The organism is Bordetella genomosp. 5 (assembly GCF_002261315.1).
In the GTDB taxonomy this organism is placed as follows: domain Bacteria; phylum Pseudomonadota; class Gammaproteobacteria; order Burkholderiales; family Burkholderiaceae_B; genus Bordetella.
In genome coordinates, this window is sequence record NZ_NEVP01000012.1 from 54,515 (window position 1) to 109,946 (window position 55,432).

Annotated in this window: 53 protein-coding genes (2 of these 53 cut by a window edge); 24 read left to right on the forward strand and 29 right to left on the reverse strand. The window is 68.0% G+C overall.

From position 1 onward, the window contains the following. From minC to minE, 3 genes are all read left to right on the forward strand, one after another. Positions 1–898, forward strand: the 3' portion of a protein-coding gene (gene minC, locus CAL25_RS20345) for a septum site-determining protein MinC (RefSeq protein WP_094803405.1). Its footprint begins 32 nt before the window's first position; 898 of the gene's 930 nt are visible here — the last part of the coding sequence; its start codon lies off the left edge, out of view; it ends in the stop codon at positions 896–898. Between the two features lie 176 nt (positions 899–1,074). Continuing rightward, entirely contained in the window at positions 1,075–1,890 is an 816-nt protein-coding gene (gene minD / locus CAL25_RS20350; RefSeq protein ID WP_094803899.1) for a septum site-determining protein MinD, read from the forward strand. A 3-nt stretch (positions 1,891–1,893) separates the two neighbouring features. Further along, the gene (gene minE / locus CAL25_RS20355) at positions 1,894–2,172 is read left to right on the forward strand and encodes a cell division topological specificity factor MinE (RefSeq protein ID WP_094803406.1); all 279 of its coding nucleotides are present in this window, start codon (positions 1,894–1,896) and stop codon (positions 2,170–2,172) included. Between the two features lie 170 nt (positions 2,173–2,342). On the opposite strand, the gene CAL25_RS20360 is transcribed toward minE, so the two are convergent. Further along, positions 2,343–2,963 (reverse strand): TetR/AcrR family transcriptional regulator, encoded by a 621-nt coding sequence (locus CAL25_RS20360; protein WP_094803407.1) that lies wholly within the window; start codon positions 2,961–2,963, stop codon positions 2,343–2,345. 217 nt (positions 2,964–3,180) lie between these two features. Here CAL25_RS20360 and CAL25_RS20365 point away from each other — a divergent pair, with 217 nt between their 5' ends. From CAL25_RS20365 to CAL25_RS20390, 6 genes are all read left to right on the forward strand, one after another. Continuing rightward, complete coding sequence (locus CAL25_RS20365; protein ID WP_094803408.1) at positions 3,181–4,980, forward strand: ABC transporter ATP-binding protein; 1,800 nt, start codon at positions 3,181–3,183, stop codon at positions 4,978–4,980. After that, the gene (locus CAL25_RS20370) at positions 4,974–6,734 is read left to right on the forward strand and encodes an ABC transporter ATP-binding protein (RefSeq protein WP_094803409.1); all 1,761 of its coding nucleotides are present in this window, start codon (positions 4,974–4,976) and stop codon (positions 6,732–6,734) included. The genes CAL25_RS20365 and CAL25_RS20370 overlap by 7 nt, the downstream gene beginning before the upstream one ends. Then, positions 6,734–7,675, forward strand: a complete 942-nt coding sequence (locus tag CAL25_RS20375) for an ABC transporter permease (RefSeq protein WP_094803411.1) — start codon at positions 6,734–6,736, stop codon at positions 7,673–7,675. The genes CAL25_RS20370 and CAL25_RS20375 overlap by 1 nt, the downstream gene beginning before the upstream one ends. Further along, positions 7,672–8,637, forward strand: a complete 966-nt coding sequence (locus CAL25_RS20380; protein ID WP_094803412.1) for an iron chelate uptake ABC transporter family permease subunit — start codon at positions 7,672–7,674, stop codon at positions 8,635–8,637. Before CAL25_RS20375 ends, CAL25_RS20380 begins: the two co-directional genes overlap by 4 nt. A gap of 40 nt (positions 8,638–8,677) precedes the next feature. Continuing rightward, entirely contained in the window at positions 8,678–9,721 is a 1,044-nt protein-coding gene (locus CAL25_RS20385) for a siderophore ABC transporter substrate-binding protein (RefSeq protein WP_094803414.1), read from the forward strand. A gap of 86 nt (positions 9,722–9,807) precedes the next feature. Beyond that, positions 9,808–12,048 carry a TonB-dependent receptor gene (locus CAL25_RS20390; RefSeq protein ID WP_094803416.1) on the forward strand — a complete coding sequence of 747 codons (2,241 nt, stop codon included), beginning with the start codon at positions 9,808–9,810 and terminating at the stop codon, positions 12,046–12,048. A gap of 167 nt (positions 12,049–12,215) precedes the next feature. On the opposite strand, the gene CAL25_RS20395 is transcribed toward CAL25_RS20390, so the two are convergent. From CAL25_RS20395 to mog, 3 genes are all read right to left on the reverse strand, one after another. Further along, positions 12,216–13,085: a peptidoglycan DD-metalloendopeptidase family protein gene (locus CAL25_RS20395; RefSeq protein WP_432759254.1), complete on the reverse strand. Its 870-nt coding sequence runs from the start codon at positions 13,083–13,085 to the stop codon at positions 12,216–12,218. Beyond that, positions 13,085–13,426 carry a hypothetical protein gene (locus CAL25_RS20400; RefSeq protein WP_094803418.1) on the reverse strand — a complete coding sequence of 114 codons (342 nt, stop codon included), beginning with the start codon at positions 13,424–13,426 and terminating at the stop codon, positions 13,085–13,087. Before CAL25_RS20400 ends, CAL25_RS20395 begins: the two co-directional genes overlap by 1 nt. Positions 13,427–13,501: 75 nt before the next feature. Further along, positions 13,502–14,140 (reverse strand): molybdopterin adenylyltransferase, encoded by a 639-nt coding sequence (gene mog / locus CAL25_RS20405; protein WP_094803420.1) that lies wholly within the window; start codon positions 14,138–14,140, stop codon positions 13,502–13,504. 221 nt (positions 14,141–14,361) lie between these two features. On the opposite strand from mog, the gene CAL25_RS20410 reads away from it, so the two are divergent. After that, positions 14,362–15,837, forward strand: coding sequence for an inorganic phosphate transporter (locus tag CAL25_RS20410; RefSeq protein WP_094803422.1), 1,476 nt, complete (start codon positions 14,362–14,364; stop codon positions 15,835–15,837). 124 nt (positions 15,838–15,961) lie between these two features. Then, the gene (locus CAL25_RS20415) at positions 15,962–16,612 is read left to right on the forward strand and encodes a DsbA family protein (protein ID WP_094803903.1); all 651 of its coding nucleotides are present in this window, start codon (positions 15,962–15,964) and stop codon (positions 16,610–16,612) included. Between the two features lie 21 nt (positions 16,613–16,633). Here CAL25_RS20415 and CAL25_RS20420 read toward each other — a convergent pair whose 3' ends face one another. The 5 genes from CAL25_RS20420 to CAL25_RS20440 all read right to left on the reverse strand — a co-directional run bounded on the left by CAL25_RS20420 (position 16,634) and on the right by CAL25_RS20440 (position 19,831). Beyond that, entirely contained in the window at positions 16,634–17,350 is a 717-nt protein-coding gene (locus CAL25_RS20420) for an SDR family NAD(P)-dependent oxidoreductase (protein ID WP_094803424.1), read from the reverse strand. 71 nt (positions 17,351–17,421) lie between these two features. Further along, positions 17,422–17,760: an AzlD domain-containing protein gene (locus CAL25_RS20425; protein ID WP_094803426.1), complete on the reverse strand. Its 339-nt coding sequence runs from the start codon at positions 17,758–17,760 to the stop codon at positions 17,422–17,424. Continuing rightward, a complete protein-coding gene (locus tag CAL25_RS20430; RefSeq protein ID WP_094803428.1) occupies positions 17,757–18,479 on the reverse strand; it encodes an AzlC family ABC transporter permease in 723 nt (240 codons plus the stop codon). Before CAL25_RS20430 ends, CAL25_RS20425 begins: the two co-directional genes overlap by 4 nt. A gap of 90 nt (positions 18,480–18,569) precedes the next feature. Continuing rightward, positions 18,570–18,884 (reverse strand): chaperone modulator CbpM, encoded by a 315-nt coding sequence (locus CAL25_RS20435; protein WP_094803430.1) that lies wholly within the window; start codon positions 18,882–18,884, stop codon positions 18,570–18,572. A gap of 2 nt (positions 18,885–18,886) precedes the next feature. Beyond that, positions 18,887–19,831: a DnaJ C-terminal domain-containing protein gene (locus tag CAL25_RS20440; protein ID WP_094803432.1), complete on the reverse strand. Its 945-nt coding sequence runs from the start codon at positions 19,829–19,831 to the stop codon at positions 18,887–18,889. Between the two features lie 153 nt (positions 19,832–19,984). Between CAL25_RS20440 and CAL25_RS20445 the strand changes: the two genes are divergently transcribed. From CAL25_RS20445 to fabI, 8 genes are all read left to right on the forward strand, one after another. Continuing rightward, positions 19,985–20,470, forward strand: a complete 486-nt coding sequence (locus CAL25_RS20445; protein ID WP_094803434.1) for a GNAT family N-acetyltransferase — start codon at positions 19,985–19,987, stop codon at positions 20,468–20,470. A gap of 19 nt (positions 20,471–20,489) precedes the next feature. Next, entirely contained in the window at positions 20,490–21,053 is a 564-nt protein-coding gene (locus tag CAL25_RS20450) for a DinB family protein (protein WP_094803436.1), read from the forward strand. A 10-nt stretch (positions 21,054–21,063) separates the two neighbouring features. After that, positions 21,064–21,393 (forward strand): DHCW motif cupin fold protein, encoded by a 330-nt coding sequence (locus tag CAL25_RS20455; RefSeq protein WP_094803438.1) that lies wholly within the window; start codon positions 21,064–21,066, stop codon positions 21,391–21,393. 148 nt (positions 21,394–21,541) lie between these two features. Beyond that, entirely contained in the window at positions 21,542–22,177 is a 636-nt protein-coding gene (gene yfcF / locus CAL25_RS20460; protein WP_094803440.1) for a glutathione transferase, read from the forward strand. A gap of 155 nt (positions 22,178–22,332) precedes the next feature. Next, a complete protein-coding gene (locus tag CAL25_RS20465) occupies positions 22,333–24,993 on the forward strand; it encodes a DUF3141 domain-containing protein (RefSeq protein WP_094803442.1) in 2,661 nt (886 codons plus the stop codon). Positions 24,994–25,021: 28 nt separating this feature from the next. Beyond that, positions 25,022–25,996 (forward strand): phosphate acetyltransferase, encoded by a 975-nt coding sequence (locus CAL25_RS20470; protein ID WP_094803444.1) that lies wholly within the window; start codon positions 25,022–25,024, stop codon positions 25,994–25,996. Positions 25,997–26,006: 10 nt separating this feature from the next. Next, a complete protein-coding gene (locus CAL25_RS20475) occupies positions 26,007–27,236 on the forward strand; it encodes an acetate/propionate family kinase (protein ID WP_249279185.1) in 1,230 nt (409 codons plus the stop codon). Beyond that, positions 27,233–28,009, forward strand: coding sequence for an enoyl-ACP reductase FabI (fabI, locus tag CAL25_RS20480; protein ID WP_094803446.1), 777 nt, complete (start codon positions 27,233–27,235; stop codon positions 28,007–28,009). Before CAL25_RS20475 ends, fabI begins: the two co-directional genes overlap by 4 nt. A 50-nt stretch (positions 28,010–28,059) precedes the next feature. Here the strand turns inward: fabI and CAL25_RS20485 are convergent, their stop codons facing one another. The 4 genes from CAL25_RS20485 to tkt all read right to left on the reverse strand — a co-directional run bounded on the left by CAL25_RS20485 (position 28,060) and on the right by tkt (position 34,372). After that, on the reverse strand, positions 28,060–29,781 hold the full coding sequence (locus CAL25_RS20485; RefSeq protein WP_170948558.1) for a SulP family inorganic anion transporter: 1,722 nt from the start codon (positions 29,779–29,781) through the stop codon (positions 28,060–28,062). Positions 29,782–29,915: 134 nt separating this feature from the next. Continuing rightward, positions 29,916–31,112, reverse strand: a complete 1,197-nt coding sequence (locus CAL25_RS20490) for a phosphoglycerate kinase (RefSeq protein ID WP_094803448.1) — start codon at positions 31,110–31,112, stop codon at positions 29,916–29,918. A 194-nt stretch (positions 31,113–31,306) separates the two neighbouring features. Beyond that, a complete protein-coding gene (gene gap, locus CAL25_RS20495; RefSeq protein ID WP_094803450.1) occupies positions 31,307–32,317 on the reverse strand; it encodes a type I glyceraldehyde-3-phosphate dehydrogenase in 1,011 nt (336 codons plus the stop codon). A gap of 15 nt (positions 32,318–32,332) precedes the next feature. Next, on the reverse strand, positions 32,333–34,372 hold the full coding sequence (gene tkt / locus CAL25_RS20500) for a transketolase (protein WP_094803452.1): 2,040 nt from the start codon (positions 34,370–34,372) through the stop codon (positions 32,333–32,335). 247 nt (positions 34,373–34,619) lie between these two features. Between tkt and CAL25_RS20505 the strand changes: the two genes are divergently transcribed. After that, the gene (locus tag CAL25_RS20505) at positions 34,620–35,360 is read left to right on the forward strand and encodes a 16S rRNA (uracil(1498)-N(3))-methyltransferase (protein WP_094803454.1); all 741 of its coding nucleotides are present in this window, start codon (positions 34,620–34,622) and stop codon (positions 35,358–35,360) included. 11 nt (positions 35,361–35,371) lie between these two features. On the opposite strand, the gene CAL25_RS20510 is transcribed toward CAL25_RS20505, so the two are convergent. The 4 genes from CAL25_RS20510 to CAL25_RS20530 all read right to left on the reverse strand — a co-directional run bounded on the left by CAL25_RS20510 (position 35,372) and on the right by CAL25_RS20530 (position 40,559). Further along, the gene (locus tag CAL25_RS20510; protein ID WP_094803456.1) at positions 35,372–35,839 is read right to left on the reverse strand and encodes a barstar family protein; all 468 of its coding nucleotides are present in this window, start codon (positions 35,837–35,839) and stop codon (positions 35,372–35,374) included. Continuing rightward, the gene (locus CAL25_RS20515) at positions 35,836–36,996 is read right to left on the reverse strand and encodes a patatin-like phospholipase family protein (protein ID WP_094803909.1); all 1,161 of its coding nucleotides are present in this window, start codon (positions 36,994–36,996) and stop codon (positions 35,836–35,838) included. The genes CAL25_RS20510 and CAL25_RS20515 overlap by 4 nt, the downstream gene beginning before the upstream one ends. Positions 36,997–37,054: 58 nt before the next feature. Next, positions 37,055–39,343: an NADP-dependent malic enzyme gene (locus tag CAL25_RS20520; RefSeq protein WP_094803458.1), complete on the reverse strand. Its 2,289-nt coding sequence runs from the start codon at positions 39,341–39,343 to the stop codon at positions 37,055–37,057. A 394-nt stretch (positions 39,344–39,737) separates the two neighbouring features. After that, on the reverse strand, positions 39,738–40,559 hold the full coding sequence (locus CAL25_RS20530) for an FAD-dependent oxidoreductase (RefSeq protein WP_249279186.1): 822 nt from the start codon (positions 40,557–40,559) through the stop codon (positions 39,738–39,740). Positions 40,560–40,619: 60 nt separating this feature from the next. On the opposite strand from CAL25_RS20530, the gene CAL25_RS20535 reads away from it, so the two are divergent. After that, entirely contained in the window at positions 40,620–41,774 is a 1,155-nt protein-coding gene (locus tag CAL25_RS20535) for a pyridoxal phosphate-dependent aminotransferase (protein WP_094803463.1), read from the forward strand. 72 nt (positions 41,775–41,846) lie between these two features. Here CAL25_RS20535 and CAL25_RS20540 read toward each other — a convergent pair whose 3' ends face one another. Genes CAL25_RS20540 through CAL25_RS20555 form a run of 4 tightly spaced genes read right to left on the reverse strand, consistent with a single transcriptional unit; the run spans position 41,847 to position 45,663 of the window. Next, on the reverse strand, positions 41,847–42,827 hold the full coding sequence (locus CAL25_RS20540; protein ID WP_094803465.1) for a Bug family tripartite tricarboxylate transporter substrate binding protein: 981 nt from the start codon (positions 42,825–42,827) through the stop codon (positions 41,847–41,849). 30 nt (positions 42,828–42,857) lie between these two features. Continuing rightward, positions 42,858–43,748, reverse strand: a complete 891-nt coding sequence (locus CAL25_RS20545) for an NAD(P)-dependent oxidoreductase (protein WP_094803467.1) — start codon at positions 43,746–43,748, stop codon at positions 42,858–42,860. 26 nt (positions 43,749–43,774) lie between these two features. Then, the gene (locus CAL25_RS20550) at positions 43,775–45,274 is read right to left on the reverse strand and encodes an aldehyde dehydrogenase family protein (RefSeq protein ID WP_249279187.1); all 1,500 of its coding nucleotides are present in this window, start codon (positions 45,272–45,274) and stop codon (positions 43,775–43,777) included. Continuing rightward, positions 45,271–45,663 carry a carboxymuconolactone decarboxylase family protein gene (locus CAL25_RS20555; RefSeq protein WP_094803469.1) on the reverse strand — a complete coding sequence of 131 codons (393 nt, stop codon included), beginning with the start codon at positions 45,661–45,663 and terminating at the stop codon, positions 45,271–45,273. Before CAL25_RS20555 ends, CAL25_RS20550 begins: the two co-directional genes overlap by 4 nt. A gap of 162 nt (positions 45,664–45,825) precedes the next feature. Between CAL25_RS20555 and CAL25_RS20560 the strand changes: the two genes are divergently transcribed. Next, positions 45,826–46,746: a LysR family transcriptional regulator gene (locus tag CAL25_RS20560; RefSeq protein ID WP_094803471.1), complete on the forward strand. Its 921-nt coding sequence runs from the start codon at positions 45,826–45,828 to the stop codon at positions 46,744–46,746. Positions 46,747–46,809: 63 nt separating this feature from the next. Here the strand turns inward: CAL25_RS20560 and CAL25_RS20565 are convergent, their stop codons facing one another. Continuing rightward, a complete protein-coding gene (locus CAL25_RS20565) occupies positions 46,810–47,913 on the reverse strand; it encodes a hypothetical protein (RefSeq protein WP_141217964.1) in 1,104 nt (367 codons plus the stop codon). Between the two features lie 108 nt (positions 47,914–48,021). After that, entirely contained in the window at positions 48,022–48,861 is an 840-nt protein-coding gene (locus CAL25_RS20570) for a lytic transglycosylase domain-containing protein (RefSeq protein ID WP_094803475.1), read from the reverse strand. A gap of 84 nt (positions 48,862–48,945) precedes the next feature. On the opposite strand from CAL25_RS20570, the gene CAL25_RS20575 reads away from it, so the two are divergent. Next, a complete protein-coding gene (locus tag CAL25_RS20575) occupies positions 48,946–50,490 on the forward strand; it encodes a UbiD family decarboxylase (RefSeq protein ID WP_094803477.1) in 1,545 nt (514 codons plus the stop codon). Positions 50,491–50,551: 61 nt separating this feature from the next. On the opposite strand, the gene CAL25_RS20580 is transcribed toward CAL25_RS20575, so the two are convergent. The 5 genes from CAL25_RS20580 to CAL25_RS20600 form a co-directional block, all read right to left on the reverse strand. Next, complete coding sequence (locus CAL25_RS20580) at positions 50,552–50,731, reverse strand: hypothetical protein (protein ID WP_094803479.1); 180 nt, start codon at positions 50,729–50,731, stop codon at positions 50,552–50,554. 384 nt (positions 50,732–51,115) lie between these two features. Further along, positions 51,116–51,475, reverse strand: coding sequence for a hypothetical protein (locus tag CAL25_RS20585; RefSeq protein WP_094803481.1), 360 nt, complete (start codon positions 51,473–51,475; stop codon positions 51,116–51,118). Between the two features lie 2 nt (positions 51,476–51,477). Beyond that, positions 51,478–51,921: a phage holin family protein gene (locus CAL25_RS20590; RefSeq protein ID WP_094803483.1), complete on the reverse strand. Its 444-nt coding sequence runs from the start codon at positions 51,919–51,921 to the stop codon at positions 51,478–51,480. A gap of 59 nt (positions 51,922–51,980) precedes the next feature. Further along, the gene (locus CAL25_RS20595; protein WP_094803485.1) at positions 51,981–52,298 is read right to left on the reverse strand and encodes a DUF883 family protein; all 318 of its coding nucleotides are present in this window, start codon (positions 52,296–52,298) and stop codon (positions 51,981–51,983) included. Between the two features lie 93 nt (positions 52,299–52,391). After that, positions 52,392–53,099: a hypothetical protein gene (locus CAL25_RS20600; RefSeq protein ID WP_094803487.1), complete on the reverse strand. Its 708-nt coding sequence runs from the start codon at positions 53,097–53,099 to the stop codon at positions 52,392–52,394. Between the two features lie 314 nt (positions 53,100–53,413). On the opposite strand from CAL25_RS20600, the gene cysG reads away from it, so the two are divergent. After that, the gene (gene cysG, locus CAL25_RS20605; protein ID WP_094803489.1) at positions 53,414–54,829 is read left to right on the forward strand and encodes a siroheme synthase CysG; all 1,416 of its coding nucleotides are present in this window, start codon (positions 53,414–53,416) and stop codon (positions 54,827–54,829) included. Between the two features lie 133 nt (positions 54,830–54,962). Here cysG and upp read toward each other — a convergent pair whose 3' ends face one another. Beyond that, a protein-coding gene (gene upp / locus CAL25_RS20610) for a uracil phosphoribosyltransferase (protein WP_094803491.1) crosses the window boundary here: on the reverse strand, positions 54,963–55,432 show its 3' portion. Its footprint extends 169 nt past the window's final position; 470 of the gene's 639 nt are visible here — the last part of the coding sequence; its start codon lies off the right edge, out of view; its stop codon occupies positions 54,963–54,965.

A 55,432-nucleotide genomic window follows, 5' to 3' on the forward strand; every position in this document is an offset into this window, starting at 1 on the left:
AAGCGCCACGCTCTACGCCATCCGCGTGGTGCTTCACAACGCCGACCTCGCTGCGCTGCGCGCGGCGCTCGACAAACGGATGGCCGACGCCGGCAGCTTCTTCGAGAACGAACCCGTGGTGATCGACGCCAGCCGCGTCGACGCGCCCATCGATTGGCCCGAACTGGTGCAGGCGCTGCGTGACCACAACCTGCCGGCGATCGGCGTGGTGGCCACCGAGGCCAACCTCGCCGCCGCGCGTGCCATCGGCCTGACACCCGTGGAGCTCTCGACGCCGGGGCCGCGTGTTCCGCCCGCGATCGACACCGCGCCGCCCAACGACGTCGCCACGCCGGTGCCGTCGGTGCCGGCTGCCGCGCTCGACGTCGCGCCCGACGGCCCGACCGCGCAGCCCGATGTGGGCACCGGCGCGAACAGCGTGGATCCGGTCGACGCGCCCGCCGACGCCGCGGTCGATGCCGACGAGGCCGCCCCGGCCGCGTCTTCCGATGCCGCGCCGCCCGCGCGCGCGGCAGGCGCCACCGCCGAGTCCGGCCGTCTTACCTCGGCCGGCCCGCAAAGCAGCTCGGCTTTGGTCATCACGCGGCCGCTGCGTTCCGGCCAGCGCGTCTACGCGCGCGGCACCGACGTGGTCGTGATCGGCATGGTGAGTCAGGGCGCCGAAGTGATCGCCGATGGCAACGTGCACGTTTATGGTCCGCTGCGCGGCAAGGCCATGGCTGGCGCGCGTGGCGACACCTCGGCACGCATCTTCACCACGCAGCTCGATGCGGAGTTGCTGGCCGTGGCGGGCGTGTATCGCGTGGTCGAAGACAAGCTCGATCGCGCCCTGCACAATCAGCCGGCGCTGGTGCGCCTGGCCGGCGACACGCTGCATATCGAGGCACTGAAAGGCTGAATCCGAGGTGCCGCGCATCGCGCTCGCCAGGTATGCGCGCGGCATCGCGCCGCGAATCGGCGAACGCGCTGCCGGCCCCGGTTTTCCAGGCCTTCGCTACACACATGTAAGAAGCCATTAGGGGCTTTTTGCTTTACGATAACGCGATTTATTCGAACATAAAGGGTTTGATCGTCATGACACGTATTGTTGTGGTGACCTCCGGCAAAGGCGGCGTGGGCAAGACCACCACGAGTGCCAGCTTTTCCTCTGGCCTGGCGATGCGAGGCCACAAGACCGCGGTCATCGACTTCGACGTCGGCCTGCGCAACCTCGACCTGATCATGGGTTGCGAGCGTCGCGTGGTGTACGACTTCGTCAACGTGATTCAAGGCGAAGCCTCGCTCAAGCAGGCCCTCATCAAGGACAAGCAGCTCGAGAATCTGTTCGTCCTGCCCGCCTCGCAAACGCGCGACAAGGATGCGCTCACGCAGGAAGGCGTCGAGAAGGTCATGAACGACCTGAAAGACATGGGCTTCGACTACATCATCTGCGATTCGCCCGCCGGCATCGAAACCGGCGCGCTGATGGCGGCCTACTTCGCCGACGACGCGCTGGTCGTGACCAACCCCGAAGTCTCGTCCGTGCGCGACTCCGATCGCATCCTGGGCATCCTGGCCGCCAAGTCGCGCCGTGCCGTGCAGGGTGATGATCCGGTCAAAGAATATCTGCTGCTCACGCGCTACAACCCCAAGCGCGTGAACGACGGCGAGATGCTGTCGCTCAGCGACATCGAAGACATTCTGCGGATCAAGCTGATCGGCGTGATCCCCGAGTCCGAAGCGGTGCTGCAGGCCTCCAACCAGGGCCTGCCCGCCATCCACCTGAAAGACACCGACGTGTCCGAGGCCTACAAGGACGTGGTCGCCCGCTACCTGGGCGAAGACCGTTCGCTGCGCTTTACCGAATACGAAAAGCCCGGCCTGCTGAAACGCCTGTTCGGAGGAAAGTAATCAATGTCGTTCCTGTCGTTCCTGCTCGGCCAGAAGAAATCCACGGCAAGCGTTGCCAAAGAACGCCTGCAGATCATCCTCGCCCACGAACGCTCCGGACGCGGCGATTCGCCGGACTACCTGCCGCAATTGCAGCAGGAGCTCATCGCCGTGATTTCCAAGTACGTGAAGATCAACCCAGACGACATCAAGGTCCATCTCGAGCGCCAGGACACGCTGGAAGTGCTGGAGGTGAAGATCGAGATGCCGCAGGCCGAAGCGCAGGCCCAGGCCCAGGCCTGATCCGAAGCCGCCGCGGATCGCCCGCGCCACCGCGCGCGGCGCCCGATCCCGCGAGCCCTTATGCCCAAAAAAAACCATCCCTAGGGATGGTTTTTTGTCGCCGGGCCGCCCCAAGACAAAGACGGCCCCCTCGGGGGGCAGCAAGCCGAAGGCGCGGCCCAGGCGGGCGTTCAACCGGGCGCGCCCTCTTCCAGCATGAGCAGCGCCCCCGCGATCAGCGCCTGCATGCCCTGCTCCAGCTCTCCCTCCATTTCGGCTTCCTCCGCCGACCGGTCGGCCTCGACCTCGGGTGCGCGACCGGCGACCGTATACACCGTGTCGGCCACCGCCATGCCATGAAAGGCGATGGTGGCGAGAAGCCAGCGCGCCTGCTCCATCGATAGCTCACAGGCCTCGGCGATATGGCGTTGATGCGCCACGATCTTCTCCAGCATGGCCGGCGTCGCCGCCAGCCGACGGATCGTGAACGGCGTCACGCCCGGGTGCGCTCTGACAAAGTCGCGCACCGCGGCGGCAAACACCTGGAGGTAGGCCTTCAGGCCTGCGCGCCCGGTCCCGGCCTGCGCCCGGGGAATTTCCCAGCGGCGGAACATCTCCTCGGCGACCAGGCATTTCAAGCCATCGAGGCTCGCGACATGCTTGTAGAGCGCCATATGACTCACGCCCAACTCCGCCGCGACCAGCGCGTAGGACAGGTTCGGCAGTCCGATTCGCACGCCCGCCTCGGCAATGCGCTCGTGCGTGATGGTCCGGGGGCGCCCGCGCGGGGCGGGCCGCTCTGATGAGGTCATGGATACGCCGGTGAGTCGCGATACGAAAGCCGAGACTTTAACCTGTTTCGCGATTTAGTTTATTTGCTTCAACTATTTCAAGATTTAGCTTATAGTGTTGCAACTCATTCTCATCCCCGTGACGGAAACGCAACGGCAGCACGCCGATTCCGGCGCCATCACGGACATGCAGAAGGTCCGCCGCCACGCGGCAAGTGTTTGATTTCCTGCGCTTTTCATGAACTCCCGCGTTTCCGATCCTGGCGCGTCCGCGAGCCCGTCCACTCGCCCACCCGGCCCGATCCGTCAGATTCTGCATCCGATCCGCAGGCTGCTGGCGGTCGCCAGCGTGCTGGCCGGCCTCGGCGCGATGCTGACCTTGGCCCCGCTTGCCGGCATCGCGCATGCCGCCGCCCTGGCCCTGGCGGATACCGCCTCGTCCGCCCATGACGACATCGCCCGAACGCTCGGCTTCAGCGTGGCGAGCCTGTTCCTGGGGATGGCACTGGTGTCGGCAGCCGAGCTGGTCGCGCACCTTGCCGACAACCGCCTCACCCACCGCCTGCGCCTGGACGTCGTCCAGCGCCTGGCCCAGGCGCCGCTGGGTTGGTTCACAGACCGGGCTTCCGGCGAAATCAAACAGGCGCTGCAGGACGACATCGGCACCCTGCACAGCCTGACCGCGCATTTCTATACGGCCGTGGGGCGTGCCGTGGGCGCCATCGCGATCTCGGTCGTCTATCTGTTCGCGCTGGATTGGCGCATGGCGGTCGTCGCCCTGCTGCCCTTCCCGGGTTTTCTGCTGTTCCTGCGCCACGCAATGAAAGCCGGCAATGCCAACATGAATGTGTTCGTGGCGCGGCTGGGACGCATCAACGCAACGGCAGTCGAGTTCGTGAGCGGCATCCCGGTGGTCAAGGCCTTCGGCGCCACGGGCCGCGCCCACGCCAGTTATCGGGAAGCCGTCGACGCCTTCGCCGAGGCGTTTGCCGACTTCACCCGCCCGCTGGTCGCAGCGATGGCGCACGCCCATGCCCTCATCGCTCCGGTCACAGTGCTCGCCTTCGTCCTGGCCGGCGGCACGCTGTTCGCGAGTCTGGGATGGATCGCGCCGATGGACGTGCTGCCCTTCGCCCTGGTCGCCCCTGGCATCTGCGCCCCGCTGCTGTTGCTGCACACCCTGCTGCATGACCTCGGCGCTGCCGTCGGCGCAGCACAGCGTGTGTCGGCGATGCTTCAGACGCCGGTCATCGCACCAGTCAGCCCCGAGCAGCAGCAACAGCCGGACGGCCATGAGATCCGCTTCGAACAGGTGAGCTTCGGCTACGGCTCCGATGACTGCGCGCTGTCCGACGTCACCTTCACGCTGGCCGCCGGTAGCGTGACCGCCATCGTCGGCGCATCGGGCGCGGGCAAGTCGACCGTGGCACGCCTGCTGCTGCGTTTCTTCGATCCCGCGGCGGGGCGCATCACACTGGGCGGCGCCCACCTGCGCCACGTCGACAGCAGGCAGCTCTACCAGCGCATCGGTTTCGTGTTGCAGGAGTCGCGGCTGCTGCATGCCAGTGTGCGCGAGAACATCGCGCTGGGTCGCGCCGCCGCAAGCCTGTCCGAGATCGAAGCGGCCGCGCGCGCCGCGAACATCCATGAGCGCATCGCCGCGCTGCCGCGGGGTTATGACTCCGTCGTCGGCGAGGACGCCGTGCTCTCGGGCGGCGAACGCCAACGCGTGAACATCGCCCGAGCCATGCTCCTCGACCCGCCGGTCCTGGTACTCGACGAACCCACGGCCAGCATGGACGCCGTCAATGAAGTGCTGGTCCAGGAGGCGCTGGCCCGCTTCACGCAAGGCCGCACCGTGCTGGTCATCGCACACCGGCTCGAGACGGTGATGCACGCGGACCGCATCCTCGTCATGGAAGGCGGGGCCATCGTCGAACAGGGCACGCACGCCGAGCTACTGGCCCGCCCCGGACGCTACGCGCGCCTGTGGGCTGAGAGTGCGGCGTCCACGCCCCGGGAGGGAGCGCCATGCTGAAGACCCTTTTTGCGTTGCTGGGCGAGACGTCGCCGGTGCTGCGGCGATATCTCGCGCTTGCCGTCGTTTATGGACTGCTGTGCGGTCTAGCCCTCACGGCGCTGGTGCCGGTCGTCGGCGCGCTGCTGACGGGCGACATGTCCGCCGCGAGGATGTGGCTTGCCGTCCTGCTGGCCGGCATGGCGGCATGCTGGGCACTCCGGGGCGTGGTGGAACGTGCCGGTGTACGGGTGGGCGTGGCGCTGCTGCAGGACGCGCGTCATCGCCTCGGCGACCACGTCGCGCGGTTGCCCGCGGGATGGTTTACGCCGCAAAACACTGCCAGGCTCGGCCATGTGATGACGCAGGGCATGATGAGCATCGCCCAGCTTCCCGCTCACGTACTGACGCCAGTGATCAGTGGCGTGGTGACACCCGCGGTCCTGCTGGCTGCCCTGTTCTGGCTGCACGCGCCGCTGGGTCTGATCGGCCTGGCCGCCCTGCCGCTTACCGCCGCGCTCATGGGACTCACGCGCCGGCTCGCACGCCGCGCCGACAGCCTCTACCAGCAGCGCTTTGCGGACGCCAGCCAACGCGTGGTCGAGTTCGCGCAGGCGCAGGCGTTGCTGCGCGCCTTCAACGGCGAGGGCGGCAGCACGCGCTGGCTGACCGAGACCTTCGAACGGCAACAGCAGGCCGGCGGACGGCTGATCTGGCTCTCGGCGGGATCCTCGGTGTTGACGATGTGGGGCGTCCAGGCCGTCTTTGCGGTCATGCTGTTCGCCGTGGTGACGTGGGCGGGCGCGGCGCCGCAAGGCGGGCTGCCGGGCGAGTCGGCCGGTGTCGTGATTGCCCTGTTGCTGGCCGCCCGCTTCATCGACTCGCTGCTCGAAGTGGCGAGCTACGGAGATGTGCTGCGCGGCGCCACCGGGCAGCTCGACGAGGTGCAGGCGATCCTCGCCGCCGCCCCGTTGCCGGCGCCCGCGACGCCTCGCGTGCCGCACGATGCGGGCATCGAGCTGCGCAACGTGCATTTTGGCTACGACGATAACGGCCCCGACGTGCTCAACGACGTCAGCCTGCGCATCGCGCCGGGCACCATGACTGCGCTGATCGGCGAATCGGGATCGGGCAAGACCACCCTCGTCCGCCTGATCGCACGCTTCTTCGACGTGCACCAGGGCAGCGTGCTCGTGGGCGGCGTCGACGTCCGCGACATGAGCGAGCCGCAACTGGCGGCGCAGATCAGTCAGATCTTTCAGGAGAGCTTTCTCTTCTCGGGCACGATCGCCGATAACGTCCGGCTCGGCAGGCCCGACGCGGACGACGCGCAGATCGTGGCGGCCCTGTGCGAGGCGGGCGCCGAATCGCTATTGCTGCGACTGCCGCAAGGACTGGACACGCCCGTCGGAGAAGGCGGCGCACGTCTCTCGGCCGGGGAACGCCAGCGTGTTGCGATCGCGCGCGCCTTGATCAAGAACGCCCCGATCCTGCTCGTGGACGAGGCGACCGCGGCGCTCGACGCCGAAAGCCAGGCCGTCATCGCCCAGGCACTCGCGCGGCTGCGAGGCCGCCGCACGTTGGTGGTGATCGCGCATCAGCTCGCCACCGTCGCCATGGCCGATCAGATCGTCGTCCTGGAGCGCGGCGCGGTCGTCGAGCAAGGCACCCCGGCGCAGCTGGCGACAAGCCAGGGCCACTACGCGCACTTCCTCGAGCAGCGCCGCATGGCGAAGCGCTGGCGCGTCGTCACGCCTCGAGGGGCTCGCTCCTGATGTCCGCACGCTGGCTGGCCCTCTTCGCCGCGCTATGTGGCGCGTCGCTCTTCGTGGGCGCGCGCGAGGTGGCGTGGTCGCAATGGGCCACCCTGTCCGGTGACGCCTGGCTCACGCTGACCGCCAGCAGGCTGCCCCGACTCGCCGCGCTGGTGCTGACGGGCGTGGGGCTATCGGTTTGCGGCGTGATTCTGCAGCACATCGTGCGCAACAAGTTTGTCGAGCCCGCGACTTCCGGCGGACTGGATGCGGCGAAACTCGGCATCCTGGTATCGATCACGCTCATCCCGGGCGCCGGCGTGGCGGCACGCATGGTGTGCGCGCTGGCGTTCTGCTTTGCCGCCGGCCTCATGTTCGTGGCCATCGTGCGGCGCATCCGGGTCAAGAACACGGTGCTCGTGCCGGTGATCGGGCTCATGTATGGCGGCGTGCTCAGCGCGCTCGCCGAGTTCTACGCCTACCGCAACAACATTCTTCAGAGCATGCAGGGCTGGTTGCTCGGCGACTTCTCGAAGATCGTGCAGGGCAACTACGAGGTCGTCTACCTGATCCTGCCGATCGTGGTGCTCACGTATTTGTACGCGCACCGCTTCACGGTGCTGGGCATGGGCGAAGACGTGGCGCACAGCCTGGGGCTGAACTACGCCGCCACCGTCGCGCTGGGCCTGTTGCTGGTCGCCGTCACGGTGTCCGTCACGGTGATTACGGTCGGCGCGATTCCGTTCGTCGGCCTGGTCGTGCCGAATCTGATCGCGCTGCACTATGGCGACAACCTCGGGCGCACCTTGCCCATGGTCGCGCTGGGCGGCGCGTCGCTGCTGCTGGTGTGCGACATCCTCGGTCGCATCCTCATCCACCCCTACGAAGTGCCCATCGGCTTGACGGCCGGCGGAGTCGGCGGCGTCCTGTTTCTCGCGCTCATCCTCAGGAGCCGGCGATGACACGTGCGCAGCGCTTCGGCTGGCGACTGCCCGCGCTCTGGACCAGCGTTGCGGCGCTGGCCCTGATCTTCGTGTTCTTCCGGTCGGGCCTGGACTTCGGCTATGTGATCCCGAAACGCCTGATCCGCCTGGCCGCCATGGGCATCGGCGGCGTCTGCGTCGCGTGGTCATCGATCGCCTTTCAGACCATCACGGGCAACCGCATCCTGACGCCGGCCATCATGGGATACGAGGCCATCTACCTGATGCTGCAGGCGCTTCTGATCCTGGCGCTCGGTACGCAGAGCCTGGCGCTGCTGAGTGCCACCGGCAACTTCGTCGTGTCGGCGCTGACGATGCTCGGCTACTCATGGGCCATCCACCGCTGGCTGCTGCGCGGCGATCAAACCAATGTGTATTTCCTGCTGCTGGTGGGCCTGGTGCTGACGGTGGTGATCGGCACCTTCACCCAATTCGTCCAGCTCACGACAAGCCCGGGCGAATTTTCCATGTTGCTGGGCATGAGCCAGGCCTCATTCAATCGCGCCGAGCTCGCGCAATTGCTGCCGGCGGCGCTGGTGGTACTGGCCGTGTGCGCGGCGGGGGTCCGGACCCTGCCCACGCTCGACGTGCTGTCGCTGGGCCGGGGGCAGGCGATCTCGCTGGGCGTGGACCATGGCCGCGCGGTTCGGTGGCAACTCGCCCTGATCGCGATGCTGGTCGCGGTATCCACCAGCCTGCTCGGCCCCACCGCTTTCATGGGCATCTTCGTGGCCAACCTCGCCTACGCGCTGGCTCGAGATGGCCGCCACCGCACCACCTTGTCCACCGCCTGCGCGATTGCGATCGCGATCTTCATCGTGGCGCAGCTCGCGGTCGAACACCTCTTCAACTACCGGACGACCGTCGGGATTCTGGTGAATCTGGTGTGCGGCGCCTGGTTTCTCACTCGCATGGCACGGCAGCGCGGGGGCCACCCATGACACACGCGCCCTGTGCAACCCCTTTCATCAGGAGAACGACATGATTCGCCCTCATCGGCCCGGACGCTGGACGCTACCTGTGCTGCTCGGCGCCGCACTCGCCCTGCAGGGCTGCGAGCGCGCGCCCGCCCCGCCCGCACAGCCGGCCGCCACACAGGGCGCCACACCGAGCGCAACGCCGCAGAGCGCGGCGGCTAGCGCGGCGGCCGGCGCGGCGGCTGGCGGCGCGCCGATCACGGTGCGGCACGCACTCGGCACCACGGAGATCGCCACACGGCCCCAACGCGTCGCGGCGCTCGATATGAACGAGGTCGATTTCCTGGATCAGCTGGGCGTACCGGTCGTCGGCATGCCGAAGGACTTCGTGCCCGATTTTCTCGCCAGGTACAAGGACGATCCCAAGGTGCTGGATCTGGGCGCGATCGTGCAGCCCAATCTGGAGCGTGTCCACGCGGCCAGGCCCGACCTGATCCTGATCACGTCGCTGCAGGCCAATCAATACAAGGCCTTGACCGAGATCGCGCCGACGCTTCATTTCGACGTGGACTACCGGGACAGCCAGTCCAATCACATCGAGCTGATCAAGCATCACCTGACGACGCTGGGCGACATCTTCGGCAAGCAGGAGGCCGCGCGTGAAAAGGTGGCCGAGATCGACGCGCAGGTTGCAGCGGCTCGCGACATCATCGCCGGCCGACCGGAAAAGGCGCTGGTCATCATTCACAACAACGGCGCCTTCAGCGCATTCGGCGAACACTCGCGCTACGGCTTCATCTTCGGCGCGCTGGGTGTAAAGCCCGCCAACCCGGGCGCGCAGAGCGGATTGCATGGACACCCGGTGTCCAGCGAATTCATCCAGCAGACCAATCCCGACGTGATCTACCTCGTGGATCGCACGGCGGTCATGGAACGCCGGCCCGTGCTCACGGCCGAGTCCATCGGAAACCCACTGCTGCGCCAGACCAACGCCTGGAAGAACGGCCGCGTGGTGTTCGCCGACCCGTACGCCTGGTATGTGACGGCCGCCAGCCCGGCCTCGATCAAGCGCGTGATCGACGACGTGCTCAAAGGCTACGCACCCTGATGCGCGATCTGTTTCGTTTTTCATCTGACTCAAGTACGAGCGCGCCGACCCAGCCGGGCCCAGGCGCACAAAGCCGAAGGAACCTCATGACTCACCGACACCCGCTGCGTGATCCTGCACGCGCACTCGCGCCCGCGCCCCTCACCCCTGCCTCGCTGACGCGGCGCCCCCTGCCTGATGCCGTGCGCGCCGCGCTGGTCTACGGACTGAGCGCCGGCACGCTGTCTCTACTCACGCCGGCGGCGCTGGCGCAGTCGACGGACAACGCGGCGCCTGCCGTGAGCACCCTGCCGGCGGTCACCGTGCAAGGGCAGACCGTGCTGCCCGACTACCCGGGCGGACAAGTGACCAGCGGCGGGCGCATGGGCTTTCTGGGGGAAAAGGATTTCATGGAAACGCCGTTCTCCACGATCACCTATACCGAGAAGTTCATGGAGGACCAGCAGGCCAAGGACATCAGCGAAGTGATCGCCAAGACGGACCCCAGCGTCTTCGTGAGCGGAATCCCCGGCGAAAGCAACGAGAGCTACTCCATCCGCGGTCTGCCCTCCAACGTGGGCGACGTGATGGTCAACGGCCTGGCCGGGATGGCGGCGTACTACCGCAACTCTCCCGAGATGTTCGAACGCGTGGAAGTGCTGAAGGGCCCGTCGGCCCTGCTCAACGGCATGCCGCCCAAAGGCTCGGCGGGCGGCGCCGTCAACCTGGTGACCAAGCGCGCGGGCGACGATCCGCTGATGCGGGTGACCGGTACCTATATGTCGAATTCGCAGTTCGGCGGACACCTGGACATGGGGCGCCGGTTCGGTGACAGCCAGCAGTTCGGCATCCGCTTCAATGGCGTGTACCGCGACGGCGAAACGGCGGTGAAGTCGCAGGACAAGCGCGTTTCGCTGGCCTCGTTGGGCTTGGATTGGCGCGGCGAACAGACGCGCCTCTCGGCCGACTTCTATCAGAGCAAGGACCACGCCAATGGGCTGACACGCGGTCTCACGCTCGCGCCGGGCCTGGCGGTGCCCAAGCCGCCGAAATCCGACGTGTCGTGGAATCCCCCCTGGGCCTTTTACGACTCGACGGACGAGGGCGCGATTCTGCGTGGCGAAGTCGATTTGAATGAGGACTTCATGGTCTATGCCACGGCGGGCATGAGCAAGACCGCGTTCGATTCGAACATGGGCGCGGGACAGGTCATCAACAGCGCCGGGGATTTCCGCATCAACTTCAGCGGCGTGGCCGACCGGACCGAACGCAAGTCCGCCGAGGCCGGGCTGAAAGGAAAACTGGAGACCGGCCCGATCAAGCATCAGTTCGCGGTCAATGCCACCTACTACAAGGAAGACTATCGGCTGAATGGCTTTCGCAATCTGCTGGCCCGCGATTGGGTGACCAACATCTACAACCCGGTGTGGGGCCCCGCACCCCGGCTGCCCAGTGATATCCCGGCCATCAGCCGCACCGTCACCGAGCTGTCGAGCGTGGGCGTGGCCGACACGATGTCGTTCGCGCAGGATCGTCTCCAGCTCACGCTCGGCGCCCGCCGCCAGCAGGTGACGAGCGACAGTTTCAATGGCGCGACCGGCGCACGCATGGGCGAACGGTACAAGACCCATGCCACCACGCCCGCGGCCGCCGTGCTGTTCAAGGCGACCGAGCGCGTGTCGCTGTATGCCAATTACATCGAAGGTCTGAGTCAGGGCGCCATTGCCCCCAATACCGCCGCCAACGCCGGCGAGGTCTTCGCGCCGTACAAGACCAAACAAAAGGAAGTCGGGATCAAGCTCGATCTGGGCGAGTTCGCCCACACCCTGAGCGTCTACGAGATCAATCGCCCCAGCAGCTACACCGATCTGCTCACCAATGTGTATTCCTTCGGTGGCGAGCAGCGCAATCGTGGCGTGGAATGGGGCTTCTTCGGCACCCCGATGCAGGGCGTGCGATTGATGGGCGGCGTCGCATTCTCGGACCCCGAAGTGATCAAGGCGGCCAATCCCGGCAGCGAAGGCAAGCTGGCGACCGGCCTGCCCAAATGGCAAGCGAAGCTGGGCGTGGAATGGGACGTCCCGGCCGTGCGCGGCGTCACGCTCACCGCCAACGCGACGTCGGTGTCCAAGCAATATCTCGACGCGGCCAACGACGTTTCCATTCCGGGACGCACGGTGTTCGACGTGGGTGCGCGCTACGCCACCAAGGTCTACGGCCGCCCGCTGACCGTGCGCGCGGCGGTCACCAACGTCACCGACAAGGGCTACTGGGCCAAGCCCCACTTCACCAGTCTGGGCATGGGCGCGCCACGCACCTTCCTGCTGTCGGCTTCGATGGACTTCTGACCGGCTCAAGACCCGCGCGGCCCTCCTGTCGACCAATAAAAAAACCATCCCTAGGGATGGTTTTTTTTGTCGCCGGGCCGCCCCAAGACAAAAACGGCCCCCTCGGGGGGCAGCAAGCCGAAGGCGCGGCGTGGGGGCACTTTCCTATAGGGGTGGTCGGCACCGGATCAGGGCTTGAACGCCCCGATGAAAATCGCCGGGTCGACGCGCGCGTCGTTGAGGCTGACGTTCCAGTGCAGATGCGGCCCGGTGGCGCGGCCGGTGGCGCCCACCTTGCCCACGACGCCGCCACGCGCGACCTCGTCGCCCACCGCGACGTCGATCGCCGACAGGTGGCAGAACATGCTGATGAAGCCCTGTCCGTGGTCGACGAAAACCGTCTTGCCGTTGAAGAAGTAGTCGCCCACCAGCACCACGCGGCCCGCGGCCGGCGCGCGGATCGGCGTCCCGGTCGGCACCGCGAAGTCCAGCCCCGAGTGCGGGTTGCGCTCTTCGCCATTGAAGAAGCGGCGCAGCCCGAAGGGGCTGGACAGACGCCCCTGCACCGGCGCGTCGAGCACCACGTTGCTCGGGACCACGCCCGCGCGAAATGCGCGATAGGCTTCGGTCTGCTCGGCTAGCTCGCGCTCGATGCGGCGCAGATCGGCCGGATCGGGGTTCACCTGCCGCTTGTTCTTGAGCGTGATGTGCTGCGCGGTGTAGGTCTTGGCGCCCACCTGAAACGCCACGCGACGGGCCGCGCTGCCGCTACCCACCGTGAGATGTTCCGTGCCGGGCTTGACCGACAGCGGGATGCCCACGATGGCGAGCCAGGTGCCGCCCGCCTGCGGCAGCACCATCACGCGCTTGTTGAGATAGCGCGCTTCGGGCTCCTGCGCCGACGCCTCCAGACGCAGCACCGCCACGCCGCCGGGTACCGGGAAGTTGAGCTTGCGCGAGATGTAATCGGCGGCGTCACCCTGCGCGCGCGCCAGCAGCGGCATCGCGCCGGCGAGGCTCAGCGCCGCGACACCCGCCAGAAAAGCGCGTCGCTGCATCAGAGGCACAGATTGGCGGAGTCGGACAGCGTGACCGCGCGCGACGGACGGCGCGTGTTCAGTTTTGCGTCGGTCTTGCCGCGCCACGTGGTGGCGCTCAGCACGGCCTCGACGCCCAGCGTGCCCTCGACCACGAGTTCACCGCCGTTCTTGATTTCATTCTGCTTGAAGTCCACGCCCTGCCCCTTCCAGGCGGATGCCACGCACGACAGATACTCCTGGGCGGGACGCGCGGTGGAGCCGTAGAACACGGGCTCGCTCTTGTTGACGTCCTGCACGCTCGCGCATGCGGAGAGCATCAGGACGGCGGCGGCGAGGGGCAATGCAGACAGAACCTTCATTTTGTTTTTCCGATGAATCAGCAGACGACGCGGCCAACTATACCGCACGCATTCGGGGCGCCCGGGCACCGGCAATCAGGCTTGCGGCGCCTGACGCAGCGCCGATTTGGGGCGGAACGCCTTCACGATCTCGGCACGCGTCTCGATGTACGGACCGCCGATGAGATCGATGCAATACGGCACGGCCGCGAAGATGCCGCTCGCCACGACGGCGCCGTCGTCACCGCGCAGGCCCTCGAGCGTTTCGCGGATGGCCTTGGGCTGTCCGGGCAGATTGAGAATGAGCGCGGCATGACCGTCGATCTCGCGCAGCACACCCACCTGGCGCGACAGGATCGCGGTGGGCACGAAGCGCAGGCTGATCTGACGCATCTGTTCGCCGAAGCCGGGCATTTCGCGCGTGGCCACCGCCAGCGTCGCCTCGGGCGTCACGTCGCGCCGCGCGGGGCCGGTGCCGCCCGTGGTCAGCACCAGATCGCAACGCTCCTGGTCCACCAGCTCGGTGAGGGCCGCCGAGATCTGCGCGGCGTCATCCGCCACCAGGCGTTCGGCGGCGCGCCAGGGCGAGGACAGCGCCGTGCCCAGCCATTCGCGCAGCGAAGGCACGCCCTGGTCGGCGTAGACGCCCGTGGAGGCGCGGTCGGACACGGAGACCAGACCGACGATGAGTTCGTCGGGGTGGGCACGGACGGAGGAGGCTTGCGTCATGGACATATCCCGGTCGGAGGCGCCCGAGGGGACATCGTCGTCCCGAACCGTCGCGCCACGTTTTTGTAACAAATTGCAGTCGCCCGGCGGCCGGATGTCCGGGCCGCGCAGGGAAACCCCGATCCTAACCCACCCGGCCACCCCGGCAGCGCCGATCCGGCCCGTGAGTCGCTTTAACAAGCATGCAATAATTTCGTCACATCACATCCCCTCCCCCCTCCATTCCCATGTTCGACATCTTCGCCGGGCTCGACCCCTGGGTCGGTCTGAGCCTCGTCCTGGCGCTCACCTTCGTTCTCGCATTCGAATTCATCAACGGTTTCCACGACACGGCCAACGCCGTGGCGACGGTGATCTACACCAAGGCCATGCCGGCCCACCTCGCGGTGGTGCTGTCGGGGATCTTCAATTTCCTGGGCGTGTTGCTGGGTGGCGTGGGCGTGGCCTATGCGATCGTGCATCTGTTGCCGGTCGAGCTGCTGATCAACGTGGACACCGGACGTGGCCTGGCCATGGTGTTCGCCATGTTGACCGCCGCGATCGCCTGGAACCTGGGCACCTGGTATTTCGGCATTCCCGCCTCGAGCTCCCACACGCTGATCGGATCGATCCTGGGCGTGGGCCTGGCCAATGCCCTGCTGACCGATCTGCCGATCGGCGCCGGCGTGAACTGGGGCAAGGCGATCGATATCGGCATGTCGCTGGTGGCGTCACCGATCGCGGGGTTCGCCGTGGCGGGCGGCGTGCTGCTTCTGTTGAAACGATGGCTACCGCTCTCGAAGATGCACAAGACGCCCGACCAGCGCCGCGCGGTCGACAATAAAAAGCATCCGCCCTTCTGGAATCGCCTCGTGCTGGTGCTGTCGGCCATGGGCGTGTCGTTCGTGCACGGCTCCAACGATGGCCAGAAAGGCATCGGGCTGATCATGCTGGTCCTGATCGGCATCGTGCCCGCGCAGTTCGTGCTCGACGAGAACGCCACCACGTATCAGATCGACCGTACCCGCGATGCCGCCACGCACCTGTCGGCGTTCTACCACCGTAACGAGGCCACGCTGGGCGAGTACCTGGCCCTGCCCGCCGCGGGCCGGCGCGCCGATCTGCCCAGCAACTTCAGCTGCGATCCCAAGTCGACGCTGGCCACGATCGACGCGCTGCAGCACGCCCTGACCGGCGTGTCGCACTACAAAGACATGCCGCCGGCCACGCGCGTGGACGTGCGCCGCTACCTGCTCTGCCTGGACGACACCGCCAAGAAGGTCGCGGCACTCGAAGGCCTGCCGGCGCGCGAGCGCGCGGACCTGCAGCGCCTGCGCGGCGACCTGACCGCCACCACCGAATACGCGCCGCTCTGGGTCATCATCGCGGTGGCCGTGGCGCTGGGCGTGGGCACGATGGTCGGCTGGCGCCGCGTCGTGCTGACGGTGGGCGAGAAGATCGGCAAACAGGGCATGACCTACGCGCAGGGCATGGCGGCGCAGGTGACCGCCGTGGGCGCGATCGGTCTGGCGAACGTGTTCAGCCTGCCGGTGTCGACCACGCACGTGCTGTCGTCCGGGGTGGCCGGCACCATGGTGGCCCACGGCAGCGGCCTGCAAGGCAGCACGGTGCGCAACATCCTGCTCGCCTGGATTCTGACGCTCCCCGCCTCGATGCTGCTGGCCGCCGGTCTGTACTGGATCGGCATCATGATCTCCGGCTGATCGCCGGAGCCGCCGGCGCCGGACCCGACGAGGGCCGCGCCGGCGCGATATGACCGTTTGGCGCAACACACTTGTCGGCGCCGGGCTCTAGGCCGGGGCCGCCGGCTGGCCTAAGATGCAGCCCATGAACGCCGCTCATCTTCCCGTCCTGCATTACATCCATGATCCCCTGTGCGGCTGGTGCTACGGCGCCGCGCCGCTGGTGCGCGCCGTGCGCGACCTGCCGGGCCTGCGCATCCTGACCCACGGCGGCGGCATGATGACGGGCGCGCGCCGTCAGCCGGTCACCGAGGCGCTGCGGCATTACGTGATGCAGCACGATCAGCGCATCGCCGCGATCACGGGCCAGCCCTTCGGCGAAGATTATTTCGAGGGACTGCTGCGCGACGCCGGCGCCGTGTTCGACTCGGCGCCGCCCAGTGCCGCCGTGCTTGCTGCGGCCTCGCAAGACGGCGACGGGCTGGACATGTTGGCGCGCATCCAGCACGCCCACTATATGGAAGGCCGGCGCGTGGCCGATCCGGTCGTGCTGCACGAGCTGGCCGACGAGCTCGGCCTGGACCTGGCCCGCTTCGAGCGCGACATGCAGATCCTGGCCGGCGCGCCGCTCGCGGGCCATTTCGATGACAGCCGGGCGCTGCTGCGCCAATTGGGCGCCAACGGCTTTCCGACCTTCGCGCTGCAAACGCAGGCGGGATGGCAGGTGCTGGACCCGGGCCGCTACCTGGGCCAGCCCGACGCCTGGCGCGAAGCGCTGGCGGCCGCGCTGCACTGAGCCCGGACGGGCCGCCGGGGCTCAGTACCGCTCGTCACGCAACGCCGGCATGACGAGTTCGCGCACGAACGACGCGGGCGAAAGCCGCATCAAGGTGCGCACCACGGCCACCACGTCGTGCACCGGCACAAGCTGGCCCTCCCCGCGCGCGGCGGCGTCCACCAGCGGCACCGACAGATCGTCGTCGGTGTTCAGATAACCCAGCTGCAGCGTCGTCACCGCGAGCCCGTCGCCGCGAAAGCCTTCGCGCAAGGCGTCCGCGATGCCATCCAGCGCGAACTTGCTCGCGCCGAAGGCCACCTCCGGACGGCCGCTGCGGCGCAGGCCGGAGGTCGAGCCGGTCAGGATCAGGCGCGGCTGCCCCGACGCGATCAGGCGCGGCACCAGGCGCTTGAGCAACAGCAAGGTGGCGCCTACATTCACATTGATCAGGTCGAGCAGGGCCTCGTCGGCCTCATTCAGAAAGGCGTAGTCCGGGGTGAAAGCCGCGGCCTCCCAGATGCCCAGGTTGTGAATCAACACGTCGATCTGGGCCGGCGCCTCGGCGGCAATGCGTGTCGCGGCCTCCAGCGGACGGCTCAGGTCGGCCTCGATCCACTGCTGCGCGACGCCGGCGGGCAGCGACAGCGCGCCGGGGCGGCGGCGCGATACGCCGATGACGGTGTCTCCCGCGTCAGCCAGGCCTACCGCAAACGCGCGGCCCAGCCCCTTGCTCGCGCCGATAATCATGATGTTCATGGCGTGCTATTCCCTCGATGCGATTGGTGCGATGTCGTGCCGGACCCGGCAGGCGTATGAAGCAATGGCCTTCACATGACGGCCAGCAGGCCGCCGTATCCGGCCAGACCGATGATCACCGCGAGGCCCGTGTTGCCGGTGATGCGCGCGGCGAGCGCGGTTACGATCAGTCCGCCCACGTAGGGCGCGACCTGGGCCACCTGTTGCTCGCCCCACAGATCGGGCACGATGACCGCCGCCGCGATCGCGGCCAGCAGCGCGGGGCCCAGCACGGCCAGGCGCGAGCCGTCCTGCGACAGGCGCTTGAGCAACCAGTGACGCGACGACAGCATGAAGGGCAGCGCCCGGGTCATGAACGTGATCACGGCCATCGCCAGCACGGCGACCCAGAACTCCAGACCACTACTCATTGCACACCTCGCGCCGGGCGAAAACACAGGCAACCCGCCAGCGCGCCCGCCAGGATGGCGAGCGTGCCGTAGCCGGCGCCGGCGAGCACGGCGCCCACGCCCAAAGCCGCCCCCAGCGGCAGCCAGAGTTCGCGCCGCGCGCTCTGGCACACCAGCGCCACGAACAAGGCGGGCAAGGCGAAGCGCATCACTTGCGCCAGCATCGGAAACTGGCGCTCCAGCCCTTCTCCGGCATACACGCCCACGGCGGTACCGGCGATCCATGTCAGCCAAGCGGCCACGCCCAGACCCGCCATCCAGCGCGCACGCGCCCGCGTGTCGACCGCATCGAGCTTGTGCAGCGCGGTGGCGAAGACTTCGTCGGTCAGGAAAAAGGCGAGCCGCAGCCGGGTGGACAGCGCCGGCGGCAGCCAGCGCGACAGCAGCGGGCCATACAGCAGATGGCGCGCGTTGAGCAGCGAACACAGCGCCACCACCCAGGGCCAGGGCGTGCCGGCCTTGATCGACGCCAGCAGCAGAAACTGGCTTGCGCCGGCATACACCAGTACCGAAATGAGCACGACCTGATAAGGCGCGAGCCCGGTGCCCACACCGGCGATGCCGAATGCGACCGCCACCGGGAAATAGCCGATCATCACCGGCACGCAGGCCTTGATGCCGGCGAGCACGGGCCGGCCGGCCGCCACGGGCAGCGGTGCGCCCGAAGAGTCTGAATTCATGAGACGTACAGCACAGGAGAACGAGGCCCCGATTCTATCGCCGCCCCGCGCAACGGGCGCCGCCGCGCCGCGATCCTGCCGGACGAACGTTCAGCCGGGATGTCCCAGGGCGCGCAACTGTGCCTTCAGGCGCCGCACTTCCTGGCTCAGATCGAGGATCAGCGCCGCGGCGTCCAGCCCGGCGCCCAGATCGCGCTCGAGGCGGCGGGCGTCGAGCGCGCGGCGCAGGTCCACGCTTTGAAAGCGCCACTCCGCCGGGCGATCGTGCGACACGCGCACGATCCCGACCTCGACCAGACGCGCCACCCACTCCACCTGGGCGTCACACGCGCGCGCCAGGTCTTCGGCGGTGAGGGGTTGTTCCTGGCACACGACGGTGGCATGCGCAACGAAGACTTTGCTCATGGTCATACTCCGAGGTTGCGGCGCGGATCAAACGCCAGGTCCTGGGCCATGCGGCGATACGCATTGCGAGCGGCGTCGGTGTCGGCCGGGGGCAGCACGACGTCGAGCACCAGGTAAAGATCGCCCGCGGGCTCGCCGGGGATGCCGCGGCCGCGCAAACGCAATTGACGTCCGTTTTTCGAGCCCGGCGGTATCGTCACCTCGACGGCGCCCTTGGGCGTGTTCACCTCGACCGACGCACCGAGCGCCGCTTCCCAGGGCGCGACGGGCAAGGTCATGTACAGGTCGCGGCCTTCGGCGCGGTAACGCGCATGCGGCTTGAAACGCACTTCGAGGTAGAGATCCCCGGCATCGCCGCCGCCATAACCCGGCATGCCCTGGCCGGCCAGCCGGATGAACTGCCCTTCGCGGACACCCGCGGGAATGGTGACCGACAGTGTGCGGGTGCGCATCTGCGGCTGGCCCTGCGCGTCGGGCTGCACCGAGCGCAGGCTGATCTCGCGCGTGGCACCCTGCAAGGCGTCTTCGATGTCGACCTCGACCGCCGCGTGCTGGTCTTCGCCGCGCGCGCGGAAGTTCTGCCGGGCGGCGCGTTCGCGCGCCTGCCCGCCGAACAAGGACGAGAAGAAATCGCTGAAGCCCTGGTCGCCTGCGCCCTGACCGCCAGGGGCGTAATGGAACTCGAAACCCTGGTCCCAATCGGGCGGCGGCGCGAAGCCGCCATCCGGCGACACGCCGGCGGCGAGCTTGTCGTAGGCGCCGCGTTTTTCGGCGTCGCGCAGCACGTCGTAGGCTTCGTTGACGTCGCGCATGCGGCTTTCGGCGTCGGCCTCTTTGCTGACGTCGGGGTGGTACTTGCGTGCAAGTTTGCGATAGGCGTGACGAATCTCGTCATCGGAGGCGGAACTCTCCACGCCGAGAACTTTGTAGTAGTCCTTGAACTCCATCGTCCGGCTTCCTTGTGGGGGCTACCGGCGCACCTTTCCCGCCGGTCGGGATAGTCACAAGATAGGGGTTCCCGCCCGATTTTTCAACGCGTAGGGAAGCGCCACCGGGCGCGGCATAATGTCGGATTGCGCATCCACCGCCGAGAGTCTGCCTTGATCACCATCACCGAAGCCGATTTCCGCAATGCCGAGCACGGCGCCGCCATCGTGGAGCTGCTCAACGAATACGCCACCGATCCGATGGGCGGCGGCGAGCCGATCTCGGCGCACGTGCGCGCCAACCTGATCGGCGAACTCGCCCGCCGCCCGACCGCGCATGCGCTCGTCGCCTGGGACGCCGACGGTCAGCCGTGCGGTCTGGCGATCTGCTTCGAAGGCTTTTCCACGTTCGCCTGCCAGCCCCTGCTCAATCTGCACGACTTCATGGTGTCGGCACGCACGCGTGGCCAGGGCGTGGCTCAGAAGCTGCTGGCCGAACTCGACGTGCTGGCCCGGCGTCTGGGCTGCTGCAAGATCACGCTCGAGGTCCTCGAAGGCAATGCGCCGGCCCAGGCGCTCTACCGCAAGGTGGGCTACGCCGGGTATGTGCTGGGCGACGGCGGCAGCGCGCAGTTCTGGCAGAAAAAGCTCACCGGCTGAGCGCCCCCCCTCGCCCGCCATGCCCTCTCCCGCCGATCTGGCCTTGCTGGCCGACTACAACCAGTGGATGAACCAGCAGCTTCTGGCCGCCTGTGCGCGTCTGCCCGAAGCCGAGCTGCACGCCGCGCGCGGGGCGTTTTTCGGCTCGCTGCTGGGCACGCTCAATCATTTGATCGTGGGCGACACGATGTGGCTCAAGCGCTTCGCCACCCATGCCGGCACGAGCCCGGCCGCGCGCGCGGCGCTCGCCGAGGTTCGCGCCGCGCCCGACCCGGGCCCGCTCGACGGCCAGCCGCACGGCACGCTCGACGCCCTGCGCGACGCGCGCACGGGCCTGGACGCGGCCATCGTGCAATGGGTGGGCGCGCTCAGACAGGCCGACCTGGATCGCGCGCTCGACTACCGCAACAGCCGCGGCATCGCCTCGCGCCGGCCGCTGGGCGCGCTGCTGCTGCATTTTTTCAATCACCAGACCCATCATCGCGGCCAGGCCACCACCCTGCTCTCGCAGGCCGGCATCGATGTGGGGCTCACCGACCTGCTGGTGCGCATCCCAGACGCGCTGGCGCTCCCCTCTCATTGAAGGTATCCCCATGAAGATGCAGCAGATTCCGTTCGGCACCACCGATTGGTCCGAGGTCGAACCCACCGAGCACCCCGGCGAAACCGGCCATGCGATCTGGCGCACGCGCCAGTTCGGCGATATTCGCGTCCGCATGGTCGAATACACCCCCGGCTACCTCGCCGACCACTGGTGCACCAAGGGCCACATTCTGTTTTGCCTCGAGGGCGAGCTGCACACCGAACTCGAAGACGGCCGCCACTTCGTGCTCAAGCCCGGCATGAGCTATCAGGTGGCCGATCAGGCCGAGCCGCATCGCTCGTCCACGCCCATCGGCGCACGGCTTTTCATCGTCGACTGAGCCCGCAACGTCGCGCGCACGAGACAGGCGGGCCCATGCCCGCCTGTTTTTTGGGGGCAATTGAGGGCAAGCAAGCGGAAGGCACCACCGGCACGTCAGCCGGCCGCGGCAAGTGCGGTACGCTGTAGCTTCGTCCGGAGACCCTATCTTGGCCCCCTCACTCACGCTTTACGTCGACGCCGATTTCCTCAGCCCTTACGCCATGTCGGCGTTCGTGGCCCTGACCGAAAAAGGCCAGACTTTCGAGATCCGCCTCGTGGACCTCGCGGCGGGCGAGCAGCGCATGCAACCCTATCAGCATCGCGCGCCCACCTGTCGGATTCCCGCGCTGACGCACGATGGTTTTCATCTGAGCGAGTCGAGCGCGATCACCGAATACCTCGAAGAGCTTTACGCGCCGCCCGAACACATCGCCCTGTACCCCGCCGACCGGCAGCAGCGCGCCCGCGCGCGCCAGCTGCAGGCGTGGCTGCGCAGCGATCTGGCGGCCCTGCGCGCCGAGCGTCCCACCGAACACGTGTTCCACGCGCCGCTCGGCACGGCGCTGACTGATCCGGCCCAGGCCGCGGCGAACAAGCTGGTGCGGGTGGCCGGGCTGCTGCTGGTGCCCGGGCAGACCGATCTGTTCGGCCAGTGGAGCATCGCCGACACCGAACTCGCGGTGATGCTCAAGCGCCTGGCCGGCGACGAGCTGCCCGACTGGCTGCGCGACTACGCCGACGCCCAGTGGCAGCGCCCCTCGGTGCAGACCTGGCTCGAACACAACCGTAACGCCCGCGGCTGAGGCCGCGACGCCGGGCCCCGATCCGGCCCCACCTGTCATCTGCGTGATGTTGCACTGCAACATCATTTGCGGTGTAATGGTCTGACGATATCCGTGGCTGCCTACGGGCAGCCGGCCGGCGATTTCTCTCGCCGGCTTCGCAGCAGGAGACAGTCATGGCCAGCAACGGCACCCGCAAGACGTCCGAGTCCCCCACGCCCGCCGCCGCGGCAGCGCCCGCAGTCAATCCCGAGTTTCCGTTCAACTGGAACGCCTTTCCGCTGGCCGCCACGCCGGCCGGCGCCGCCGGCACCGATGCCTGGTCGTACCTGGTCGACGCCTGGCAGCGCGGGGTGCTCTACACCGACGTGCTGCGCCAGCGCGGCAATCAGTACCTGAGCCACATGGCCAAGAAGGCGCCGAATGTGCTGTCGATGGAGTCCGAAGTGATTCTCGACGGCCGCGAGCTGGCCCGACCGGTCAATTACATGCTGCTGCGGATCATCCCGCCCGCCGACGCGCCGGTCGATCCCGAAAAGCGTCCCTTCCTGGTGGTGGACCCGCGCGCCGGACATGGTCCCGGCATCGGCGGCTTCAAGCCGGAAAGCGAAATCGGCGTCGCCGTGCGCGCCGGCCACCCCACCTACTTCGCTTCGTTCCTGCCGCAGCCCACGCCGACCCAGACCGTCGAAGACGTGATGCGCGCGGAAGCCCGCTTCCTGGAAGAAATCATCGCGCGCCATCCCGAGGCCGAAGGCAAGCCGGTGGTGGTGGGCAATTGCCAGGCAGGCTGGCAGATCATGATGACGGCCGCGATGCGGCCCGAGCTGTTCGGGCCGATCATCGTGGCGGGCGCCCCGCTGTCGTATTGGGCGGGCTGGCGCGGCATGAACCCGATGCGCTACTCGGGCGGCATGCTGGGCGGCAGCTGGCTCACCGAGCTCACGAGCGACGCCGGCAATGGCCGCTTCGATGGCGCCTGGCTGGTGCAGAACTTCGAAAACCTGAACCCGGCCAACACGCTCTGGAGCAAGCAGTACAACCTGTACGCCAAGGTCGATACCGAAGCCGAACGCTACCTCGAGTTCGAGAAGTGGTGGGGCGGCCATGTGTATCTGAACGGCCCCGAGATCCAGTACATCGTCGACAACCTGTTCGTCGGCAACCGCCTCGCCACGGCGGGCCTGGTCACCTCCGACGGCATTCGCATCGATCTGCGCAACATCCGCTCGCCCATCATCGTCTTCTGCTCCAAGGGCGACAACATCACCCCGCCGCCGCAGGCGCTGGGCTGGATCCCCGACCTGTACCAGGACGATGCCGAAGTGGTGGCGCACGGCCAGACCATCGTCTACGCCGTGCACGAGAGCATCGGCCACCTGGGCATCTTCGTGTCCGGCAGCGTCGCGCGCAAAGAACACCAGGAGTTCACCAGCAACATCGACCTGATCGATGTGCTGCCGCCCGGCATCTACCAGACCGAGATCGCCGACAAGACCCCCGAAACGGCCAACGCCGATCTGGCCTACGGCAATTACGTGCTGTCGTTCGCGAGCCGCAAGCTCGACGACGTGCGCGGCATCGTGCAGCGGATCGAGGAAGACGAGCGGCGTTTCGCCGCGGTCGCGCGCATCTCCGACATCAATCTGGGCCTGTATCGCAGCTTCCTCAAGCCGTGGATCCAGGCCAGCGTGACGCCGCACACGGCCGAATGGGCTCAACGCATGCATCCGCTGCGCCTGCCCTACGAGCTGCTCTCCGATCACAACCCGCTGATCGCCCCGTTCAAGCAGGTGGCCGAACAGGTGCGCGCCGACCGTCAGCCCGCGGCGCCCGACAACCCCTTCCTCATCATGCAGACCATGATGTCGCAGGCGATCGAGAGCAGCCTGGACATCTGGCGCGAGCTGCGTGATGACACGATCGAACGCGTGTTCATGAATGTGTACGGTTCGCCGCTGGTGCAAGACTGGGCGGGCCTGGGCGCGCGCCCGGGCGCGCCGCGCAAGCATCCCGGCGTGTCGCCCGAGCACCACGAGTTCATGGGCGATCGCGCCCACGAGCTGCGCGACAAGATTCTCGAGGGCGGCCTGCACGAGGCCGCGATGCGCATGCTGCTGTACGTGACCAGCGCCGAGGGCAGCATCGACGAGCGCAGCTTCTCGCTGATCCGCGAGATGCGCGCCAACGCCAGCAACGCACTCGCGCTGCAGACCTTCAAGGACATGGTGCGCGAGCAGGCGCTGATCCTGCGCCTGGACGGCGCCGCGGCCATTCGCGCGATTCCGCACCTGCTCGAAGACGTCGACGCCGACGCCATCGCCACCACGCTCGCCACGATGAAGCGCGTGCTCGAAGCCGCCGAGCCGTTGAGCGACCGTGCGCGCCAGAGCCTGGACGAAATGCAGCATCTGTTCGAGTCCTGCGCGCAGCGCGCGCGCCGCCGCCGCGGCAAGTCGGCCACCACGCGCCCGATCCTGGATGCACAGGCCGATGTCGAGGCCACGGCCGAGAAGATCGCCGGCCGTGCCGCGGGCCGCCGCCCGCTCGCGCGCCTGGCGCCCGATGGCGACGGCGCCCCGAAGCCCGTCGGCCCGGCGCGCAAGAAGGTCGAGGCCGTGCCGGCGCCCGCGCAGGGCGAGGGCTCCGACCGCGCGGCGGTCAAGGCGCCCGCGAAGACAGCAAGAAAGGCGGCGACCAAGACAGCGGCAAAGACGGCGACCAAGGCGCCAGGCAAAACGGCGGCGCCGCGCAAGCGCGCGGCGGCCAGGGCGGACACCGGCGCGGCCACGACGGCATTGCCCAAGCGCAAGGCGGCTCGACAGAAAGCGCAGTAAAACGGAAGACCTTCCTACAGGACGCGCCATGACCGACACGTTTGCAACGACCCGCCCTGAATCGAATGTCCATGCCCACCCTTCGCCCTACGACCGGCTGATCGCCGCCGCCCAGGCGCTCCCGGTCTCCACCTGCGCCGTGGCGCACCCCTGCGACGAAACCTCGCTGGGCGCGGCGGTGGAGGCTCACCGCCTGGGCTTGCTCAAGCCGATCCTGGTCGGCCCGCAGCACAGAATCCGCGAAGTGGCCGAGCAATGCGGTTACGACCTCACCGCGCTACCGATCGTCGACGCGCCGCACAGTCACGCGGCCGCGGCGGCGGCCGTGGCGCAAGTCCGCAGCGGCGCGGCAAGCCTGCTCATGAAAGGCAGCCTGCACACCGACGAACTCATGCACGAGGTCGTGGCGCGCGACACGGGGCTGCGCACCGCCCGGCGCATCAGTCATGTGTTCATCATGGATGTGCCCACGTATCCCGAGCCGCTCTTCATCACCGACGCGGCGATCAATATCTTTCCCGACCTGGCCACCAAGGCCGACATCATCCGCAACGTGATCGAACTGCATCACGGCCTGGGCCTGGGCACGCCGCGCGTGGCCATTCTGTCCGCCGTCGAGCAAGTCATGCCGGCGATCCCCGGCACGCTCGAGGCCGCGGCGCTGTGCAAGATGGCCGACCGCGGCCAGATCACCGGCGGCGTGCTCGACGGCCCGCTGGCGCTGGACAACGCCATCAGCCCCGACGCCGCCCGCGTCAAGGGCATCGTCTCGCCCGTGGCCGGCCGGGCGCAGGTGCTGGTCGTGCCCGACCTGGAAGCGGGCAACATGCTCGCCAAGAACCTGACCTTTCTGGCGAATGCCGAGGCCGCGGGCGTCGTGCTGGGCGCCCGCGTTCCCATCGTGCTCACCAGCCGGGCCGACAGCGCACGCTCGCGCCTGGCTTCGTGCGCGGTGGCCGCCATCTACGCCAATCATCTGGCGCGCACCGCGCCGCTGATCTGAGGAGGCCGGCATGACCGACGGCATGCAGCACGACGCTGTCCAGCGCGGCGCTGTTCAGCGCGACTCCCTTCTCGTGATCAACGCGGGGAGCTCGAGCATCAAGTTCTATCTGTACGACATCGGGCCGGGCGACGAACTCACGCCGCGTCTGGGCGGCCAGGTGGAAGGCATCGGCACCTCGCATCCGCGCCTGCGCGCGCGCGACGCCGAGGGCAAGATCATGGTCGAGCGCGGCATTGCGCCCAGCCATGCGGCAGACGTGCCGAATGCCCAGGAGGTCGTGGGCATGTGGCTGAGCGGCCACCTGACCGGAGTGCCCATCGCGGTAGGCCATCGCGTCGTGCATGGCGGGCCCGAGCTCTCCGCGCCGGTGCTGATCGATGATGATGTGCTGGCCCGGCTCGAGTCGTTCACCTCGCTCGCGCCGCTGCATCAGCCCAACAACCTCGCCCCGATCAAGGTGATCCGCGAGCGCCGCCCCGGCATCGCGCAGGTCGCCTGCTTCGACACGGCCTTTCATCGCTCGCACGATGCGCTGGCCGATCATTACGCGCTGCCCGAGCGCTTCTACGAAGAGGGCGTGCGCCGCTACGGCTTTCACGGCCTGTCGTACGAGTATCTCGTGCAGCGGCTCGGTCAGACCTTGCCCGAGGTGCTGCCCGGCAAGATCGTGGCGGCGCATCTGGGCAACGGCGTCTCGGCCTGCGCCATCCATAACGGCCGAAGCGTCGACAGCACCATGGGATTCACGGCCCTCGAAGGGCTGCCGATGGGCACCCGTCCGGGCCGGCTCGACCCGGGCATCGTGCTGTGGATGATGGAACAGGGCATGAGTCACGACGAGATCGAGCACCTGCTCTATCACGATTGTGGCCTGAAGGGCCTGTCCGGCATGGGCAACGACGTCCGCGAACTGCTCGAGAGCGACAGCCCGCGTGCGCGGCTCGCGCTCGACTACTTCGCCTGGCGGGTGGCAGAGGGCATCGCCGGCCTGGGCTGCGCGATGAACGGCATCGACACGCTCGTGTTCACGGCCGGTATCGGCGAAAACGCCGCGCCCATCCGTGCCGCCATCTGCGAGCGCCTGGGCTGGCTCGGCATCGCCATCGATGCCGAACGCAACGCGCACCATGGGCCGCGCATCAGCACCGGCGACAGCCGCGTCGGCGTCTACGTGGTGCGCACCAACGAAGAGCTGGTGATCGCGCAGCACACGCTTGCGCTGGTGCGTGGCCGATGAGCGCGCCCTTCGCCCCGCTGGCCGGCCGCCGCGGCCTCATCACCGGCATCGCCAACGATCAGTCCATCGCGTGGGGCTGCGCGCGCGCCTTCCGCGCGCTCGGTGCCGACCTCGCCCTCACCTTTCTGAACGATCGGGCCCGTCCTCATGTGGAGCCCCTCGCGGCCCAGGTCGACGCGCAGCTGCTGCTGCCGCTCGACCTGCTGGTACCTGGCCAGCTGGAGGCCGTATTCGAGCGCATCCAGACCGAATGGGGCAGCCTGGATTTCGTGATGCATTCGATCGCCTACGCGCCGCGCGACGATCTGCATGGCCGCGTCACCGACTGTTCGCGTGACGGCTTCCTGCTCGCGATGGATGTGTCGTGCTGGTCGTTCATCCGCATGGCCAAGCTGGCCGAGCCGCTGATGCCGCGCGGCGGCACGCTGTTCTGCATGACGTATTACGGCTCGCAGATGGTCGTGGAAAACTACAACATGATGGGGCCGGTGAAAGCCGCGCTCGAATCGGCCACGCGCTATCTGGCCGCGGAGCTGGGCCCGCAGGGCATCCGCGTGCACGCGATCTCGCCCGGGCCGCTCAAGACGCGCGCGGCCAGCGGCATCGCGGGCTTCGATGACCTGCTCGAGCAGGCCCAGACCAAAGCCCCCACGCGCAGCCTCGTCACCATCGAGGACGTGGGCGAAGCCACCGCGTGGCTGGCCACCGATGGCGCGCGCCGCATCACGGGCCAGACGCTCTACATCGACGGCGGCTACTCGATCATCGATTGAGCGTCACGGCCGCCCGCAGGCGTCGGCCGGGCCTCGGCGTGCATCCTGCCTCAGGGGGCATTGAAATCCGGCACGATGGCGCCGTTGCGCGGCGCGCCGAAACGCCCGGCCTCGATCGCATCGACGGCCTGCTCGGGCGTCACGAAGATGCGGTCGCGCCCGATCGCGTCGGCCAGGCCGGAACGATCCAGCGCCATGCGGAACGCGCCGTGGCCGCCCGCCAGCAGCAGCATCATGCCGCGCGCCTCGGCCTCCTGCTTGAGCCGGGTCAGGGCTTCCACCGCATCGGCGTCGGCGTGGGTCATGGCCTCGGCATCGAGCACGAACCACTGCGCACCCGCCGCCAGCGCCAGCACCTCGCGCGCGCGGCGCCGGAAGGCATCGGCGTTGAAGAACCAGATCGATGACTCGAACAGCCACACCACCGTATGCGCGACCGGCGTGGCGGTCGGGTTGAGGTGCAGCTTGCATAACGCGGTGTCGCCCGGCAGCCGGCCGAGCAAGGCATCGCGCGGCGTGGCGGTGACATACATCACATACATCAGCGTAGCCGTCACGGCCACCACCACGCCGGTCAGCACGCCATAGGCCACCACGCCCACGGTCGCAAGGACCGCGAAGGCCAGCTCGGTGCGGGAAATGCGGGCCAAGGTGGCGAACGCGCGCCAGTCGAACAGGTGCAGGGCCGCGAGCAACAGGATGGCGGCCAGCGCGGGCTGCGGCAGCCAATAGAGCACGCCCGTGGCCAGCGACACGACCAGGGCCAGCGCCAGCGCCGCCACGACGCTGGTCACGGGCGAGCTGGCGCCCGCGGCCAGACCCACCGCCGTGCGCGAGTCGGCGCCGGTGACGACGAAACCCTGAAACAGACCCGAGGCGATGTTGGCTGCGCCGAATCCGAGCAGCTCGCGATTGGGTTCGACGTTTTCGCCGGTGCGTGCCGCGAAACTGCGCGCGGTCACGATGCCGCTCGAAAAGCTGACCAGCAGCACACCGGCCGCCCCCATCAACAGCGCATCGACGTCGTGCACCCGCTCGGGCAATGCCAGACCGGGCAGGCCCGCGGGGATGTCGCCCACCACCGCGATGCCCAGCCCCGGAAAATGAAACAGCCACGACAGCAGGCACGCCAGGGCCACCAGCAGGATCGGCGCCGGCCAGGTCGGGCGCCACCGGCGCAGGACCACCAGGAACGCGCAGCAGGCCAGGCCGAAGATGAACGTGGGCCAATGCGCCTGCGTGATGAGACGGGAGACCTCGGCGAACGGACGCAGCAGATCGTGCGGACGCGAGCCCGCCCCCGTGATGGAACCCAACTGCGAGCCCGCCAGCGTGATCGCCACGCCCGCCATGTACCCCACCAGCACGGGCCGCGACAGCAGATTGGCGAGCGCGCCCAGCCGGAATACGCGTGCGGCGAGGCAACCCAGCCCCACGACCAGCGCCATGCCCGCGGCCGCGCCCAGCCGCTCTTCGGGGCTCACCAGCGCCATGCCGGTGAGCGTGGCCGCGATCAGCGTGCAGGTGGCGGTGTCGGGGCCGACAATCAACGTGCGCGACGCGCCGAAGAACGCGTAGCCCAGCATGCCGGCGATCGCGGCCCACAGGCCCGAGGCGGGCGGCAGCCCCATCATGGAGGCGTAGGCCAGCCCCACCGGCAGCGCCACGGCGGCCACGGACAAGCCGGCCAGCGCATCGCCACGCGCCTGTGCGCGGGTGATGCCGCGCCATTTGTCCAGACTGGGAAGAAAGCGCCACCTCGGTGCCAGCATCGTATCGAGTCCATCAATGAAAATCGTCGGGCCCGTGCCAGGAATGCGTCCTTCCGGATGCACCCTTGCACGGGCCCGACGATAGTACCGCTGAGCACAGGGCGGGGGCATGACAGAACGCCCCCTTTCCCGTCTTACTTGTCGGCGCGCTCCTGCAGCACGGCCACGGCCGGCAGCGACTTGCCTTCGAGGAACTCGAGGAACGCGCCACCACCGGTCGAGATATAGCCGACCTGCTCGCCGATGTTGTACTTGGCAATGGCTGCCAGCGTGTCGCCGCCGCCGGCGATCGAGAATCCGGGCGACGCGGCGATGGCCTCGGCCACGACCTTCGTGCCGTTGGCGAACTGGTCGAACTCGAACACGCCGACCGGGCCGTTCCAGACGATGGTGCCGGCCTTTTCGAGGATCTCGGCAAGCGTCTGAGCGGTCTGCGGACCGATGTCCAGGATCAGGTCGTCGTCGGCCACGTCGGCGGCCGCCTTGACGGTGGCGGCGGCATCGGCGCCGAACGCCTTGGCCACGACCACGTCGGTGGGGATCGGCACGGCGGCGCCGCGCTTTTGCATGATGTCGATCACCGCGCGGGCCTGGTCGACCTGATCGGGCTCGGCGAGCGACTTGCCGATGGGCAGGCCGGCGGCCAGCATGAAGGTGTTGGCGATACCGCCGCCCACCACCAGCTGGTCGACCTTGTCGGCCAGGGCCTGCAGGATCGAGAGCTTGGTCGAGACCTTGGAGCCACCGACGATGGCGACCAGCGGACGCTTGGGCTCGTGCAGCGCACGGCCCAGCGCGTCGAGCTCGGCCTCGAGCAGCGGACCCGCGCAGGCCACCGGCGCGAAGCGCGCGATGCCGTGCGTGGTGGCTTCGGCGCGGTGCGCGGTGCCGAACGCATCGTTCACATACACGTCGCACAGCGCGGCCATCTTGCGCGCCAGCGCCTCGTCGTCCTTCTTTTCGCCCACGTTGACGCGGCAGTTCTCGAGCAGCACCACGCGGCCCGGCTCGACCTTCACGCCGTCGACCCAGTCCTGCTTGAGCGGCACCGGCATGCCGAGCAGCTCGGACAGGCGCTGGCCCACGCGCGCGAGCGAATCCTCTTCGGTCAGCACGCCCTCTTTCGGACGGCCGAGGTGCGACGTGACCATGACGGCGGCACCGGCGTCCAGCGCCAGGCGGATGCCGGGCACCGAGGCGCGGATGCGGGTGTCTTCGCTGATGCGGCCGGCATCATCGAACGGCACGTTGAGGTCGGCGCGGATGAACACGCGTTTGCCGGAGAGTTCGCCGGCACGGGCCAGCGCGGAGAGCGTTTTGACTTGGGACATGAGTGTCGATTCCTTTCGCGAGCGGCGTAGCCGGCATGCCGCGGATGAGCCGGGCATGCGACGCCCTCGGGGCGCTTCTGATGCAAAAAAAGCCAGACTTCGTCGTTGTGCAAGGGCGTGCGCCCCACAACGCGCCGTCTGGCCCGTTTTGAGGCGCCGCCACGCGGGCGGCGCCTGGGTGGTACTGCCTGGGATTACTTGGCCGACATCAGCGCGACGGTGGTGTCGAGCATGCGGTTGGAGAAGCCCCACTCGTTGTCGTACCAGGACGAAACCTTGACCAGCTTGCCCGACACCTTGGTCAGCGTCGCGTCGAACGTGCTGGAGGCCGGGTTGTGGTTGAAGTCGACGGACACCAGCGGATCGGTGTTGTAGTCGAGGATGCCCTTGAGCTCGCCGTCGGCGGCAGCCTTCAGGATGCCGTTGACTTCTTCGACCGTGGTCTCGCGCTTGGCCGTGAAGGTCAGGTCGACGAGCGACACGTTGATCGTCGGAACGCGGATGGCGAAGCCGTCGAGCTTGCCGTTGAGTTCGGGCAGCACCAGGCCGACCGCGGCGGCGGCGCCGGTCTTGGTCGGGATCATGCTCATCGTGGCCGAACGCGCACGGCGCAGGTCTTCGTGGTAGACGTCGGTCAGGACCTGGTCATTGGTGTAAGCGTGGACCGTGGTCATCAGGCCGGTCTCGACGCCCAGCTTGTCGTTCAGCGGCTTGACCAGCGGGGCCAGGCAGTTGGTCGTGCACGACGCGTTCGAGATGACGGTGTCGGTCGACTTCAGGACGTTGTGGTTCACGCCGAACACGACGGTGGCGTCCACATCCTTGCCGCCGGGGGCCGAGATGATGACTTTCTTGGCGCCGCCCTTCAGGTGAGCCGAGGCCTTTTCCTTCGAGGTAAAGAAGCCCGTGCATTCCAGCACCACGTCGACCTTGAGCTCGCCCCACGGCAGTTCGGCCGGGTTGCGGTTGGCCAGCACGCGGATCTTGTCGCCATTGACGACCATGTGTTCGCCATCGACCTCGACGGTGCCCGGGAACTTGCCGTGCGCAGTGTCGAAGCGCGTCAGGTGCGCGTTGGTCTTGGGATCACCCAGATCGTTGATCGCAACGATCTCGATGTCGTGCTTCTTGCCGTTTTCGTAGTGGGCACGCAGGATGTTGCGGCCGATGCGGCCGTAGCCGTTGATGGCGACGCGAATGGTCATGACTAGAGCTCCTTTTTACAAAACCTGCTTGACGGTCTCGGCCACCTTGTCGGCGGTCAGCCCGAAGAACTTGAACAGTGCACCGGCCGGGGCCGATTCGCCGTAGCGGTCGATACCGACCACGGCGCCCTCGAGGCCCACGTATTTGTGCCAGAACGCGGTCACGCCGGCTTCGACGGCCACGCGCGGCAGACCTGCCGGCAGCACGCTGCGCTTGTAGTCGGCGTCCTGGGCGTCGAAGGCGTCGGTCGAGGGCATGGAGACCACGCGCACCGCGATGCCTTCCTTGGCCAGCGCTTCCTGAGCGGCCAGGGCGATCGCGACTTCGGACCCGGTGGCGATGATAACGGCGCGGGCGCCCTCGGCGTCCCGCAAGACGTAACCACCGCGGACAATCGCTTTCAGCGTGGCGTCATCGCGCTGCACGTAGGGCAGGTTCTGGCGCGACAGCAGCAGCGCGGTCGGGCCGCCGTCGTGCACGTCCATGCCGATCGAGGTCGGACGGCTCACGGCGTAGTTCCAGGCCACCGCGGTTTCGACCGTATCGCACGGGCGCCACAGCGACAGGTTGGGGATCAGACGCAGGCTGCTCGCGTGCTCGATCGATTGGTGGGTCGGGCCATCTTCGCCCAGGCCGATCGAATCGTGCGTGAACACGTGCACGACACGCTGCTTCATCAGCGCGGCCATGCGGATCGCGTTGCGCGAGTAGTCGGAGAAGGTCAGGAAGGTGCCGCCGAACGGCAGGTAGCCACCGTGCAGCGCAATGCCGTTCATCACGGCGGCCATGCCGAACTCGCGCACGCCGTAGTTGATGTGACGGCCGAACTGGATGTGGCCTTCGGCGCCGGCGCGCACGGCGGCCACGCCCTTCCAGTCGGTGAAGTTGGAACCGGTCAGGTCGGCCGAGCCGCCCAGCAGTTCGGGCAGCAGACCGGCCAGCTCGGTGATGGCGAATTGCGAGGCCTTGCGGGTCGCGACCGTCTCGCCCTTTTCGTTGGTGGCGGCGATGTAGCGCTCGAACGCCTGCGCGTAGCTGGCGGGCAGCTCGCCCTTCATGCGGCGCGTGAACTCGGCGGCTTCGGCGGGGAATTGCTTGGCGTAGGAGTCGAACACCTGTTGCCATTCGGCCTGGGCGGCGGCGCCCGGCTTGCGGCCATCCCAACCGGCATAGATGTCGGCGGGAATCTCGAACGGCGCGGCGTCCCAGCCCAGCGCGGTGCGGGTGGCGGCGATTTCGTCGTTGCCCAGCGGCGCGCCGTGGACGTTGTGGGTGCCGGCCATGGTGGGCGCACCCTTGCCGATCACGGTACGGCAGATGATCAGCGTGGGCTTGTCGGACTGCGCGCGCGCGGCCTTGATCGCGGCGTCGATGGCGGCGACATCGTGGCCATCGATGGCGCGCACGACGTTCCAGCCGTAGCCTTCGAAGCGGGTCGCGGTGTCGTCGCCGAACCAGTGTTCGACATGACCGTCGATCGAGATGCCGTTGTCGTCATACAGCGCGATCAGCTTGTTCAGCTTGAGCGTGCCGGCCAGCGAGCAGGCTTCGTGCGAAATGCCTTCCATCAGGCAGCCATCGCCGAGGAACACATAGGTGTGGTGATCGACCAGGGCGTGGCCCGGGCGATTGAATTCGGCGGCCAGCAGCGCTTCGGCGAGCGCCATGCCCACGGCATTGGCGATGCCCTGGCCCAGCGGGCCGGTGGTGGTCTCGACGCCCGGGGTGATACCCACTTCGGGGTGACCCGGCGTGCGCGAATGCAACTGGCGGAAGTTTTCGAGCTCCTGCATGGGCAGGTCGTAGCCCGTCAGGTGCAGCAGCGCATAGATCAGCATCGAGCCGTGGCCGTTGGACAGCACGAAGCGGTCGCGGTTGGCCCAGGCCGGATCGGCCGGATTGTGGCGCAGATTGTTGACCCACAGCGCTTGCGCGATTTCGGCCATTCCCATGGGCGCCCCGGGGTGGCCGGAGTTCGCTTTCTGCACGGCGTCCATCGCGAGTACGCGGATGGCATCCGCCAGGGCAAGTTTAGGGGCGGTCGGATTGCTCATTGGGAAGGCTCTTGAGGTGGCGCGGCGCCGCGGCAAGGCCGCACGGTGCTGCCACTATGTGGGATTGGAAAGCTCACAATTTTAGCATCCAGGGATTACCCCAGCCTACCCGTCGGCGGCGATAGGTCGCCATTCGGTTGACATGCCGTTGCCATTACGTCGCAGCGGCGCCGCCGCCCGCCTCCTACACGCGGTTACACTCATTCCTGTCATCGACCGCGCTCCGCCTGCCCCGCCGCCCTGCCCCATGTCCGTGCCCCGTTTCTATTGCGATGCCGCGCTTTCCCCGCATTCCGAGCTGACCCTGCCCGAAGGCCTGGCGCACCACGCCGCGCGCGTGCTGCGCCTGCGGGATGGCGCCGCGATCGTGCTGTTCGACGGCAAGGGTGGCGAGTATCCCGGCGTGCTGCATATCGAGGGCAAACAGGTCAGCGCCAGCCTGGGCGCGCACGCCCCCCGCGAAGCCGAGCTGCCCGGCCGCATCACACTGGTGCAGGGCCTGCCCTCGGGCGACAAGATGGATTGGGTGATCGAAAAAGCCGTGGAACTCGGCGCGGCGGCCGTCGTGCCCATCGCCGCGCAACGCAGCGTCCTGCAACTGAGCGGTGCGCGGCTCGACAAGCGCGTGCAGCACTGGCAGCGCATCGCGCAATCGGCCGCCGAGCAGTGCGGACGCAACCGCCTGACCACCGTCGAGGCGCCACGATCCTTGCGCGACTACCTCGCGGGGCCTGCCGCCGGACTGCGGCTGCTGTGCCATCCCGATGCGCCGGACGATCTGCCGGCCGCGCTGGCGTCCGGGAAAGTGGGCGAGCACGGCCTGACCTTGCTGGTGGGCCCGGAAGGCGGCTGGTCGGAGAGCGAACTGCAGGAGGCGCAGCGCGCGGGCGTCACTGCGGTGCGCTTCGGGCCGCGCGTGCTGCGCACCGAGACCGCCGGGCTGGCCCTGATTGCGGCCAGCACCGCCCTCCTGGGCTGGAACGACTGATCCCTGGCCTGTCAGACTTCGCCGTAGGGCTGCGCGGCCACGCCGGGTTCGGGGTCGGGGTGCTTGCCCGCGTGCTCGACCACGTAGCAGAAAATCTTGCCGTTTTCGGTGGCGAAGCGGGCCGCGTCGGCGCAAACCTCTTCGATACTGGCCGCGTCGTCTTCGAGCGCCGGATCGCCGGAGTGCAGCCGGTAGAGCCACAGCACCACGCCGGCCGTCTTGTTGTCGAGCACGGTGTCGCACAGGCAATCGTAGAGCGCGTCGAGGTTGCCGCCGAAGAATTCGGGAAAATCCACCGCCTTGGCAATGGCGCGCAGGACCGCCGAGCGGCTGCGTGCGCGGTCACAATCCGCCACCATCAGGGACATGCCCAGCTCGTGCGTGGCATTGACCATGTCCTGCTTGTCCAGGTCCGCATGCTCGATTGCCCCGCTTCGGCGCAATTGCCGTTGCAGCGTCGTCTGGCCGTTCCGCGTCATGCCCGGGCCTCCTCGAAAAACGTCACGACTTCTTCATTACGCCGCATCGTATCGGCATAACCCAGTTCGATCAATCGCTGTGTATAGGCGGCTTCGAATAGCAGATACGACATCAACGCGCCGCCGCCCTTTCGGCTTGGGTCGGACGATACACCGAGAACCCGAAAAAGGGTACGTGCCTGCGCCGGAAGGGCGTCGAAATGCGCCAGCGCGAGCGTGTCGAGCGATTGACTGGGCGTGATCGCCAGCACGTCGACCCGCCGCAGGTTGAGCCCCGGGTCGACCTGCGCGCCCATTTGGTCGAGCATGCGATTGGTACGTTGCAGCCGTTCGAGGTCGGTCGAGAGGCCGTCCAGAAAGATGCTCGACAGGGTATGGCCGCCCACCTGGGCGAGCGATGGGTAAGGCGGCGCCGCCTCGCGCTGTTCGGGGTGGGTTTCGTCGTGATAGCTCGTGCCGATCACCAGGATGCGCTCCGCGCCCAGATGGATCGCCGGGCTGATCGGCGCCAGCTGCCGCATCGATCCGTCCCCGCACCACTCGACCTGGCCCTGCACCTCCACCGCCTGGGACGGAAACACGAACGGAATGGCGCTGGAGGCGAGGATGTGTTCGATCCCGATGGGTGTGGGAATCGCCCGGCGCAGGAAGCGCTGCCACGGTTCGATGGGCCGGTCGGACTGGTAGAACGTCAGGTGTTCGCCGCTGGTGTAGCCCGAGGCCGTGATGGCCAGCGAGGCCAGCCGGCCGCGGTGCAGATTGTGACCCAGGCGCTTGAAGTCGAGCACCCTGCCCAGCAGGTCGGCGAGCGGCTGGTTGTCGAGCAGCGACTGCGGACGTTTGGCCGCCTTGGTCATCATCCAGCCCAGCGAGAGCAGGCCCAGCCAGCGCACGCCCGTGCCGACCAGGCCCGGCGTGTCGGCACGGTAGACCATGCCGGTCTCGAGCGAGGCCCACAGCCGGCGCATGCGGCGCACGGCGCGATGCGGGCGATCGGTGCCGCACGCCAGCGCGGCCGCGTTGATCGCGCCGGCCGAGGTGCCGCAGATGATATGAAAGGGATTGGGAAAACCGGGCCGCGATCCGGGATCCAGGATCTCCAGGATCGCGGCGAGGACACCGACCTGGTAGGCGGCGCGCGCGCCGCCTCCGGTCAGGACCAGCGCGGTCGGCCGCCGGAACAGCTGCCCGGCGTGCTGACCGCTACGCGCGCCGTCATCTCGGGAGATTGGCATCGACCACGGTCAGGGCCGTCATGTTGACGATGCGTCGTACGGTGGAGCTCGATGTCAGGATATTCACCGATGCGTTTGCGCCCAGCAGGAAAGGACCCACCGCGACGTTACCGCCCGCCGCCGTCTTGAGCAAGTTGTAGGCGATGTTGCCCGAGTCGACGTTGGGGCAGACCAGCAGATTGGCCTCGCCCTTGAGCGTGGACGACGGCAGCAGACGCAGGCGCAGCGCCTCGTCGAGCGCGCAATCGCCGTGCATCTCGCCATCGATCTCGAGCTCCGGCGCCTGGGCGCGCACGATCTCGAGCGCCGCGCGCATCTTGGCGCCCGAGGCCGAGCTGCCGGTGCCGAAGTTGGAGCGCGACAGCAGCGCCACCTTGGGCGCCAGATTCAGGCGCTGCATTTCTTCGGCGGCCGCGATCGAGATCTCGGCGATCTGCTCGGCCGTGGGGTCGTCGTTCACATGCGTGTCGGCCAGGGCCACGGTGCGCTCGTTGAGCAGCAGGATGTTCATGGCCGCGTAGGTCTTGGCGCCCGGCCGCATGCCGATCACTTCGTCGATGAAGCGCAGGTGATCGTGGTAGGCACCGACCGCGCCGCAGACCATGCCATCGGCATCGCCCAGCCGCACCATCATCGCGCCGATCAGCGTGAGACGGCGGCGCATTTCGACGCGCGCCATTTCCTTGGTGATGCCGCGACGGCACATGAGCTCCCAGTAGGTGGTCCAGTACTGGTGGAAGCGCTCGTCGTATTCGGGATTGGTGACTTCGACATCCTGACCCAGGCGCAGGCGCAGGCCGAACTTCTCGATGCGGGCGGACAGCACCGACGGGCGGCCGATCAGGATCGGACGGGCCAGGCCTTCGTCGACGATGACCTGCACGGCACGCAGCACGCGTTCGTCTTCGCCCTCGGTGAACACGATGCGCGCGCGGCCGCCCTCGCGCACGATGCGCTTGGCGGTGCCGAACAGCGGCTTCATGAACGCGCCGGAGTGATACACGAACTGCTGCAGCTGCTCGACGTAGGCATCCAGGTCATCGAGCGGACGCGTGGCCACGCCCTCTTCCATGGCCTTGCGGGCCACGGCCGGCGCGATGCGCACGATCAGGCGCGGATCGAAGGGCTTGGGAATCAGGTAATCGGGGCCGAACGACAGATCGTAGGTGCCGTAGGCCGCGGCCACGACTTCGCTCTGCTCTTCTTCGGCCAGGCCGGCGATCGCATACACCGCGGCCTTTTCCATCTCGCGCGTGATCGTCGTGGCGCCCACGTCGAGCGCGCCGCGGAAGATGTACGGGAAGCACAGGACGTTGTTGACCTGGTTCGGGTAATCGGACCGGCCGGTGGCCATGACGATGTCGTCGCGCACCGAGTGCGCCAGCTCGGGCAGGATCTCGGGCGTGGGATTGGCCAGCGCCAGGATCAGCGGCCGCGTGCCCATCGCCGCGACCATCTCGGGCTTGAGCACGCCACCGGCCGACAGGCCCAGGAACACGTCGGCGCCGCCGATCACGTCGGCCAGCTTGCGCGCTTCGGTTTTCTGCGCGTAGCGCGCCTTGTCCGGATCCATCAGCGTGGTGCGGCCTTCGTAGACCACGCCCTCGATGTCGGTGACCCAGATGTTTTCGAGCGGCAGGCCCAGATCGATCATCAGGTCGAGGCAGGCCAGCGCGGCGGCGCCGGCGCCGGAGGTCACGACCTTGACCTGCTTGATGTCTTTGCCCACGACCTTCAGGCCGTTGATGAACGCGGCGCAGACCGTGATGGCGGTGCCGTGCTGATCGTCGTGGAAGACAGGAATCTTCATGCGCTCGCGCAGCTTGCGCTCGACGATGAAGCACTCGGGTGCCTTGATGTCTTCGAGGTTGATCCCGCCGAAGGTCGGCTCCAGCCCGGCGATGATCTCGACCAGCTTGTCGGGATCGGTCTCGTTGATCTCGATATCGAACACGTCCAGGCCGGCGAACTTCTTGAACAGCACGGCCTTGCCTTCCATCACGGGCTTGGAGGCCAGCGCGCCGATGTTGCCCAGGCCCAGCACCGCGGTGCCGTTGGAGATCACACCGACCAGATTGCCGCGCGCCGTGTAGCGGAAGGCATTGGCGGGATCGTCGACGATTTCCTCACAGGCCGCCGCCACGCCCGGGGAATACGCCAGGGCCAGGTCGCGCTGGTTCGTCAGTTGCTTGGTCGGCGTGACCGAGATTTTGCCGGGGCGGCCGAGCTCGTGATATTCAAGCGCGGCTTTGCGAAGATTGGCATCCATGGAATGGGCTCGTGAGGACGGACAGAAGGGGGTGAATTCTAGCGCCAGGGCCGCGCGTGCGGTACGCGCAACTGCCCGGATGGACAGGGGCGAAAGTCGCGAGACGGCCCCGGCGTGGCGAGGGGTGCGGCCGCCTGCCGGCGGCCTGACGGCCCGCGGTGCGCGCGGCCGATGCTGGGTATCTTATACCAACCTGACTACAAGCTGAACGAAGTGCACGGCCGAGCGCCCGGAGTAGACCGCGGCGAGCCGCAGGCGGCGCAGCGCCCGGAGCGAGACCGCGCCGAGCCCCGGGCGGCAGAGCGCCAGGAGCCAGACCGCCCCGATATCCGCGTGCGGCAGACCGGACGGCGCGAACGCGCTCCGACTTCCCTGCCCCGCGTCCGTCCTATTCTCAGGCCGCCGGCACACTCGCGAAGCAAGCGGCCGGATCGAAGCGCTCTCGCACGCGCTCGTCCAGCCGGCGCGCCGGGGCGGGGTCGGCTTCGTCCGGCGTGGCGGGCAGCGACGGCGTGCCGGCCACGAACTCGAGCTCTTCGATCCAGGCCAGGGCGCCCCCGTGGCCCAGAAAGAGATGGGCCAGGTTGACCTCGCCATCCCGCCCGGCCAGCGCATCCAGACGGAAGCGCGGCGCCCACGCCGCTTGCGCCAGACAGGCCTGCGCGTCGTCGCTGCGCAGCAGTTCGAACAGTGCGGGCACCAACTGCTGCACCCGCACGGATCGCAACGGCTGTGTCGCGGCCGCCCCGAAGGCGCCCAGGGTTTCGACCGTGCCATCGGCCAGCAGCACCGTGGCCGACACCAGGCCGCTCGCGGCGGTGCCGCCCGTGGGCCAGCCTCCGGCCTGGGCCAGCCATGCGGCCACGGTCAGAGAGGGGATCTCGCTCTGAAACTGCGCCAGACCGGCGGCGGCCAGCCCGCCGACGCGGGCGCCGGGCGCCACGCGCCAGCGCCCCTGGGATTCGTGCATGGCGCCGAGCCGGGCGGGGTCGACCACCAGACACGGGCCGAGCGCCGCGCGCGCCGCGCTCGTGCCGGCGAGCGCCAGCGCGATGCCGTACTCCGCGCACAGCCGGCGCGCGATGCGGGCATCCGTGCTGTCGGCCGCGAGCAGGCGCGCGCGTTGTTCGCCCAGCGGCTCGATGGGCCCGGTCGCAACGGCCTCCAGCCGCTCCAGAAAGGTCAGCCAGACCGAACGCGGTGGACGTTTGCCCATGAGAAAAGCACGGCGGGACGGCTGCATGACTACAATCCCTCTTTCGCTGTGAGAATCACCATGCCTGCCCTCGCATCACGTACCAACGATTTTTTGACATTCCAGGTCGTCGAACTCTTCAAAGAAGCCCAGGCGCTTGCCGCCACGGGACGCGACATTATCAGCCTAGGTATCGGAGAACCCGACTTTACCGCGCCGCCCCAGGTGATCGAAGCGCTCGAGCGCGCCGCGCGCGCCGGCATGAGCGGCTATAGCTCGCCCGCCGGCATCACGCCGCTGCGCGAAGCCATCGCGCAATTCTACGAAGACGAGTTCGGTGCCCCGATCAATCCGGCGCGCGTCATCGTGACCGCGGGCGCGTCCGGCGCGCTGGCGCTGGCGTGCGCCGCGCTGGTGAACCAGGGCGGCGAAGTGCTGATGCCCGATCCCTCGTACCCGGCCAACAGCAACTTCGTGCTGGCCAGCGGCGGCCGCCCGCGTCTCATCCCCAGCAGTGCCGAAAAGCGCTTCCAGCTCTCGGCCGCCGATGTGCGCGAGCACTGGGGCCCGGCCACGCAGGGCGTGCTGGTGGCGTCGCCCAGCAACCCGACCGGCACCTCGATCGCGCAGGACGAACTGGTGGACCTGCTCGCCGCCGTGCGCGAGCGCAAGGGCTTCACGATCATGGACGAGATCTATCTCGGCCTGTCGTACGAAGGCCAGCCGCGTTCGGCGCTGCGCCTGGACGACGACATCATCGTCATCAACAGCTTCTCGAAGTACTTCCACATGACGGGCTGGCGCCTGGGCTGGATGATCGTGCCGGAGTCGATGATCGCCTCGATCGAGAAGATGTCGGCCAGCCTGCAGATCTGCGCGCCCACGCTGGCGCAGCACGCCGCCGTGGCCTGCTTCGAACCCGACGCACTGAAGATCTTCGCGCACCGCCGCGACGCCTTCCGCCAGCGCCGCGACTACCTGCTGCCCGAGTTCGAACGCATGGGCATTCCCGTGCCGGTCAAGCCCGATGGCGCGTTCTACATTTACGCCGACATCGGCGCACTCGGCATGGACAGCGTGGCCTTCTCGCACCGCCTGCTGCACGAAGCCGGCGTGGCCGCCGTCGCGGGCCCCGACTTCGGCCCGGCCCACGGCCACCGCATGATGCGCTTCTCGTACGCGACCGGCCTGGATCGCCTCCAGGAAGCCGTGGCGCGCATCGAAAAGCTGCTGTGATGCCGCGCGGCCCGTGGCAACGCCCGGGCCGCCTCGATCGATGACAAGCGCGGCCGCCGGCCGCGCGTTGTCTTAATTGCGCTCGATGTTGTTGTCGCGCGCGATCGGACCGAGCTTGGCGATATCCCCCTCCACCCGCGACACATAACCCGCGGCCGGTTCGAAGCCGGGCTCGATACCGACGCCGGCCAGCCTTTCTTTCAACGCGGGGTCGGCCAGGGTTGCGGACAGGGCGTTGGCGAGCTTGTCCTGCTCGGCCTTGCCCAGGCCGCTGGGCGCTACCAGGGCGAACCAGGTCTGCATGGCGAAGCCCGGATACCCGCTCTCGGCCACCGTGGGCGCTTCGGGCATGAGCGGCGAACGCTTGTCGCTCGTGACGGCCAGCACCTTGACGCGACCGCCCTTCGCGGCCGCCACCGCCGCGGGCAAAGCCTCGACACTGATCGGGATCTGGCCGCCCATCAGATCGTTGAGCGCCGGCGCCGAACCCTTGTAGGGCACGTGCGTGACCTTGACCTTCGCCGCCGACCACAACATTTCGGCCGCGAAGTGCACCGGCGTGCCGTTGCCGTGCGAACCATACGAATACTTGCCGGGGTCCTTGCGCAGGTTCTCGATCAAACTCTTCAGATCCTTGGCCGGCTCGGCCTGCGTGGCCATGATCGCCAGCGGCGTCGTGCCGATCACGCCGATGGGCGTGAAGCTCTTGAGCGGGTCGTACGACAGCTTGGGATAGAGAATCGGGTTGATGGTGAACGTGGTGGCGGTGCCGAGCAGCAGCGTGTAGCCGTCGGGCGCAGACTGGGCCACGGCATCCGCGCCGATAATGGTCGCCGCCCCCGCCTTGTAGTCCACGATGACCGACTGCCCGAGCTTCTCGCCCATGCCCTGCGCGATGAAACGGGCCACGGTGTCGGTGGTGCCGCCCGCCGGAAACGGCACGATCAGCTTGATCGGACGCTCCGGATACGCAGCGTGCGCGGCCCCGGCGCCCAGCGCCGCACCCATGACGGCAAGGACGATGGGCGCGATGGTCTTGATGGCGTTATTCATGGTGTTTTCCCCTTGTGATCGCCGCAGCGTTCAGTGCGCCTGGCGTTGGTTCGTATCGAGCGTGACGATACGGTTGAAATCGTCCTGATCGGCCAGCGTGTTTTCACTGGCTTGCCAGATCGCGCCGACCGCGCTGCTCACCGGCAACGCCAGTCCCGATTCGCGCATCAGCGACTGCGCCAGGCGTACGTCCTTGCGCATGAGCTGCATCGTGAAGCCGGAGTCGAAGCCCTCGTTGAGGATGCGGCTCGGATAGTTGTAGAGGGTGACGCCACTGCGGCCCGATCCCGCGTTGATCGATTCGAGCAGCTGCTCGGTGCGCACACCGGCCGCCTCGGCGATGCGGAAAGCCTCGCTGGCGGTGAGCAGGTGCGACGCGACGAGCAGGTTGTTGACCAGCTTGGCGATGTAGCCCGCGCCCTGCTCGCCGATGTGAAAGCGCTTTTCTCCCAGCGCTGCAAGCACCGGCTCGGCCGCGGCCAGGTCGTCGACCGAGGCGCCGATGAACATGGTCAGCGCGCCCTTGGCCGCGCCGGCCGGTCCGCCGCTTACCGGCGCGTCGATGAAGCGCACGCCCGCGTCGCGCAGCGCCGGCGCGAGGGCCTGCATGGTCTTGGGATCGGCGGTGGTGGTGTCGATCAGGATCGTGCCGGGGCGCACCTTGGCCAGCAGACCTCCGGGGCCCTCGAGCAGCGCGCGCACGATGTCCGAATTGGGCAGCGACAGCACGATCGCGTCGGCCGCGCCCGCCAGCTCGTCGAGCGAATCGCTCACCCGCAGCCCGTCCGCGGCGCACGCGGCCCGCGCCGCCTCCTGGGCATCCAGCCCGATGACCGTCAGGCCGGCTCGCTGAATCGAATTCGCCATGCCACGGCCCATCTTGCCCAGGCCAATGACGCCAATGGTGGAAAGCTTGCTCATATTTTCTGTGGTCCGTTCAATGGCGCTCAGGCGCCGTGGGCGTAGGGCACCCAGACGTTCTTGGTCTGGGTGTATTCGTGCAGTGCTTCCTCGCCGCTGCCGCGGCCATAGCCGCTGTTGCCATAGCCGCCGAAGGGCGTGGACGCGTGCATTTCGCGATACATGTTGATCCAGAAGATGCCCGCGTCGACCTGAGCGGCGACCCGGTGCGCACGCGCGATGTCGCGCGTCCAGACCGCCCCGACGAGGCCGAACTCGCTGTCGTTGGCCATCGCGACCGCTTCGTCTTCCGTATCGAACGGGATGGCCACCACGACCGGGCCGAAGACTTCCTCGCGGGCGATCCGCATCGTGTTGGTGACATTCGCGAGCACCGTGAGCGGAATGAAATAGCCGCGCGCATCGGACGCGGGCGCGGCCTGCCCCGTCATCAGCGTCGCGCCCTCGGCCAGGCCCATGGCGATCATGTCCCACACCTTGCGGTACTGCGCGGCGTTGTTGATCGGGCCACAGTCGGCGCTCTCGTCCAGCGGCGCGCCCACCTTGTAGCGCGCCGTGGCTTGCTCCAGGGCTTCGACGAAGCGCTCGTAGATCGGCCGCTGCACCAGCAGCCTCGATCCGGCGGCGCAGTTCTGGCCGGTGTTGGCGAAAGCGGCCACCACCGCGGCGTCGACCGCCGCCGGCAGATCGGCATCGTCGAACACGATGTTGGCCGACTTGCCACCGAGTTCGAGCAAACAGGGGATCGGCCGCAAGCCGGCCGCACTGTTGACGCGCCGCCCCGTCTGCGTCGAACCCACGAAGACGACCTTGCGGATCGCCGGATGCTCGATCGCGACCGGTCCCACCGTCTGACCCAGGCCATTGACGACCTGCAGCACCCCCGGCGGCAGCCCCGCCTCGATGGCAAGACGACCCAGCACGAGCGACGACAGGGGCGTCAACTCCGAGGGCTTGAGCAGCACGGCATTGCCCATCGCCAGCGCCGGCGCCATGCTGCCGCCGGCCAGATACAGCGGCGAGTTCCACGGCATGATCTGCAGCACCACGCCCAGCGGCTCGCGCAGGGTGTAGTTGAGTTGGCCGTTGGGCACGGATGTCACCTTGCCCGCGAACTTGTCGGTCCAGCCCGCGTAATAGCGCAGGCTCTCGGCGACGGCTGCCATCTGAGCGCGGCAGCCCTTGACGGCCTTGCCGGTGGACCAGGCCTCCAGCCGCGCCAGGTTGTCGGCATGGCGGCTCACGAGCTCCGACAGACGCGCGAGCACGATGCCGCGTTCGCGCGCCGACGTGGCCGCCCAGCCGCGCTGCGCGACGCGGGCGTCGTCCAGCGCCGTGCGCACGAGCTCCACGGAGGTGTCGCGGTACGTGAGCAAAGGCGTGCCGTCCTCGGGGTTGAGGAGCGCGATCGCGTCGCCGCTGCCCGCCACCAGCCGGCCCGACACGAAGGAGCCCACCTCCGCCTCCGGGCCCATCAGATGGCGGTACAGATGCTCGGGCGCGAGCGTGAGTGGCGCCGGCGTCATGCCTTGCCCTGCTCGGCGTCGTATTCCGCGAAGAACACGCGGGCGATGCGCGTGGCATCGCTGCCGGTCGGCACGCCGCAGTACAGCGCCACCTGCAGGAAGATCTCGCGGATCTCGTCGCGCGACACGCCGTTATTGAGCGCGCCGCGCAGATGGACCTTCAGCTCCGCCGGGCGATCCATGGCGGCCAGCATGGCCAGATTGATCATGCTGCGCATGCGCCGATCGAGACCGGGGCGATCCCAGACGTCGCCCCACAGGTTGCGGATGGCGAACGCACGCATCGGCTCGCTGAATTCGTCGGTCACGGCGGCCGAATTCTTCACATAGGCCTCGCCCAGCACCTCGTTACGGATTTCCTCGCCGCGCTTGTACAGATCCTTGCTCATCTCGTATGCCCTGTTCGTTTCGTTGCGGCCCAAAGGCAGGCCATACGAGGCAGGATAAGTAAGGCATAGCGATAATGTAAGATGCGAAAACAGTTCTCGTGAGAATGCAAGGTTATCGGGGTAAGCACGCAGCGCGCGTCGCCGCCCGGGGCCCGTACCGCCATGACTCTGGACCAACTCCGCGCCTTCGTGGCCATCGTCGAACACGGCAGCATCCGCGCCGGCGCCCGCGCGCTCGGCGTCGCCCAGAGCGGGCTCACCCAGCAGCTGCGCCGCCTCGAGCAATCGCTCGGCACCACGCTGCTGGTACGCGCGAGCAGTGGCGTGGTGCTGACCGAGCACGGCCACATCCTGCTCACGCGCGCACGCATCATCCTCGGCGAATGCCATCGCGCCGAGCAGGAGTTCGATTATCTGAAGGGCGAACTGCAGGGCAGCGTGAACGTCGGCGCCTCATCCGAGGCCTGTGCCCGGCTGGTGCCGGCCGCGCTCCAGCAGTTGCGCTGGGCCTATCCGAAGGTGCAGGTGCATCTGGCGAGCGGACCATCGGCGTCGCTGCTGTCGGGCATCCGGGAAGGCCGGCTCGACTTCGCCGTTACGCTGGTCTCGCATGCGAGCGACATGAGCGACCTCTCCAGCACGAAGATCGCCGACTCGCGTCCGGCCATCCTCTGCCGCCGCGGCCACGCGCTGGCGGACGCGACGTCGATACACGCGCTCGCGAACGCGCAGTGGATCAATACCCGCCCGCTCGGGTGGTCCGGCACGCCCTCGAACCGGCTTGGCGACTGGTTCGCCGCGCACGGCATGAACGAACCGCACATCGCGGTCACGGTGGACTCGCTGCTCGATACGCTCAAGCTGGTGGCCGAAACCGATTATCTGTTCCTGGGGCCCGGGTTCGTGGTCGAAGACGGCACGTTCACCCGCTCCCTCAAAGCCCTGGACCTGCGCGAATCGATTCCGCACGCCGACATCGGCCTCGTGCAGCGCACCGCGGTGCCGCTCGCCCCCGCCGCTCGCGTCTTCGCCGCGATGCTGCTGTCGGTCAATCGCGAGCGCCGCGCGCGCAAGCCGAGCTGACGCGGCCACGCGCCACGCACCCGGCGCGCGCCTGACCGCCGTGCCGATCTCCCACGCCGAGTTTCAGTGCTGTCCGGCCGGACACACGGAGCGCGTGGGCGGCGGCGGCGCGCCCTCGACCACGAGCGTCATGAATTCCATCACGCCGACCTCGTCGTTGCGTCGCAATGCCAGGACCTCGCCGTCGGCACGTTGCACGACCGAGGTCCCGGCCGTGATCTCGCCCTGCCCCGCGCGGGTCGCCGGTGCGTCTTCGCGCGGGCTGAAGACCCAGGCCTGGGTATCGCTGCCGTCGCGGCCGGCGCTGCGCACGCGGGTGCCGGCCGGGTAGGCGATGCCGCCCAGATCGAGCGGGCAGACCAACTCGCCCGATTCGACGCGCACGAGCTCGCGGCCGGCATCCAGATAGATCGACGGGCCGTCGATCAAGAGTCCGCGCAGTTCGATCGCGCGCCCCGTCGACAGGTCCACCCGCCAACGGTCATCGGCCCGATATCCACCGATGTAAACCGTGCCACCGGTCGCCAACAGCCGCGCGGCGGCGGGCAGTTCGCGGCCGTCGAGCAGGTTGCCGCCGGCCAGCGTGCACTGGTACAGCGCGGCCGGCGCCTCGTCGGCGCCTGCATGAAACTGGATCCCGGCGGTGGCGTCGCAGCGCCAGCCATCGGCGACCTGGTCGCCGGGCCCGACCAGCGTGACCTCTTCGGCGCGCACGCGGCGCACTTCATACGCGTCGTCGTAGTCGCGTCGCACTTGCCGCTGAATCGAGGTCGTGGTCACGCCCGCGATCACGGCGGCTTCGGGCAACTCGGCACGGACGAAGGTGGCGGGTTGATCGGCCTGATCGAGCTCCAGGCGTGTCCCGGCCGGCAGGCGGATGCCGCCCAAGGTCATGGCCTCGCCGAGCACGAAGCGCTTGGCCGCCTGCCGCTGCGCGATATCGCGCTCGATCTCCCGATAGCCGAGATAGAGCCAGACATCGAACGCGGCGAGCGCGGCGAGCAGCGCCATGCAGAGGCCCCAGAGCACCGGATGTCGTCCGAAGGCGCCGCGGGCGCGCCGGCTCAGCGCGAGAACGCACCACCACCCCACCAGCACGAGGCCGGCGACGAACGAGAGGACCAGCATCAGATAGAAGCTGGCGGAAGGCAAGGCGACAGGAATCATGGCGAGATGATAGCGGTCGGGGCCGGAGCATGACGGCAGACATGACAACGGGCCACCGAAGTGGCCCGTCGGGTCGGCGGCCAAGCGGCCACCCAGAGGCGCTGACGCTCAGTCGCGCGCCAGCGCGATGCCGGAGGCGAGCGCCAGGCGGCGGCGCTCGGCCTGGACCTTGGCGCCGTAGCCGCCGTCGTCCGGACCGGTGGCGCCCACATAACAGGCCAGACCGCCGTTGACCGAACCGCGCCGGTCGATGCAATCCTTCAGGATCGTCGCGCCGACATGGATGTTGGCGATGGGATCGAGCGGATTGCCCTTGCCTTTGCCCGCCGCCACATAGGCGTCGAACTTGTCCTGGTGCACGCGCGTCATGACCTGCATCAGACCCTGCGCGCCCACCGGGCTCTCGGCGAACGGGTTGTAGCGCGATTCGATCGCGATCACGGCGAGCAGCAGCAAGGGGTCGAGCTGCTTTTCGCGGCCGACCTTGTAGACGGCATTGACCAGCGTGCCGGTGGCGTCATAGGCCACCTTGTACTTGCGCGAGATATAGTTGCGCAGCGCATCCACCTGGCCGTTGTTGGTGACAGCGGCGGAGGCTTTGCGGACATGGGGCGGGTTCTCGCTGCGCAGCGGACCCAGGAAACCGGTCGCATTGCTGGGCGTATTCGGAACGGCCATGACGACGGCCGATGCATTATCGGCACCGGACTCCAGCCCCGGATCGGTATCGGGAGCGGGCTGCATGGATGTAGGCGCGAGGGCGGTCAACAAGGCTTTGTGCACCTGCAATGCCTGGTCGCGCAGACCGGGCAGGGCGAAGCCCATGCTCACCGTGACGATAACCGCGATGCCAAGATAAACAGAGCAAAGCCGCAGTGCTTCAGCGAGATGGTGGTGCACTCCTTGGGCCAGCTGACGAAAGACGCCGGCCACTGACGCATCGGGCATAGGACCTCCTGCGTGGGGAATGGGAGCGGGCAATGTTAACCTTTGTTCTACCCCAGATATGTAACCAAATTGCCGGGATCTGTAGTGAAGTACCGCGACCTCCGAGATTTTCTGACCCAACTCGAAAACCAGGGCGAGCTCAAGCGCATCAAGGCGCCGGTGTCCACCGAGCTCGAAATGACCGAGATTTCCGACCGCGTTCTGCGCGCGGCCGGCCCCGCCCTGCTGTTCGAAAACGCCCAGCATCAGGGGGCCCGCGCCGACATGCCGGTCCTCGCCAATCTGTTCGGCACGCCCCGCCGCGTGGCGTGGGGCATGGGCGCCGAGGACGTGGGCGCGCTGCGCGATGTGGGCGAACTGCTCGCCTCGCTGCGCGAGCCCGAGCCCCCGAAGGGCTTTCGCGACGCGCTGGGCAAAGTGAAGATGCTAAAGGCCGCGCTTTGGGACATGAGCCCGAAAGCGGTGCGCGGCGCGCCCTGCCAGGAAGTGGTCTGGGAGGGCGACGACGTGGACCTGTCGCGCTTGCCGATCCAGAGCTGCTGGCCGGGCGACGTGGCGCCGCTCCTGACCTGGGGTCTGGTGATCACCCGCGGCCCGAATGCCAAGCGGCAAAACCTCGGCATCTATCGCCAGCAGGTCATCGGCCGCAACAAGCTGATCATGCGCTGGCTGTCGCATCGCGGCGGCGCGCTGGATTTCCGTGATCACGCCCTGGCGAATCCGGGCACGCCGTTCCCGATCGCCGTGGCCCTGGGCGCCGACCCGGCCACCACGCTCGGCGCGGTCACCCCGGTGCCCGATTCGCTGTCCGAGTACCAGTTCGCCGGTCTCCTGCGCGGCTCGCGCACCGAGGTGACGCAGGCGCTGGGCAGCACGCTGTCGGTGCCCGCGACGGCCGAGATCGTGCTCGAGGGCTACCTGCTGCCCTCCTCCGACCCGCGCGCGCTCCCGCCGCAGGCCCCGGAAGGCGCGCCCGCCGCGCCCGACACCGGCTACGAGATGGCGCTCGAAGGCCCGTATGGCGACCACACCGGCTACTACAACGAGCAGGACTGGTTCCCCGTGTTCACGGTCGAGCGCATCACCATGCGCCGCGACCCGATCTATCACACCACCTACACCGGCAAACCGCCCGACGAGCCCGCCGTGCTCGGCGTCGCGCTCAACGAGGTGTTCGTGCCGCTGCTGCGCCGTCAGCTGCCGGAAATCGTCGACTTCTACCTGCCCCCCGAAGGCTGCAGCTACCGTCTGGCGGTCGTCTCGATCCGCAAACAGTACGCGGGCCACGCCAAGCGGGTGATGTTCGGTCTGTGGAGCGTGCTGCGGCAGTTCATGTACACGAAGTTCATCGTGGTGGTCGATGAAGACATCAACCCGCGCGACTGGACCGAGGTGGTGTGGGCCATGACCACGCGCATGGACCCCGTGCGCGACACCGTGCTCGTCGAGCGCACGCCGATCGACTACCTCGACTTCGCCTCGCCCGTCTCGGGCCTGGGCGGCAAGATGGGCATGGACGCCACCAACAAGTGGCCGGGCGAAACCGACCGCGAATGGGGCACCCCGATCAAGATGGACCCCGCCGTACGCAGCCGTGTCGACGCGATGTGGGGCGATCTGGGTCTGTAAGGCCCCATGACGAAGCCCCCGGGCGAACCGGGGGCTTCGGGTACTGCGGGCGACGACGAGATCAGTCCGTTGCGCCGTTCGGCGAGGCCGCCGTAGTGCGCGAACTGATCTGCTCGGCGGGCCGTTCGCGCACGGGTGGCGGTGAGAGCGCGTCGAAATTTCGCGTTGTCACCTCGTCGATTGCGCCAGCGGCATACAGCTCGCGCATATCCGCTCGCAGGGACTCAATGATCTTGCTCACAGCGGATCTCCAATAAATGCCGGTTCCGACGCAGCATCCAGCCTGCGACCTCGTGCCTAAAAACACCTACCTCGCGAATTGCAGCGCACCGTTCCTGCTCCGAGATGCTGTCGCTCTCGTTCTTCGCAAACCCGCATACCCACGTATCTGGTGTCCACTCATGCGGATATGCCCCTATCGAGTACGGGCATATCCAACGTGAAGGCGGCAGTTTGACGGGTTAGCGCCCTGGCAGAGCCTTCCTCGGCGCTAAAGGCGGACGGAGTTCCATGCGGAGGGTTCCGAATTGCCCACGGCACCCGCGACGCTTCTGGCCCTCGACGCGGCGAAAAAAACCCCCGGGCGAACCGGGGGCTTCGGGTACTGCGGGCGCAAGAGCGCGGGTCAGCGCGGGCCGGGGCCCGGGCGCTGCGAGGCGCGCCAGGTCTGGAAGATCTTCCAGCCGGCCAGCATGCCGCCGGCCACCTTCAGGAGGCCGGCGCGCTTGCCGCCCCCCATGATGAAGGCCGACAGGCTGGAGGTGACCATGGGGTAGCGGCGCACCAGATTGAAGCCCTGCCAGAGCAGCTGCGAGGTGTTGCCTCGCGACAGCCTGGGCCACAGGCCGCGCAGCAGGGCCGAGGGTTCGAGCGATTGCCCGGCCTCGGCGATGCTGTGCGCCAGCGCCTCGCGTTCGATCGCGGCGCGGGCGCGCAGCAATTCGATGCGCACCTGGCGGTCGACATCAGCGGAATGACGGGCCATGGTCAGCGCCTCCGGGCGCGTTCGTGCGCCGCTCTACGTTCTTCACGGGCCTCGCGCTCCTCGAGTTCGTCCTGGGCATCGCGCACCCGATCGAGCAACTCGGCATCGCGGCCCAGTTCTTCGAGCGTGGCCGCGAACGGCACCGGTCCGTCGACGAGCGTGCGTCGTACGACCAGCAACAGCACCAGACCGATCAAGCCATAGATGCCGGCAAGGCACCCGAGGGCGAGATAGCGATCCTCGGTGGGCCAGAAGGCCACCGCGATCGTGATGGTGAACACCAGCACGGCCAGGGTCAGGAACAGCAAGGCGGCGAACGCCATGCCGAGCACCTTGACGAGGCGTGCCTTTTCGCCGCTGGCTTCGAGGGCCAGCAACTCGAGACGTGTCCGCAATAGCCCGACCAGGCTGGCGGCCACGCCGAATACCGATCTGCGCAAACTCATAGGCTTGAAAATGCGAACGGCCGCGTGGACAAGCGTCACGCGGCCGTTCGCATCTTGCCTTAGCGTCGGCTGATCAACAGGCCGATCAGCAGGCCGGTCACGCCTGCGATGCTAATGGCCTGCCAGGGATTGTCGTGGACATAGTCGTCCGTGGCGCGGGCGGCGCGACGGCCGCGCTCGAGCATGGCGTCCTGGGCGTCGTACAGCGCCTCACGGGTGCGCTTGAGCGTGAGCTGGGCGCGTTCGCGCAGCTCGGAAGCCTTCTCGCCGGAGGCCGATGCGGCTTCGCGCAGCAGGGTCTCGGCGTCGTTCAGGCTGGTCTTGACACTGTCAATCAGTTTGTCCTTGGCTACGTCTTCGGATCTTCTCGCGTTCATGTGCGCTCCTTTCATGATGTGTCGATGACAATTGATAATACCAGTCGCACCTGGCGCGGCAAGCGCCTGGTGCTACCGGTTACTACGATCCGTTCACTTCATTTGCGTGATCTCGACGGCCGACTTGATGCCGCCCTGATCGATGTCCTGGCGCATCACCAGATTCTCCGACGGGCAGTACCAATCGGTGACCGTCGTGTTCAGGCCGGGGATGGGCAAGGTGATGCCCTTGAAGGTGGCCATCGTCGGGTCGCTGTTGCGCGTGTAGGTGATCGGCCAGCACGAGCGCTTGCCCAGCGCGGTGTCGATCTCGCGCCGCGCACCCACGGTCTTTTCGCCGATGCGCACGGTGGTGCTGGGCTGACCGCCCACGGGCGCTTCCTTGCCGATGTTCAGGCGATACGCGGCGCCCGGCAGGCGCTGGCCTTCGCCGGTGACCTTGTCGTAGGCGAAGAGGCCCAGCATGCGCAGGTCGAACTGGCCGTCGTTGCGCGGTGCCTCGCCGGCCTGGTCGTAGCGCACGAACGTGGCCTGGCCGTTTTTCACGGTCATGAGGTAGTCGAGGCGCGACTTGCCCGGCGGCAGGCCGGCGTAGGCAAAGCTCGCCACGCCACGCACGCGCGCCCGGCAGCCGTCGCCGCTCTTGCTGACTTCGGCGAAACCGAGGTCGGCGCCCATATTGATGTTGCCCGAACCGGTCAGGACGACCTGACCGCCATCGTGCATGAATTTGGCGTCGCACACGCCCGCGGCCAGCGCCGGCGCGCTGGCGAGGCCGCCAGCCAGAGCCAGGGCGGCCATGGGAAAAAACACACTGCTTGCTCGCACGGGGCACTCCACGATCTGAGGCCGGCAAAAGCCGGACGATGGATCGATACTACACCGGGCCGGTGACCGCGCTTGTATCCAGGTCTGGCAAGGCGCCGCGGCCCGCTGCCCGGGGGGAACACCGGACCCGCGGCACGGCCGACCATCATGCCCACGCCCCGGGAAGTGCGACGCCCCAAATAACTTTTTCACATATCAATTCAATCAATCAAAAGTTGTGGGGATGAAGCGCGCTCCCTATGATCGGTGGATATTTTGCGGGCGCAGCCCGCGTTGGCGCCCATTCAATGAAGCTCTTCCCGATTTTCACCGACCTCGCCCAGCGCCGCGTGCTGGTGGTGGGCGGTGGCGAAGTCGCGGCCCGCAAGGCGGCCGCTCTGCTCGAAGCCCAGGCCGACGTGGTGGTGGGCGCGCCCGCCCTCGATCCCGATCTGGCCCGGCTCGCGGCCGACGGTCGCATCACCCACCTCGCCGGCACTTACGACAGCCACTGGCTCGAACAGGTCTGGCTGGTAGTCGCGGCCACCGACGATCGGGCCGTGAACCAGCAGGTGCACGACGACGCGGTCGCGCGCCGGCTGTTCTGCAACGTCGTGGACGATGCCGCCCTCTCCACGTTCCAGGTGCCGTCCATCGTCGACCGCTCGCCGCTCATTGTGGCGATCTCGTCGTCCGGCGTGGCGCCGGTACTGGCCCGGCGTCTGCGGGAGCGCCTCGAATCTCTGTTCGATCACACCCTCGGCCCGCTGGCCGCATTGGCCGAACGCCACCGCGCCCGCATTCGACGCCAGCGCCCGGATCTGGGACAGCGCCGGCGCTTCTACGACTGGCTGCTCGACGGCCCCGTGGCCCAGGCGCTGCGCCAGCAGCAACCCGCGCAGGCCGAACAGCTGCTGCACGAGGCGCTCGAACAGCCGCAGGAAGCGCGCCAGGGCAGCGTCGTGCTGGTCGGCGCCGGCCCGGGCGACCCCGGCCTGCTCACACTCAAGGCGCTGCGCGCGCTGAACGAGGCCGACGTGATTCTGCATGACCGGCTGGTGAGCGACGCCGTCCTGTCGCTGTCGCGCCGCGATGCCGAACGCATCACGGTGGGCAAGCAGTTGGGCGAGGATCACCAGGCCACCCAGTCGCGCATCCACCGGCTGATGGTCGAACACGCGCGCGCCGGCCGCCGCGTCGTGCGGCTCAAGGGGGGCGACGCCTTCATCTTCGGCCGGGGCGGCGAAGAGCTCGAATATCTGCGCGAACACGACGTGCCGTTCGAGGTCGTGCCGGGCATCACCGCAGCGCTGGCCTGTGCGGCCCACGCGGGCATCCCGCTCACCCATCGCGACCACGCGCAGTCGGTGCGCCTGATCACGGCGCACTGCCGCGCCGACGAAGACTCGCTCGACTGGGACGGCCTCGCTCGTCCCGCACAGACCCTCGCTTTCTATATGGGCGTGGGTCAGCTCGACACGCTATCCAGCCGCCTGATCGCGCATGGCCGCGCGCCCGACACGCCGTTCGCGCTCATCGAGAACGGCAGCCGTCCCGAGCAACGCGTCGTGGCAGGCCGCCTCGCGGACCTGGCCGCGGTGGCCGCCGCTCACGCGGTGCGCTCCCCTGCCCTGCTGGTGGTCGGCGAGGTCGCCGGGCTGGCCGGCAAGCTGCGCTGGTTCGGCAGCTACGCCGAAGGCCTGCCGAGCGGAGCGCCGGCGTAGGCGCCCGCGCCTGCCGGCTGACAGCGAGACGCGTTTGTCCTGCCCAATAAAAAACCCTCCCGCGCGAGCGGGAGGGTTTGGGGGCTGCGATCATGGCCGTCGCCGGGACGGCGCGCCGATGCGCGAGCGCCGCTTATTCGACTTTTTGCTTGGTGCCGAAGATGCGGTCGCCGGCGTCGCCCAGGCCCGGCATGATGTAGCCATGCTCGTTCAGGCCCTGGTCGATCGAGGCGGTGTAGATGTGCACGTCGGGGTGACGGTCGAGCACGGCCTTCACGCCTTCGGGCGCGGCCACGAGCGTGAGCGCGCGGATTTCGCGGGCGCCGGCGCGCTTGAGCATGTCGATGGTCGCGACGAGCGAGCCGCCGGTGGCCAGCATCGGATCGACGATGAGCGCCAGGCGCTGATCGAGCTCGCCAACCAGGCGCTCGAGGTAGGTCTGGGCTTCGAGGGTTTCTTCGTTGCGGGCCAGGCCCACCACGCTCACTTTGGCGCCCGGGATCAGGCTCAGCACGCCGTCGAGCATGCCGATGCCGGCACGCAGAATGGGCACCACGGTGACTTTCTTGCCGGCGATTTTCTCGACGTCGACGGTGCCGCACC

What these genes read in the sequence shown, in the direction of transcription:
- CAL25_RS20440 (WP_094803432.1), bottom strand. Translation starts at nt 19,831, where the DNA reads ATGGAGTTCAAGGACTACTACAAAGTTCTCGGCGTGGAGAGTTCCGCC.
- CAL25_RS20600 (WP_094803487.1), bottom strand. Translation starts at nt 53,099, where the DNA reads ATGGCCGCCCTGGCTCTGGCTGGCGGCCTCGCCAGCGCGCCGGCGCTG.
- CAL25_RS20425 (WP_094803426.1), bottom strand. Translation starts at nt 17,760, where the DNA reads ATGAGTAGTGGTCTGGAGTTCTGGGTCGCCGTGCTGGCGATGGCCGTG.
- CAL25_RS20395 (WP_432759254.1), bottom strand. Translation starts at nt 13,085, where the DNA reads ATGCAGCGACGCGCTTTTCTGGCGGGTGTCGCGGCGCTGAGCCTCGCC.
- CAL25_RS20550 (WP_249279187.1), bottom strand. Translation starts at nt 45,274, where the DNA reads ATGACGCCGGCGCCACTCACGCTCGCGCCCGAGCATCTGTACCGCCAT.
- cysG (WP_094803489.1), top strand. Translation starts at nt 53,414, where the DNA reads ATGAAGCTCTTCCCGATTTTCACCGACCTCGCCCAGCGCCGCGTGCTG.
- tkt (WP_094803452.1), bottom strand. Translation starts at nt 34,372, where the DNA reads ATGAGCAATCCGACCGCCCCTAAACTTGCCCTGGCGGATGCCATCCGC.
- CAL25_RS20435 (WP_094803430.1), bottom strand. Translation starts at nt 18,884, where the DNA reads ATGAGCAAAGTCTTCGTTGCGCATGCCACCGTCGTGTGCCAGGAACAA.
- CAL25_RS20510 (WP_094803456.1), bottom strand. Translation starts at nt 35,839, where the DNA reads ATGACGCGGAACGGCCAGACGACGCTGCAACGGCAATTGCGCCGAAGC.
- CAL25_RS20565 (WP_141217964.1), bottom strand. Translation starts at nt 47,913, where the DNA reads ATGATTCCTGTCGCCTTGCCTTCCGCCAGCTTCTATCTGATGCTGGTC.
- fabI (WP_094803446.1), top strand. Translation starts at nt 27,233, where the DNA reads ATGAGCGCGCCCTTCGCCCCGCTGGCCGGCCGCCGCGGCCTCATCACC.
- CAL25_RS20385 (WP_094803414.1), top strand. Translation starts at nt 8,678, where the DNA reads ATGATTCGCCCTCATCGGCCCGGACGCTGGACGCTACCTGTGCTGCTC.
- CAL25_RS20570 (WP_094803475.1), bottom strand. Translation starts at nt 48,861, where the DNA reads ATGCCCGATGCGTCAGTGGCCGGCGTCTTTCGTCAGCTGGCCCAAGGA.
- CAL25_RS20540 (WP_094803465.1), bottom strand. Translation starts at nt 42,827, where the DNA reads ATGAATAACGCCATCAAGACCATCGCGCCCATCGTCCTTGCCGTCATG.
- CAL25_RS20520 (WP_094803458.1), bottom strand. Translation starts at nt 39,343, where the DNA reads ATGGATGCCAATCTTCGCAAAGCCGCGCTTGAATATCACGAGCTCGGC.
- CAL25_RS20420 (WP_094803424.1), bottom strand. Translation starts at nt 17,350, where the DNA reads ATGAACATCATGATTATCGGCGCGAGCAAGGGGCTGGGCCGCGCGTTT.
- CAL25_RS20415 (WP_094803903.1), top strand. Translation starts at nt 15,962, where the DNA reads ATGAACGCCGCTCATCTTCCCGTCCTGCATTACATCCATGATCCCCTG.
- CAL25_RS20455 (WP_094803438.1), top strand. Translation starts at nt 21,064, where the DNA reads ATGAAGATGCAGCAGATTCCGTTCGGCACCACCGATTGGTCCGAGGTC.
- minE (WP_094803406.1), top strand. Translation starts at nt 1,894, where the DNA reads ATGTCGTTCCTGTCGTTCCTGCTCGGCCAGAAGAAATCCACGGCAAGC.
- CAL25_RS20535 (WP_094803463.1), top strand. Translation starts at nt 40,620, where the DNA reads ATGCCTGCCCTCGCATCACGTACCAACGATTTTTTGACATTCCAGGTC.
- CAL25_RS20450 (WP_094803436.1), top strand. Translation starts at nt 20,490, where the DNA reads ATGCCCTCTCCCGCCGATCTGGCCTTGCTGGCCGACTACAACCAGTGG.
- CAL25_RS20585 (WP_094803481.1), bottom strand. Translation starts at nt 51,475, where the DNA reads ATGGCCCGTCATTCCGCTGATGTCGACCGCCAGGTGCGCATCGAATTG.
- CAL25_RS20595 (WP_094803485.1), bottom strand. Translation starts at nt 52,298, where the DNA reads ATGAACGCGAGAAGATCCGAAGACGTAGCCAAGGACAAACTGATTGAC.
- CAL25_RS20380 (WP_094803412.1), top strand. Translation starts at nt 7,672, where the DNA reads ATGACACGTGCGCAGCGCTTCGGCTGGCGACTGCCCGCGCTCTGGACC.
- mog (WP_094803420.1), bottom strand. Translation starts at nt 14,140, where the DNA reads ATGTCCATGACGCAAGCCTCCTCCGTCCGTGCCCACCCCGACGAACTC.
- CAL25_RS20485 (WP_170948558.1), bottom strand. Translation starts at nt 29,781, where the DNA reads ATGCTGGCACCGAGGTGGCGCTTTCTTCCCAGTCTGGACAAATGGCGC.
- CAL25_RS20400 (WP_094803418.1), bottom strand. Translation starts at nt 13,426, where the DNA reads ATGAAGGTTCTGTCTGCATTGCCCCTCGCCGCCGCCGTCCTGATGCTC.
- CAL25_RS20410 (WP_094803422.1), top strand. Translation starts at nt 14,362, where the DNA reads ATGTTCGACATCTTCGCCGGGCTCGACCCCTGGGTCGGTCTGAGCCTC.
- CAL25_RS20360 (WP_094803407.1), bottom strand. Translation starts at nt 2,963, where the DNA reads ATGACCTCATCAGAGCGGCCCGCCCCGCGCGGGCGCCCCCGGACCATC.
- CAL25_RS20505 (WP_094803454.1), top strand. Translation starts at nt 34,620, where the DNA reads ATGTCCGTGCCCCGTTTCTATTGCGATGCCGCGCTTTCCCCGCATTCC.
- CAL25_RS20560 (WP_094803471.1), top strand. Translation starts at nt 45,826, where the DNA reads ATGACTCTGGACCAACTCCGCGCCTTCGTGGCCATCGTCGAACACGGC.
- CAL25_RS20365 (WP_094803408.1), top strand. Translation starts at nt 3,181, where the DNA reads ATGAACTCCCGCGTTTCCGATCCTGGCGCGTCCGCGAGCCCGTCCACT.
- CAL25_RS20530 (WP_249279186.1), bottom strand. Translation starts at nt 40,559, where the DNA reads ATGGGCAAACGTCCACCGCGTTCGGTCTGGCTGACCTTTCTGGAGCGG.
- CAL25_RS20370 (WP_094803409.1), top strand. Translation starts at nt 4,974, where the DNA reads ATGCTGAAGACCCTTTTTGCGTTGCTGGGCGAGACGTCGCCGGTGCTG.
- CAL25_RS20545 (WP_094803467.1), bottom strand. Translation starts at nt 43,748, where the DNA reads ATGAGCAAGCTTTCCACCATTGGCGTCATTGGCCTGGGCAAGATGGGC.
- CAL25_RS20555 (WP_094803469.1), bottom strand. Translation starts at nt 45,663, where the DNA reads ATGAGCAAGGATCTGTACAAGCGCGGCGAGGAAATCCGTAACGAGGTG.
- CAL25_RS20470 (WP_094803444.1), top strand. Translation starts at nt 25,022, where the DNA reads ATGACCGACACGTTTGCAACGACCCGCCCTGAATCGAATGTCCATGCC.
- CAL25_RS20490 (WP_094803448.1), bottom strand. Translation starts at nt 31,112, where the DNA reads ATGTCCCAAGTCAAAACGCTCTCCGCGCTGGCCCGTGCCGGCGAACTC.
- CAL25_RS20475 (WP_249279185.1), top strand. Translation starts at nt 26,007, where the DNA reads ATGACCGACGGCATGCAGCACGACGCTGTCCAGCGCGGCGCTGTTCAG.
- CAL25_RS20465 (WP_094803442.1), top strand. Translation starts at nt 22,333, where the DNA reads ATGGCCAGCAACGGCACCCGCAAGACGTCCGAGTCCCCCACGCCCGCC.
- minD (WP_094803899.1), top strand. Translation starts at nt 1,075, where the DNA reads ATGACACGTATTGTTGTGGTGACCTCCGGCAAAGGCGGCGTGGGCAAG.
- CAL25_RS20430 (WP_094803428.1), bottom strand. Translation starts at nt 18,479, where the DNA reads ATGAATTCAGACTCTTCGGGCGCACCGCTGCCCGTGGCGGCCGGCCGG.
- gap (WP_094803450.1), bottom strand. Translation starts at nt 32,317, where the DNA reads ATGACCATTCGCGTCGCCATCAACGGCTACGGCCGCATCGGCCGCAAC.
- CAL25_RS20590 (WP_094803483.1), bottom strand. Translation starts at nt 51,921, where the DNA reads ATGAGTTTGCGCAGATCGGTATTCGGCGTGGCCGCCAGCCTGGTCGGG.
- CAL25_RS20390 (WP_094803416.1), top strand. Translation starts at nt 9,808, where the DNA reads ATGACTCACCGACACCCGCTGCGTGATCCTGCACGCGCACTCGCGCCC.
- CAL25_RS20375 (WP_094803411.1), top strand. Translation starts at nt 6,734, where the DNA reads ATGTCCGCACGCTGGCTGGCCCTCTTCGCCGCGCTATGTGGCGCGTCG.